This is a genomic window from Billgrantia campisalis, assembly GCF_022341425.1.
Taxonomy (GTDB): domain Bacteria; phylum Pseudomonadota; class Gammaproteobacteria; order Pseudomonadales; family Halomonadaceae; genus Halomonas; species Halomonas campisalis.
In genome coordinates this window covers 1-54,483 of record NZ_JABFUC010000002.1, presented here as the reverse complement: position 1 = coordinate 54,483, position 54,483 = coordinate 1, and the positions used below count along the sequence as shown (strand labels likewise).

The 54,483-nt window shown below is 68.1% G+C and carries 57 protein-coding genes and 1 pseudogene (1 of these 58 only partly in view); 24 read left to right on the top strand and 34 right to left on the bottom strand.

Features of this window, described 5'->3' with window-relative positions; translation table 11 throughout:
• Window positions 1-516, top strand: the 3' end of a protein-coding gene (locus tag HOP52_RS02240) for an amino acid ABC transporter permease (RefSeq protein WP_238975545.1). Its footprint begins 585 nt before the window's first position; the window shows 516 of its 1,101 coding nt (coding positions 586-1,101); its start codon lies off the left edge, out of view; its stop codon occupies window positions 514-516.
• Window positions 517-595: 79 nt separating this feature from the next.
• A complete protein-coding gene (locus tag HOP52_RS02235; RefSeq protein ID WP_238975964.1) occupies window positions 596-1,324 on the top strand; it encodes an amino acid ABC transporter ATP-binding protein in 729 nt (242 codons plus the stop codon).
• A 48-nt stretch (window positions 1,325-1,372) separates the two neighbouring features.
• Here HOP52_RS02235 and HOP52_RS02230 read toward each other — a convergent pair whose 3' ends face one another.
• A complete protein-coding gene (locus HOP52_RS02230) occupies window positions 1,373-2,845 on the bottom strand; it encodes a diguanylate cyclase domain-containing protein (protein WP_238975543.1) in 1,473 nt (490 codons plus the stop codon).
• Between the two features lie 142 nt (window positions 2,846-2,987).
• Complete coding sequence (locus tag HOP52_RS02225; RefSeq protein WP_238975530.1) at window positions 2,988-3,602, bottom strand: histidine phosphatase family protein; 615 nt, start codon at window positions 3,600-3,602, stop codon at window positions 2,988-2,990.
• A 219-nt stretch (window positions 3,603-3,821) separates the two neighbouring features.
• Here HOP52_RS02225 and phnD point away from each other — a divergent pair, with 219 nt between their 5' ends.
• From phnD to HOP52_RS02200, 5 genes are all read left to right on the top strand, one after another.
• Window positions 3,822-4,817 (top strand): phosphate/phosphite/phosphonate ABC transporter substrate-binding protein, encoded by a 996-nt coding sequence (gene phnD / locus HOP52_RS02220; RefSeq protein WP_238975528.1) that lies wholly within the window; start codon window positions 3,822-3,824, stop codon window positions 4,815-4,817.
• 68 nt (window positions 4,818-4,885) lie between these two features.
• A complete protein-coding gene (gene phnC, locus HOP52_RS02215) occupies window positions 4,886-5,704 on the top strand; it encodes a phosphonate ABC transporter ATP-binding protein (RefSeq protein ID WP_238975526.1) in 819 nt (272 codons plus the stop codon).
• Complete coding sequence (phnE, locus tag HOP52_RS02210; protein WP_238975524.1) at window positions 5,691-6,509, top strand: phosphonate ABC transporter, permease protein PhnE; 819 nt, start codon at window positions 5,691-5,693, stop codon at window positions 6,507-6,509. The genes phnC and phnE (HOP52_RS02210) overlap by 14 nt, the downstream gene beginning before the upstream one ends.
• Window positions 6,503-7,312, top strand: a complete 810-nt coding sequence (gene phnE, locus HOP52_RS02205; RefSeq protein WP_238975522.1) for a phosphonate ABC transporter, permease protein PhnE — start codon at window positions 6,503-6,505, stop codon at window positions 7,310-7,312. Before phnE (HOP52_RS02210) ends, phnE (HOP52_RS02205) begins: the two co-directional genes overlap by 7 nt.
• Window positions 7,313-7,411: 99 nt before the next feature.
• Window positions 7,412-7,840, top strand: coding sequence for a host attachment protein (locus HOP52_RS02200; protein WP_238975520.1), 429 nt, complete (start codon window positions 7,412-7,414; stop codon window positions 7,838-7,840).
• A gap of 85 nt (window positions 7,841-7,925) precedes the next feature.
• Here HOP52_RS02200 and HOP52_RS02195 read toward each other — a convergent pair whose 3' ends face one another.
• Window positions 7,926-8,852: a LysR family transcriptional regulator gene (locus HOP52_RS02195; protein ID WP_238975518.1), complete on the bottom strand. Its 927-nt coding sequence runs from the start codon at window positions 8,850-8,852 to the stop codon at window positions 7,926-7,928.
• 145 nt (window positions 8,853-8,997) lie between these two features.
• Here HOP52_RS02195 and HOP52_RS02190 point away from each other — a divergent pair, with 145 nt between their 5' ends.
• Window positions 8,998-9,774 carry a ferredoxin--NADP reductase gene (locus tag HOP52_RS02190; RefSeq protein ID WP_238975515.1) on the top strand — a complete coding sequence of 259 codons (777 nt, stop codon included), beginning with the start codon at window positions 8,998-9,000 and terminating at the stop codon, window positions 9,772-9,774.
• A 100-nt stretch (window positions 9,775-9,874) separates the two neighbouring features.
• Here the strand turns inward: HOP52_RS02190 and glnK are convergent, their stop codons facing one another.
• The 3 genes from glnK to HOP52_RS02175 all read right to left on the bottom strand — a co-directional run bounded on the left by glnK (window position 9,875) and on the right by HOP52_RS02175 (window position 12,066).
• Window positions 9,875-10,213, bottom strand: a complete 339-nt coding sequence (gene glnK / locus HOP52_RS02185; protein ID WP_238975513.1) for a P-II family nitrogen regulator — start codon at window positions 10,211-10,213, stop codon at window positions 9,875-9,877.
• A gap of 147 nt (window positions 10,214-10,360) precedes the next feature.
• On the bottom strand, window positions 10,361-11,692 hold the full coding sequence (locus HOP52_RS02180) for an ammonium transporter (RefSeq protein ID WP_238975512.1): 1,332 nt from the start codon (window positions 11,690-11,692) through the stop codon (window positions 10,361-10,363).
• A gap of 35 nt (window positions 11,693-11,727) precedes the next feature.
• Window positions 11,728-12,066, bottom strand: coding sequence for a P-II family nitrogen regulator (locus HOP52_RS02175; RefSeq protein WP_238975510.1), 339 nt, complete (start codon window positions 12,064-12,066; stop codon window positions 11,728-11,730).
• 290 nt (window positions 12,067-12,356) lie between these two features.
• Between HOP52_RS02175 and HOP52_RS02170 the strand changes: the two genes are divergently transcribed.
• Both HOP52_RS02170 and HOP52_RS02165 read left to right on the top strand, forming a co-directional pair.
• Window positions 12,357-12,677 (top strand): accessory factor UbiK family protein, encoded by a 321-nt coding sequence (locus tag HOP52_RS02170; protein WP_238975508.1) that lies wholly within the window; start codon window positions 12,357-12,359, stop codon window positions 12,675-12,677.
• 229 nt (window positions 12,678-12,906) lie between these two features.
• A complete protein-coding gene (locus HOP52_RS02165) occupies window positions 12,907-14,415 on the top strand; it encodes a YifB family Mg chelatase-like AAA ATPase (protein ID WP_238975506.1) in 1,509 nt (502 codons plus the stop codon).
• Window positions 14,416-14,454: 39 nt separating this feature from the next.
• On the opposite strand, the gene HOP52_RS02160 is transcribed toward HOP52_RS02165, so the two are convergent.
• Together HOP52_RS02160 and HOP52_RS02155 are read right to left on the bottom strand one after the other, a co-directional pair.
• A complete protein-coding gene (locus tag HOP52_RS02160; RefSeq protein ID WP_238975504.1) occupies window positions 14,455-14,940 on the bottom strand; it encodes a hypothetical protein in 486 nt (161 codons plus the stop codon).
• Window positions 14,937-15,914 carry an alpha/beta hydrolase gene (locus tag HOP52_RS02155; protein WP_238975502.1) on the bottom strand — a complete coding sequence of 326 codons (978 nt, stop codon included), beginning with the start codon at window positions 15,912-15,914 and terminating at the stop codon, window positions 14,937-14,939. Before HOP52_RS02155 ends, HOP52_RS02160 begins: the two co-directional genes overlap by 4 nt.
• Before the next feature lie 451 nt (window positions 15,915-16,365).
• On the opposite strand from HOP52_RS02155, the gene HOP52_RS02150 reads away from it, so the two are divergent.
• The 5 genes from HOP52_RS02150 to trmB all read left to right on the top strand — a co-directional run bounded on the left by HOP52_RS02150 (window position 16,366) and on the right by trmB (window position 21,064).
• Entirely contained in the window at window positions 16,366-18,540 is a 2,175-nt protein-coding gene (locus HOP52_RS02150) for a malate synthase G (protein WP_238975500.1), read from the top strand.
• Between the two features lie 130 nt (window positions 18,541-18,670).
• Complete coding sequence (locus tag HOP52_RS02145; protein WP_238975497.1) at window positions 18,671-19,084, top strand: PaaI family thioesterase; 414 nt, start codon at window positions 18,671-18,673, stop codon at window positions 19,082-19,084.
• A gap of 153 nt (window positions 19,085-19,237) precedes the next feature.
• Window positions 19,238-19,438: a sulfur carrier protein ThiS gene (gene thiS, locus HOP52_RS02140; RefSeq protein ID WP_238975495.1), complete on the top strand. Its 201-nt coding sequence runs from the start codon at window positions 19,238-19,240 to the stop codon at window positions 19,436-19,438.
• Window positions 19,439-19,489: 51 nt separating this feature from the next.
• On the top strand, window positions 19,490-20,287 hold the full coding sequence (locus HOP52_RS02135) for a thiazole synthase (RefSeq protein WP_238975493.1): 798 nt from the start codon (window positions 19,490-19,492) through the stop codon (window positions 20,285-20,287).
• A gap of 30 nt (window positions 20,288-20,317) precedes the next feature.
• The gene (trmB, locus tag HOP52_RS02130; RefSeq protein ID WP_238975491.1) at window positions 20,318-21,064 is read left to right on the top strand and encodes a tRNA (guanosine(46)-N7)-methyltransferase TrmB; all 747 of its coding nucleotides are present in this window, start codon (window positions 20,318-20,320) and stop codon (window positions 21,062-21,064) included.
• A gap of 303 nt (window positions 21,065-21,367) precedes the next feature.
• Here trmB and HOP52_RS02125 read toward each other — a convergent pair whose 3' ends face one another.
• Window positions 21,368-22,282 carry an AEC family transporter gene (locus HOP52_RS02125; RefSeq protein WP_238975489.1) on the bottom strand — a complete coding sequence of 305 codons (915 nt, stop codon included), beginning with the start codon at window positions 22,280-22,282 and terminating at the stop codon, window positions 21,368-21,370.
• Between the two features lie 123 nt (window positions 22,283-22,405).
• Between HOP52_RS02125 and HOP52_RS02120 the strand changes: the two genes are divergently transcribed.
• Entirely contained in the window at window positions 22,406-22,903 is a 498-nt protein-coding gene (locus HOP52_RS02120) for a hypothetical protein (RefSeq protein WP_238975487.1), read from the top strand.
• On the top strand, window positions 22,900-23,493 hold the full coding sequence (locus HOP52_RS02115) for an SCO family protein (RefSeq protein WP_238975485.1): 594 nt from the start codon (window positions 22,900-22,902) through the stop codon (window positions 23,491-23,493). The genes HOP52_RS02120 and HOP52_RS02115 overlap by 4 nt, the downstream gene beginning before the upstream one ends.
• A gap of 38 nt (window positions 23,494-23,531) precedes the next feature.
• On the opposite strand, the gene HOP52_RS02110 is transcribed toward HOP52_RS02115, so the two are convergent.
• From HOP52_RS02110 to HOP52_RS02080, 7 genes are all read right to left on the bottom strand, one after another.
• On the bottom strand, window positions 23,532-24,584 hold the full coding sequence (locus tag HOP52_RS02110; protein ID WP_238975483.1) for an alpha/beta hydrolase family protein: 1,053 nt from the start codon (window positions 24,582-24,584) through the stop codon (window positions 23,532-23,534).
• 5 nt (window positions 24,585-24,589) lie between these two features.
• A complete protein-coding gene (locus HOP52_RS02105; RefSeq protein ID WP_238975481.1) occupies window positions 24,590-25,267 on the bottom strand; it encodes a BamJ family beta-barrel-assembly machinery protein in 678 nt (225 codons plus the stop codon).
• Between the two features lie 129 nt (window positions 25,268-25,396).
• Entirely contained in the window at window positions 25,397-25,840 is a 444-nt protein-coding gene (locus tag HOP52_RS02100; RefSeq protein WP_238975478.1) for a universal stress protein, read from the bottom strand.
• A 37-nt stretch (window positions 25,841-25,877) separates the two neighbouring features.
• Entirely contained in the window at window positions 25,878-27,161 is a 1,284-nt protein-coding gene (locus HOP52_RS02095; RefSeq protein ID WP_238975476.1) for a TRAP transporter large permease, read from the bottom strand.
• Window positions 27,162-27,185: 24 nt separating this feature from the next.
• Window positions 27,186-27,764, bottom strand: a complete 579-nt coding sequence (locus HOP52_RS02090) for a TRAP transporter small permease (protein ID WP_238975475.1) — start codon at window positions 27,762-27,764, stop codon at window positions 27,186-27,188.
• 212 nt (window positions 27,765-27,976) lie between these two features.
• Window positions 27,977-28,993 carry a TRAP transporter substrate-binding protein gene (locus tag HOP52_RS02085; RefSeq protein ID WP_238975473.1) on the bottom strand — a complete coding sequence of 339 codons (1,017 nt, stop codon included), beginning with the start codon at window positions 28,991-28,993 and terminating at the stop codon, window positions 27,977-27,979.
• 90 nt (window positions 28,994-29,083) lie between these two features.
• Window positions 29,084-29,620: a TIGR02444 family protein gene (locus HOP52_RS02080; RefSeq protein WP_238975471.1), complete on the bottom strand. Its 537-nt coding sequence runs from the start codon at window positions 29,618-29,620 to the stop codon at window positions 29,084-29,086.
• A 51-nt stretch (window positions 29,621-29,671) separates the two neighbouring features.
• On the opposite strand from HOP52_RS02080, the gene HOP52_RS02075 reads away from it, so the two are divergent.
• On the top strand, window positions 29,672-31,621 hold the full coding sequence (locus HOP52_RS02075; protein ID WP_238975470.1) for an ATP-binding cassette domain-containing protein: 1,950 nt from the start codon (window positions 29,672-29,674) through the stop codon (window positions 31,619-31,621).
• Between the two features lie 203 nt (window positions 31,622-31,824).
• On the opposite strand, the gene dtd is transcribed toward HOP52_RS02075, so the two are convergent.
• The 3 genes from dtd to thiD all read right to left on the bottom strand — a co-directional run bounded on the left by dtd (window position 31,825) and on the right by thiD (window position 34,069).
• A complete protein-coding gene (gene dtd, locus HOP52_RS02070) occupies window positions 31,825-32,262 on the bottom strand; it encodes a D-aminoacyl-tRNA deacylase (RefSeq protein ID WP_238975468.1) in 438 nt (145 codons plus the stop codon).
• Between the two features lie 64 nt (window positions 32,263-32,326).
• Complete coding sequence (locus HOP52_RS02065; protein ID WP_238975466.1) at window positions 32,327-33,172, bottom strand: universal stress protein; 846 nt, start codon at window positions 33,170-33,172, stop codon at window positions 32,327-32,329.
• A gap of 84 nt (window positions 33,173-33,256) precedes the next feature.
• Window positions 33,257-34,069: a bifunctional hydroxymethylpyrimidine kinase/phosphomethylpyrimidine kinase gene (thiD, locus tag HOP52_RS02060; RefSeq protein ID WP_238975464.1), complete on the bottom strand. Its 813-nt coding sequence runs from the start codon at window positions 34,067-34,069 to the stop codon at window positions 33,257-33,259.
• Between the two features lie 63 nt (window positions 34,070-34,132).
• On the opposite strand from thiD, the gene HOP52_RS02055 reads away from it, so the two are divergent.
• The gene (locus tag HOP52_RS02055) at window positions 34,133-34,564 is read left to right on the top strand and encodes a YqaA family protein (RefSeq protein ID WP_238975462.1); all 432 of its coding nucleotides are present in this window, start codon (window positions 34,133-34,135) and stop codon (window positions 34,562-34,564) included.
• 24 nt (window positions 34,565-34,588) lie between these two features.
• On the opposite strand, the gene HOP52_RS02050 is transcribed toward HOP52_RS02055, so the two are convergent.
• The 5 genes from HOP52_RS02050 to HOP52_RS02030 all read right to left on the bottom strand — a co-directional run bounded on the left by HOP52_RS02050 (window position 34,589) and on the right by HOP52_RS02030 (window position 38,968).
• Window positions 34,589-35,992, bottom strand: a complete 1,404-nt coding sequence (locus HOP52_RS02050) for a TRAP transporter large permease (protein ID WP_238975963.1) — start codon at window positions 35,990-35,992, stop codon at window positions 34,589-34,591.
• A 10-nt stretch (window positions 35,993-36,002) separates the two neighbouring features.
• A complete protein-coding gene (locus HOP52_RS02045) occupies window positions 36,003-36,551 on the bottom strand; it encodes a TRAP transporter small permease subunit (protein ID WP_238975460.1) in 549 nt (182 codons plus the stop codon).
• A gap of 98 nt (window positions 36,552-36,649) precedes the next feature.
• The gene (locus tag HOP52_RS02040; RefSeq protein WP_238975962.1) at window positions 36,650-37,405 is read right to left on the bottom strand and encodes an endonuclease/exonuclease/phosphatase family protein; all 756 of its coding nucleotides are present in this window, start codon (window positions 37,403-37,405) and stop codon (window positions 36,650-36,652) included.
• An 84-nt stretch (window positions 37,406-37,489) separates the two neighbouring features.
• The gene (locus HOP52_RS02035; RefSeq protein ID WP_238975458.1) at window positions 37,490-38,140 is read right to left on the bottom strand and encodes a thiol:disulfide interchange protein DsbA/DsbL; all 651 of its coding nucleotides are present in this window, start codon (window positions 38,138-38,140) and stop codon (window positions 37,490-37,492) included.
• Between the two features lie 207 nt (window positions 38,141-38,347).
• On the bottom strand, window positions 38,348-38,968 hold the full coding sequence (locus HOP52_RS02030) for a c-type cytochrome (RefSeq protein ID WP_238975456.1): 621 nt from the start codon (window positions 38,966-38,968) through the stop codon (window positions 38,348-38,350).
• Between the two features lie 262 nt (window positions 38,969-39,230).
• Between HOP52_RS02030 and yihA the strand changes: the two genes are divergently transcribed.
• Window positions 39,231-39,854, top strand: a complete 624-nt coding sequence (gene yihA, locus HOP52_RS02025; protein ID WP_238975454.1) for a ribosome biogenesis GTP-binding protein YihA/YsxC — start codon at window positions 39,231-39,233, stop codon at window positions 39,852-39,854.
• Window positions 39,855-40,067: 213 nt separating this feature from the next.
• Here yihA and HOP52_RS02020 read toward each other — a convergent pair whose 3' ends face one another.
• The 7 genes and pseudogenes from HOP52_RS02020 to argH all read right to left on the bottom strand — a co-directional run bounded on the left by HOP52_RS02020 (window position 40,068) and on the right by argH (window position 46,169).
• Window positions 40,068-40,811 carry an HAD family hydrolase gene (locus HOP52_RS02020; RefSeq protein WP_238975451.1) on the bottom strand — a complete coding sequence of 248 codons (744 nt, stop codon included), beginning with the start codon at window positions 40,809-40,811 and terminating at the stop codon, window positions 40,068-40,070.
• A gap of 5 nt (window positions 40,812-40,816) precedes the next feature.
• Window positions 40,817-41,728 carry a tyrosine recombinase XerC gene (locus tag HOP52_RS02015; RefSeq protein ID WP_238975449.1) on the bottom strand — a complete coding sequence of 304 codons (912 nt, stop codon included), beginning with the start codon at window positions 41,726-41,728 and terminating at the stop codon, window positions 40,817-40,819.
• Window positions 41,721-42,440, bottom strand: a complete 720-nt coding sequence (locus HOP52_RS02010) for a DUF484 family protein (RefSeq protein WP_238975446.1) — start codon at window positions 42,438-42,440, stop codon at window positions 41,721-41,723. The genes HOP52_RS02015 and HOP52_RS02010 overlap by 8 nt, the downstream gene beginning before the upstream one ends.
• A gap of 30 nt (window positions 42,441-42,470) precedes the next feature.
• The gene (gene dapF, locus HOP52_RS02005) at window positions 42,471-43,304 is read right to left on the bottom strand and encodes a diaminopimelate epimerase (protein WP_238975444.1); all 834 of its coding nucleotides are present in this window, start codon (window positions 43,302-43,304) and stop codon (window positions 42,471-42,473) included.
• Window positions 43,304-44,596, bottom strand: a complete 1,293-nt coding sequence (lysA, locus tag HOP52_RS02000) for a diaminopimelate decarboxylase (protein ID WP_238975443.1) — start codon at window positions 44,594-44,596, stop codon at window positions 43,304-43,306. Before lysA ends, dapF begins: the two co-directional genes overlap by 1 nt.
• 56 nt (window positions 44,597-44,652) lie before the next feature.
• A pseudogene (lptM, locus tag HOP52_RS01995) lies at window positions 44,653-44,754 on the bottom strand (LPS translocon maturation chaperone LptM); the annotation flags it as partial.
• Window positions 44,751-46,169, bottom strand: coding sequence for an argininosuccinate lyase (argH, locus tag HOP52_RS01990; RefSeq protein ID WP_238975439.1), 1,419 nt, complete (start codon window positions 46,167-46,169; stop codon window positions 44,751-44,753). The pseudogene lptM and the gene argH, both read right to left, overlap by 4 nt.
• A gap of 258 nt (window positions 46,170-46,427) precedes the next feature.
• Here argH and hemC point away from each other — a divergent pair, with 258 nt between their 5' ends.
• The 4 genes from hemC to HOP52_RS01970 are packed head-to-tail and all read left to right on the top strand — an operon-like array spanning window position 46,428 to window position 51,024.
• Window positions 46,428-47,369 carry a hydroxymethylbilane synthase gene (gene hemC / locus HOP52_RS01985; protein WP_309674331.1) on the top strand — a complete coding sequence of 314 codons (942 nt, stop codon included), beginning with the start codon at window positions 46,428-46,430 and terminating at the stop codon, window positions 47,367-47,369.
• On the top strand, window positions 47,369-48,166 hold the full coding sequence (locus HOP52_RS01980) for a uroporphyrinogen-III synthase (protein ID WP_238975437.1): 798 nt from the start codon (window positions 47,369-47,371) through the stop codon (window positions 48,164-48,166). The genes hemC and HOP52_RS01980 overlap by 1 nt, the downstream gene beginning before the upstream one ends.
• 6 nt (window positions 48,167-48,172) lie before the next feature.
• The gene (locus tag HOP52_RS01975) at window positions 48,173-49,774 is read left to right on the top strand and encodes a uroporphyrinogen-III C-methyltransferase (protein WP_238975435.1); all 1,602 of its coding nucleotides are present in this window, start codon (window positions 48,173-48,175) and stop codon (window positions 49,772-49,774) included.
• Window positions 49,771-51,024, top strand: a complete 1,254-nt coding sequence (locus HOP52_RS01970) for a heme biosynthesis HemY N-terminal domain-containing protein (RefSeq protein ID WP_238975433.1) — start codon at window positions 49,771-49,773, stop codon at window positions 51,022-51,024. Before HOP52_RS01975 ends, HOP52_RS01970 begins: the two co-directional genes overlap by 4 nt.
• Window positions 51,025-51,146: 122 nt before the next feature.
• Here the strand turns inward: HOP52_RS01970 and ybiO are convergent, their stop codons facing one another.
• The 3 genes from ybiO to HOP52_RS01955 form a co-directional block, all read right to left on the bottom strand.
• The gene (gene ybiO / locus HOP52_RS01965) at window positions 51,147-53,462 is read right to left on the bottom strand and encodes a mechanosensitive channel protein (RefSeq protein ID WP_238975432.1); all 2,316 of its coding nucleotides are present in this window, start codon (window positions 53,460-53,462) and stop codon (window positions 51,147-51,149) included.
• A gap of 316 nt (window positions 53,463-53,778) precedes the next feature.
• A complete protein-coding gene (locus HOP52_RS01960; RefSeq protein ID WP_238975431.1) occupies window positions 53,779-54,258 on the bottom strand; it encodes a methylglyoxal synthase in 480 nt (159 codons plus the stop codon).
• A partial coding sequence (locus HOP52_RS01955; RefSeq protein WP_275298040.1) for a pyruvate kinase alpha/beta domain-containing protein occupies window positions 54,251-54,483 on the bottom strand: 233 nt, incomplete at its 5' end. The genes HOP52_RS01960 and HOP52_RS01955, both read right to left, overlap by 8 nt.

The following is a 54,483-nucleotide window of genomic DNA, read 5'->3' as shown; positions in this document are numbered from 1 at the left end:
GTGGTGTTCATCGAGTTCTGGCGCGGGGTGCCGCTGATCACCATCCTGTTCATGGCCTCGGTGATGCTGCCGCTGTTCATGCCCACGGGGGTCAGCGTCGACCGCCTGATCCGCGCCCTGATCGGCATCACCCTGTTCCAGAGCGCCTACATGGCCGAGGTGATACGTGGCGGCCTGCAGGCGATTCCCAAGGGCCAGGAGGAGGCCGCCGCGGCCCTGGGCATGAGCTACTGGAGGCGCATGGGGCTGATCGTGCTGCCCCAGGCGCTGAAGATGATGATCCCGGGCATCGTCAACACCTTCATCTCGCTGTTCAAGGACACCACCCTGGTGATGATCATCGGGCTCTTCGATCTGCTGGGCATCGTCCAGGCGGCGCTGTCCGACTCGCGCTGGCTGGGCTTCGCCGTGGAGGGCTACGTCTTTGCGGCGTTCCTGTTCTGGATCTTCTGCTTCAGCATGTCGCGCTATAGCCAGTATTTGGAGAGGAAACTGCATACCGGCCATAAGCGCTAGGTGTCGGCGCCAATCAAATCGAGGAACGGCAACAATGAATGAACAAGCAATGCAATCCCAGGTCGGCGCCGAGACCCCCATGGTCGAGATGCGCGGCGTCAACAAGTGGTACGGGGACTTCCACGTGCTGCGCGATATCGACCTCAAGGTGAGCCGCGGTGAGCGTATCGTCATCTGCGGCCCCTCGGGCTCTGGCAAGTCGACCCTGATTCGCTGCATCAACCACCTGGAGGAGCATCAGCAGGGCGAGATCGTGGTAGGCGGCGTGCCGCTGACCCAGGACGTCAAGCGTATCGAGCAGATCCGCCGCAGCGTCGGCATGGTGTTCCAGCACTTCAACCTCTTTCCCCACCTCACGGTGCTGGAGAACTGCTGCATTTCGCCCATGTGGGTGCAGAGGAAGCCGCGCCGGGAGGCGGAGGCCGAGGCCATGAAGTATCTGGAGCGGGTGCAGATCGCCGAGCAGGCGCGAAAGTACCCGGGACAGCTCTCCGGCGGGCAGCAGCAGCGGGTGGCCATCGCCCGCTCGCTGTGCATGCATCCCGAGGTGATGCTGTTCGACGAGCCCACCTCGGCGCTCGATCCGGAGATGATCAAGGAGGTGCTGGATGTCATGGTCGAACTCGCCCGCGAGGGCATGACCATGCTCTGCGTGACCCACGAGATGGGCTTCGCCAAGACCGTGGCCGACCGGGTGATCTTCATGGACCAGGGGCAGATCATCGAGGAGAACGCCCCGGAACCCTTCTTCAACGATCCGCAGTCGGAGCGCACTCGGCTGTTCCTGAGCCAGATACTGGGTCACTGAGCGATGCCGGGCTCGGCGCCTGCGGCGCTGGCCCGGCTCATCGGCTTGTCATGACGCCTGCGACCAGTCGGCGTGGACCCGGTTGCGGCCGGCGTGCTTGGCGGCGTAGAGCGCCTGGTCGGCGCGGGCAATGGCCATGGCCTGGCCGTGGCGCAGCTCCTGGTCGGTCGGGAGCTCGGCGATGCCGACGCTGATCGTGATGGGCACCTTCAGCGGTGAGGCTTGGCCCCCTTGGCCGCCGCCGAGCTGGAAGGGGGCGTCGGCGATGCGTGCGCGCAGCCGCTCGGCGAGCGCCAGGACCTGGGGGCGGCTCAGGCCGCAGGTGACCACCACGAACTCTTCGCCGCCCAGCCGGGCGAGGCCGTCGGTGGGGCGCAGTTCGTTGCCGAGGCGGCTGGCCAGCTGGCGCAGCAGCGCATCGCCAGCGGGATGGCCGTAGCGGTCGTTGACCGGCTTGAAGTGGTCGATGTCGACCAGCATGAGGTGGTGAGGAGAGCAGCCGCTGCTCAGCGTTTCGGCGAGATGGCGGCTCAGCCCGCGGCGATTCATCACCCCGGTCAGCTCGTCGTACTCGGCCGCCTCCTGGGCGATCTCCTCGCCGCGCTTGCGCTGGCTGATGTCGATCACCAGCCCCGCCAGGCTGCGCAGCCGTTGCTGGTCGTCATACACCGCTTCGGCGACGATCTCGTGCCAGCGGCGCTGGCCGTCGGCGCCGATCAGCCGCACGTCGAGCCGCCAGCTCGACAGCCGTGCACTCAGGCTTTCACGAAGCTGCTTCCAGAGCCGCCGACGATCCTCGGCGACGATATGGGCGAGCAGCCGGCGCAGCGGCAGGTGGGCGTAGCGGTCCGGGTAGCCGAGGCTGCGCAGCAGCGCCCGTGAACACCAGGTCGAGGCGCTGTGCGGGTCGATTTCCCAGATCCCGCAGTCGGTGACCTGCTGGAACAGCTCGAGCTGGCGCCGGCGGCTGGTGAGCCGCTGGCGGTAGAGGGCCGAGGCGATCAGCTCGGCGGCCACCTTCAGGGCATGCATGCCGCTGCCCTGCCAGTCCAGCGCCCGCTCGCAGTCGTCGAAGCCCAGGGTGCCCCACCAGCGGCCCTCGACCATGATCGGCACCGTCACCATGGAGTGGATGCCCTGGCTTGCGAGGTTGTCGCGCAGCGGCCCCGGCGGGATCGACTGGGTGATGAAATGCTGCGCCTCACCGCGCTGGCGTTCCTCCACCATGCGACGGTAGACCGGGTCGTCAAAGATCATCGAAAAGAAGCGGAAGCGCTTCTGCATCAGCTGGCGGTAGCGCGGTGCCGCCGCCCATTCGAAGACGTAGTCCTGTACCACGGCATCGGGCTGGAGTTCGATCAGCTGGAAGATCCACACGCGGCTGACCCCGGAGGCGCGCCCCAGCTCGCCGAGCAGGGCGTCGACGCCCTTCGACCAGAAGTAGGCGTCGATCAGCTCGCGGCTGCCGCTGGCAAGGGCGGCAAGCAGGCGACTGGCATCCGGGCTGACCGTGTCCGGCAAGGTGGGCGATCCTCTGGGCTGCGTCTTTCGGTTACCGAATGCTACCGCACTGGACGGGGCGGTGCCTGCTCCATTAGGCAAAGGCCGAGGGCTGGTTCTGGCCGGGGCGCCGCATGGCGCCCGGCCGAAGGGGGCAGGGCTGTCAGCGGGTGGGTGCGCCCTGCGACGGCGCCAGCAGGGTGATACTGGCCGGCGCCAGCGGCGGGCGGTCGCGATGCTGACTCAGCGGCCGCTGCGCCAGGGCGGTCAGCAGGATCTGCAGCGGGTCACCGTGGCTGACCAGCAGCACGGTGGCGTGGCGGGTCTCGCGCTCCAGGCCGTCGATCACCCCCAGCATGCGCCGGGCCACCGCGGCCACGCTCTCCACGCCGAACCGGCGGTGCGTCGGGTCCGCGGCATCCAGCGCCCAGATGTCGGGGTAGCGGCTGTCGGGCTGGCCCTCGAGCTCGCCGAAGTCGCGCTCGCGAAGGCCGGGCTCGCCGGACAGCGGCAGGGCGAAGTGCTCCGCCACCCGGGCGGCGGTCTCGGCGGTGCGCAGAAAATCGGAGTGCAGGATATGGGTCGGTGCCGGCCAGGACCACTCGGCGACCACCCGGTCGAGCTGTTCGCGGCCCTGAGGGGAGAGCCCGAAGGCGTCCAGGCCGCGGTCGGGGGTGCTGATGATCACCCCGCTGGCATTGGCCTGGCTGTGGCCATGGCGCATCAGCAGATAGCGGTTGTGGCGACCTGCTGGAGCGTTGAGGAATTCGGTTGACATGCTATCGTCACACTACCTAGATTGAATCATGCACTTTCGTTTGTGATCACGGCTGGCCGGTGCTGTGTTCGAATTCGATCAATCTGTGCCGTACAGCCAGCATAGCGCAAGCCCTCACTCCGAACCTGACCCGACCACCACACTTACCCGCTAGCCAAGAGAATACGCCGCCACGCCACCCACCGCGATATCAACAACAATGACAACACGAGGTACGCCATGAACGCACGCCCTGCTTCCCGCAAGTTCCCCTTCGCCACGCTGGCCCTCTCTTCGCTGCTGCCGCTGGCCCTGCTCGTCTCCGCCCAGGCCCAGGCCGACTGCCCGCGCGGCGACCTGGATAGCCTCTACTGCGACGAGGATGGGGACATGGTCGCCGACCTGCCCGCCGACGAGTCCCAGTGGGCCAACCCCGATACCCTGATCTTCGCTTATACCCCGGTGGAAGACCCGGCCATCTACTCCGATATCTGGCAGCCGTTCATCGACCACCTCGAAGAGGTCACCGAGCGCAACGTGCGCTTCTTCGCCGTGCAGTCCAACTCGGCTCAGGTCGAGGCCATGCGCAGCGGGCGCCTGCATATCGCCGGCTTCTCCACCGGCCCGACCCCCTTCGCGGTCAACCTGGCCGGCGCCGTGCCCTTTGCGCTGATGGGCTCCGATGACGGTCAGTTCGGCTACACCCTGCAGGTCTATACCCACGTCGACTCCGGCATTGATGAGCTCACTGACCTCGCCGGCAAGCGGGTGGCGCACACCTCGCCCACCTCCAACTCCGGCAACCTGGCACCGCGGGCGCTGTTCCCGGAGCTCGGCATCGTCCCCGACGAGGACTACGAAGTGGTCTATTCCGGCAGCCACGACCAGTCCATGCTCGGGGTGGTGGCCCGCGACTACGATGCCGCGCCGGTGGCCTCCGAGGTGGTCGAGCGCATGGCGGCCCGCGGTCTCTACGACCCGGACGACGTCAAGATCATCTACGAGACCGACGCCTTCCCCACCACCTCCTACAACTACGCCCACAACCTGCATCCCGACCTGGTCGAGAAGATCAAGGAAGCCTTCTTCAGCTTCGAGTTCGCCGGCACGGCGCTGGGCGAGGAGTTCGAGGGGGTCGAGAAGTTCGTGCCCATCAACTACAAGGATAACTGGCAGGTCATCCGCACCATCCAGGCCGCCAACGACGTGCGCTACACGCGCGAAGACCTGGAGTGATACCACCCGGCCCGCTCCGGCCCAGCGGTCGAAGCGGGCGTATCGGTGCCTGGCGATGAGGTGGATGAATGCTGGAAATCTCGAAGCTGGTCAAGCGCTACGGCCATGACGAGCCGGTGCTGAAGGAGCTCGACCTGAGGGTCGAGGGCAGCAGCGTGGTCGCCATCGTCGGCGCCTCGGGCGCCGGCAAGAGCACCATGCTGCGCTGTATCAATCGCCTGGTGGAGCCGACCTCCGGCTCGATCCGACTCAACGGCCGGGAGCTGGTCAATCTCAAGGGAGCGGCGCTGCGCCGTGCCCGGCGCCGGATCGGCATGGTCTTCCAGGGCTTCAATCTGATCGACCGGCTGACGGTGATGGAGAACGTGCTGGCCGGCCGGCTCGGCTATGTCAATCTCTACCAGGCGGTGACGCGGCGCTATCCCCAGCAGGACATCGAACGGGCTTTTACCCTGATGGAGCGGGTGGGTATCGCCCACTACGCCAACAAGCGCGCCGACGCGCTGTCCGGCGGCGAGCGTCAGCGGGTCGGGGTGGTGCGGGCGCTGATGCAGGAGCCCGAGATCCTGCTCGCCGACGAGCCCACCGCGTCGCTGGACCCGCGCACCTCCGAGCAGATCATGAAGCTGCTGCAGAGCCTGGCCAGCGAGCTGTCGCTGCCGGTGTTGATCAATATCCACAACGTGGCCCAGGCCAAGACCTACACCGAGCGGATCGTCGGCCTGCGCCACGGCAAGATGATCTTCGACGGCGCACCGGCCGACTTCAACAAGGAGGCGCTGGAGGCCATCTATGGCGGCATCGAGGCGCCCGAGGAAGAGCTCGTCGAAACACCCTCGGCATCGCTCGACCAGGGGAAGCCGGGGGTGACCCATGACCAGGCCTGATGTCACCGGCACGACGCCGGTGCCGCGGACCTGGCGCAAGCCGCCCTTTATCGCCAACCCCTGGCTGCGCTACGGCCTGTGGCTGGCGGTGGTCACCTATCTGGTGTGGGCCTTCGGCAGCCTGCCGTTCAACTGGGAGCGCATCAGCGAGGGCCTGCCGCGGGCGGCACGCATCTTCGGCGGCGGCTTCCCGCCGAGCTTCGAGCGCTGGGGGCTGCTGTTCACCGGCTTCAAGGAGAGCTTCCAGATCGCCATCCTGGCGACCCTGCTCGGCGTTGCGCTGTCGATTCCCTTCGCGGTGATGGCGGCGCGTAACGTCGCGCCGCTGCCGGTCTACCTGTTCGGCCGCGCGGTGATCATCATTTCGCGCAGCTTCCACCCGGTGATCGTTGCCATCCTGTTCGTCGCCGCGGTGGGCTTCGGCCCCCTGGCGGGGATCCTGACCCTGACCCTCTATTCCATCGGCTTCGTCGGCAAGCTGCTGGCCGAGGAGATCGAGGAGATCGACTGGGGCCAGGTGGAGGCGATGCGCGCCACCGGGGCGGGTTACCTGGCGACGCTTGTCTACGCGGTCTTCCCGCAGATCCTGCCGCGTCAGGTGGGGCTGTCGATGTATCAGCTCGACAGCAACCTGCGGGCCTCGGCGGTGGTGGGCATCGTCGGCGCCGGCGGTATCGGCGGTACCCTGATGAACGCCTTCGGGCGCTACGACTACGACTTCGCCTTCGCCATCCTGCTGATCATCATCGCGGTGATCCTGATCAGCGAAGGCATCAGCGGCTGGGTAAGGAAGAAGATATGGTAGATCACGCCGGTGCCCTGGCCGATCGAGTCTGGCGGCGCTACGACCGCCGGCAGCGCCTGATTCGCTATGCCGTCCTGCTGGTGACCCTGATGGTGGTCTACTGGGCGGTCCGCGACATCGACATCTTCTGGCCCTGGGTGTGGGACGCGCCGAATCAGATCTCGAACCTGGGGGCGCGCATGTGGCCGCCGGACCCGCGGGGGCTCGAGGCGATCCTCAACGCCATGCTCGAGACGGTGCACATCGCCACCCTGGCGACGATGATGACCATTTTCATCGCCCTGCCGGTCTCCTATATCGCCGCCCAGAACACTACGCCCAATCGCGCCTGCCTGTGGCTGGGACGCTTCATCCTGGTCGCCAGCCGCTCGGTGAACACCATCATCTGGGCGCTGCTGTTCGTGGCGATCTTCGGCCCGGGCGTGCTGGCGGGGATCCTGGCGATCATGTTTCGCTCCATCGGCTTCATCGGCAAGCTGATGGGCGAGGCGATCGAGGAGATCGACCGTCGGCCGGTGGAGGCGATGCAGGCCACCGGCGCCTCCAAGCTCAAGGTGATCGCCTATGCCGTGGTGCCCCAGGTGATGCCGGCCTTCTTCGCCATCGTCATCCTGCGCTGGGATATCAATATCCGCGAATCCACGGTGCTGGGGCTGGTGGGCGCCGGCGGCATCGGGGTGCTGCTGCAGGGCGCCATCGATACCTTCGCCTGGCCCACCGTGGCGACCATCCTGATCGCCATTGTCCTGCTGGTGCTGGTCGGTGAGGCGATCACCAGCGTGCTGCGGCGCAAGGTGATTTGAGCGGTTGACCCCGGCGGTCGCGCTTGCCAATGTTGAGAGAGGGAGGAGCCGCTGCCGCAGTGGGCGGGCACCCCCATCCACTTGCATCAAGGAGAGGCTATGACAACCTATATCGTGGTGGCCGATGCAGCCCGGGCGCGCATTTTTACCCGCGACGCCCTCAAGCTGGAAGAGAAGGAGAGCCTGGTGCACGCCGAAGGGCGGCTGCACGAGGGGGATCTGGTGACCGATCGCGGTGCCGACGTTCACGAGTCCATGTCGACCACCGCCCGCTCCTCGGGTGGCGAAAGCGTGGCACGCACCCATGAGGAGCTGGTCTTCGCCAAGGAGGTGGCCGAGCGCATCTATCGCGCGCGGGTCGACAACACCCTGGATAAGCTGATCCTGGTGGCTCCGCCGCGCTTTCTCGGCCAGCTGCGCGACAAGCTCGACGGCCCCTCCAGCAAGCTGGTTATCCACACCCTGGCCAAGGACCTCTCCAAGGCCAGCCTGGCGGATATCCAGGAGGCCGTCAGCGATATGCGTTAGTGAGACGACTCCCGGCCGCCTGCTGCGGCGCTTGATGACCCAGTTGGCACCTTGCGGGTGCCGACTTTTTGCCTGGCCTTTGGGCTCAGGGCACCGGGGGCAGGTCGATCTCGTCGCTGCGCTTGACCCCCTCGGTCATCTGCCGGCACAGCCGCAGGAATTCGCGCATCCCGGTGGCCAGGTACTTGTGGCGGTGCCAGATGAAGGCGAACTGGCGGCTGAGGTCCAGCTCCGGGGTGGGAATCGGCACCAGGCTGCCGCGCCGGAAGGCGTCGCGCAGCGCGAGCCTGGAGACGCAGCCGATGCCCAGCCCCGACTCCACCGCTCGCTTGATCCCCTCGGTGTGCTCCAGCTCCAGCAGGATGTTGAAGCGTCCGCGCCGGTGGCGGGCGGCCTGCTCCAGCGTCAGCCGTGTGCCCGAGCCTTGTTCGCGCATGATCCAGGCCTCGCGCAGCAGCCGGTCGAGCTCCACGGGGCCGGAACCCGCCAGCGGATGACGGGGTGAGCAGAAGACCGCCAGCTCATCCTCTACCCAGGGCTGGGTGACCACGGCATCGTCCTCGCAGCGCCCCTCTATTAGGCCCAGATCAAGTTCGTGCTGAACGATTCGTTCGATAATGGCGCTGGTGTTACGCACCTGCAGCCGCACCCGGCTGCCCGGGTGGCGCTGCATGAAGTCGCTGATCAGCAGGGTGGCCAGGTAGTTGCCGATGGTCAGGGTCGCCCCCACGTCCAGCGAGCCGACCCCCTGCTGGCCGTGCAGCAGCTCCTCGATCTCCTCGGCGCGGTCGAGCAGGGCCACGGCCTTGGGCAGCAGCTGAAAGCCCAGGGCGTTGAGTTTGAGCCGCTTGCCGATCCGGTCGAGCAGCTGGCAGTCGAACTGGCGCTCCAGCTCGGCCAGCGCCGTGCTGGTGGCGGACTGGGAGAGGGCGATGGCGCGAGCGGCGTGGGAGACGCTCTCGTGCTGGGCCACGGCGACGAAGACTTCCAGCTGGCGCAGGGTGAAGTGCATGGGGCGGGCTCCGGGGCAGGCTTTATCTATAGTATAGATAAACGTTATCCATACAATCCAATTAACAGATAACACCGGGGCTCTTAGAATTCTCTCTATAGTTTATCGGCGGCGTTATTCTCTAACAGAATATCAAGGAGTCGGCATGAGCAAGTTTGCCCTGGAAGAGGTTCTCAGCGTTCACCACTGGAACGACACCCTGTTCAGTTTCCGCACCACCCGGGAGCGCAGCCTGCGCTTCAAGAATGGCCAGTTCGTGATGATCGGCCTGGAGGTGAACGGCAAACCGCTGATGCGCGCCTACTCCATTGCCAGCCCCAACTATGAGGATCACCTGGAGTTCTTCAGCATCAAGGTGCCCGACGGCCCGCTGACCTCGCGGCTGCAGCATCTCAAGGTGGGCGACCAGATCATGGTCAGCCGCAAGCCCACCGGCACCCTGGTCACCGACGACCTGTTGCCCGGACGCAACCTCTACCTGCTCTCCACCGGCACCGGCCTGGCGCCGTTCATGAGCCTGATCCAGGACCCGGAGGTCTACGAGCGCTACGAGAAGGTGGTGCTGGTGCACGGCGTACGCAGCGTCAGCGAGCTTGCCTATGCCGACTTCATCACCAAGGAGCTGCCGGCCCACGAGTACCTGGGCGAGGAGATCAGCGAAAAGCTGGTCTATTACCCCACCGTGACCCGGGAAGACTTCCACACCATGGGCCGCCTGACCGACCATATCCGCAGCGGCAAGCTGGCCGAGGACACCGGTCTGCCGGCGCTGGATCCCAAGCAGGACCGCGCCATGATCTGCGGCAGCCCGGCGATGCTCGACGAGACCAGCGCGCTGCTCGACGACCTGGGCTTCAATATCTCGCCGCGCATGGGCGAGCCCGGCGACTATGTGATCGAGCGCGCCTTCGTGGAGAAGTAGGTCGCCAGCGACAAGCAGCAAGCTTCACGCAAAACCCCCGACGCCTTGGCGCCGGGGGTTTTGCTTGGGTGGGTATGATGCACAGACTAGCTTGCAGCTATCAAACCGCGTCTTTCCCCGTCTCGCCGGTACGGATACGGATCACCTGCTCCAGCGGGGTGACGAAGATCTTGCCATCGCCGATCTTGCCGGTGTTCGCTACCTGGGTGATGGCGTCGATGACCTTCTCGGCCATCTCCTCGTCCACGGCGATCTCGACCTTCACCTTGGGCAGGAAGTCGACCACGTACTCGGCGCCGCGATAGAGCTCGGTATGCCCCTTCTGGCGGCCGAAGCCCTTGACCTCGGTGACGGTGATGCCTTGGACGCCGATTTCGGAGAGCGACTCTCTCACATCGTCGAGCTTGAACGGCTTGATAATCGCGGTCACCAGTTTCATTGGTCTCTTCCTCTCTGTCCGGGGCGGGGCCTGCGGGTCGCAGTCCGTCTTGCGATGGGTCTCGTTGGGCTAAAGCATACACTGCGTTGGCGGGGAATAAAAAAGGCCCCCGAAGGGGCCTTCCGCGACCTATGCGGCGTCGCGACTCTATTCGGTGCGCGGCTTGGCCTGCACGCTGGCCTTCGCCTGACCGGCGTGGCCGCCGGGGCCACGGCCGGAGCCGCCGCCCTGCACACTGGCTGCACGGAACTCGGGGTAGGCCTCCATGCCGCACTCGGCCAGGTCGACGCCCTCGTACTCCTCTTCCTCGCTGACGCGGATGCCCATCGCCGCTTTGAGCACCAGCCACACCACCAGGCTGGCAGCGAACACCCAGGCGAAGATTGCCAGGCCGCCGATGATCTGGGCGCCGTAGCTGGCGTCGGCGTTGGAGAGCGGCACGGCCAGCAGGCCCCAGATACCGACCACGCCGTGCACCGAGATGGCACCCACCGGGTCGTCGATCTTCAGCTTGTCGAGACTGACGATGGAGGCCACCACGATGGCGCCGCCCACGCCGCCGATCAGGGTTGCGCCCAGCGCCGAGGGCGCCAGCGGCTCGGCGGTGATCGCCACCAGGCCGGCCAGGGCGCCGTTGAGGGCCATGGTCAGGTCGGCCTTGCGGAACCACAGCTTGGCCAGGATCAGCGCGGCGATGACCCCGCCGGCGGCCGCGGCGTTGGTGTTGACCAGCACCTGGGCGACGTTGTTGGCGGAGTCGACGTCGGAGACCTTGAGCTCGGAGCCGCCGTTGAAGCCGAACCAGCCCATCCACAGGATGAAGGTCCCCAGGGTGGCCAGCGGCATGTTAGCGCCGGGAATGGCGTGGATGCTGCCGTCCTTGCCGTACTTGCCCTTGCGCGGTCCGAGGATCAGCACGCCGGCCAGGGCTGCGGCGGCGCCCGCCATGTGCACGATGCCGGAGCCGGCGAAGTCGGAGAAGCCCAGCTCATCGAGCCAGCCCTCGCCCCAGGTCCAGTAGCCGGACACCGGGTAGATGAAGCCGGTCATCACCACGGCGAAGGCCAGGAAGGCCCACAGTTTCATGCGCTCGGCCACGGCACCGGAGACGATGGACATGGCGGTGGCCACGAACACCACCTGGAAGAAGTAGTCGGCACGCATGGAGTAGTAGGGAGCGTCGTCGCCGCCGGCGGTGACGGCGTCCACGCTGTTCTCCCCGCCGAGCAGGAAGCCGAGGTTGGGCAGGAAGCCCCCGGCACTGCTCGAGTACATGATGTAGTAGCCCACCAGCAGGTACATGGTGCAGGCGATGGCGAACAGGGCGATGTTCTTGGTGAGGATCTCGGCGGTGTTCTTGGAGCGCACCATGCCGGCCTCGAGCATCGAGAAGCCGGCGGCCATCCACATTACCAGGATGCCGCAGATCAGGAAGTAGAACGTATCGAGCGCGTAGCTCAGTTCGGCAAGTTCAGTCATTGGAGTGTCTCCATGGCTCTGAAAAAGGGCGGTGATCAGACGGCATCGGCGCCGCGTTCACCGGTGCGGATACGAATGACATCCTCCAGCGGGGTGACGAAGACCTTGCCGTCGCCGATCTTGCCGCTGTTGGCGGCGCCGCAGATGGCGTCGAGCACGCCCTCCAGGCGCGCATCGTCCACCGCGACCTCGACCTTCACCTTGGGCAGGAAGTCGACCACGTACTCGGCGCCGCGGTAGAGCTCGGTATGGCCCTTTTGACGGCCGAAGCCCTTGACCTCGGTAACGGTGATGCCCTGAACACCGTTGTCGGCGAGCGCCTCGCGGACGTCGTCGAGCTTGAACGGCTTGATGATGGCGGTGATGAGTTTCATCTCGAATCTCCTGGACGGTATGGCAGGGCGGCGGCGGCCACCCGATGGTTCGCTGATGCTGTCTAGCGAGATGCGTGCCATTGACATGGTTAGTTCAAGATTTTCATGGTGTTGCATTTGGGATTGCGGCTCGGTTTCCGGCAGAGGACGAGTGGGGAGGGCGTCGATGCACCAGGCTGGTGCCGGGTGCCGGTGCAGCCGCCTCATGCCGGGGCATCGAAGGGGAATGCGCGTCCGTCGGGCCTTGCGTATCCTGTAGGCAGCCACTTTTCGTATCGGGAGAGATCCACATGGTGAGTCACGACCACATCAGCCGCCTGGCCCAGCAGCTGGGCGAGCGTCTGCAGGGGGCGTCCCAGGCGCCGGAGGAGTTCCAGAAGGGAGTTCAGCAGGTGGTGCGCGGCGCCTTCGACCGGCTGGAGTTGGTGTCCCGGGAGGACTTCGACATCCTGATGGATGTACTGCAGCGCACCCGCATTCGCGTCGAGGCCCTGGAGCAGCAGGTCGCCGCCCTGGAGCAGGCGCTCGATGCAAGGGCCAGCGAATCCGCGGCCGATCCCGCGCCGCCGGCCCCCGAGGAGGATGCCGGCGCGAAAGAAACCGGCCGCTAAGAGGGTGTTTACAAAACAGGCGAGCGAAGGCAAGACGAGGCAAAAATTGGCGAAATAGCGGAGTTTACGGAGTGTAAATGAGCATGTTGATCGGACTCGCGCACGAGTCAATTTTTAACGACGTATTGTCGAGTGCAGTCCTTTTGTAGACACCCTCTAAGCGAGGTGCGGGCGTCCCAGGGACGAGGCTGCTACGCTGAGGACGTCACCACCGACTGCGAGGGACCGCATGACGCTGGCAATCATCACCACCCGTGCCGGCCTGGGGCTGGAGGCGCCCGAGGTGCTGGTCGAGGTACACCTGGCCAACGGCCTGCCGGGCATGACCCTGGTCGGCCTGCCCGAGGCCGCCGTCAAGGAGAGCCGTGAACGGGTGCGCAGCGCCCTGGTCAATGCCGGCTTCGACTTCCCCAATACGCGCCGCATTGTGCTCAATCTGGCGCCTGCCGACCTGCCCAAGGTCGGCGGGCGCTTCGACCTGCCCATCGCCCTGGGCATCCTGGTCGCCTCCGGCCAGCTGCCGGTGGAGGCCCTCGCGGGGGTCGAGTGTGTCGGCGAGCTGGCGCTGGACGGACGGCTGCGGCCGATCAGTGGCGTGCTGCCGCTGGCGCTGGCGTCGCGTCGCGCCGGGCGCAAGCTGATCGTGCCGCGGGAGAACGCTGACGAGGCGGCCCTGGCCGGGGATCTCCAGGTGCTGCCCGCCGATCATCTTCTGGAGGTGGTGGCACACCTGCTGGGGCAGACGCCGATCGCCGCGCATCGTCTCGCGACACCGCCGTCGTCCGCGACGCTCGACGGCGACCTGGCCGAGGTGCGCGGCCAGCACCAGGCACGCCGTGCCCTGGAGATCGCCGCGGCCGGGTCCCACAACCTGCTGTTCGCCGGCCCGCCCGGCACCGGCAAGACCATGCTGGCCAGCCGCCTGCCGGGCATCCTGCCACCGCTGACCGAGGAGGAGGCGCTGGAAGTGGCGGCGATCCGCTCGGTGTGCGGCCTGCCGCTGACCGAGCAGTGGGGCAGGCGGCCCTTTCGCGCCCCGCACCATACCGCCAGCGCCGTGGCCCTGGTGGGCGGCGGCTCCTGGCCGCGCCCCGGCGAGATCTCGCTGGCCCACCACGGGGTGCTGTTCCTCGACGAGCTGCCCGAGTTCAGTCGCCACGTGCTGGAGGTGATGCGCGAGCCCATGGAGTCCGGGCGCATCCATATCGCCCGGGCCAGCCACGAGCGACGCTTTCCGGCGCGCTTCCAGCTGGTGGCCGCCATGAACCCCTGCCCCTGCGGGCATCTGGGCGATCCGCGCCAGGCTTGCCAGTGCACCGCCGCCCAGATCCAGCGCTACCAGTCGCGGCTCTCCGGCCCCTTGCTCGACCGCATCGACCTGCAGGTGGAGGTGCCGGCGCTGCCGCCGGAGCAGCTGACCGCCCGCGAGACGGGGGAGAGCTCGGCCAGCGTGCGCGAGCGGGTGATGGCGGCGCGGGCGCGGCAGTATGCCCGAGGCGCGCTCAATGCCCACCTGGGCAGCCGCGCGCTGGAGGTGGCCTGCGCGCTGTCCACGGCCGACCGGGCCTGGCTCGCCGGGGTGCTGGAGCGGCTCAAGCTCTCGGCGCGGGCCTATCACCGGGTGCTGCGGGTGGCGCTGACGCTGGCCGACCTGGCCGGCAAGCCGCGCCCCGAAAGAGACGAGCTGATGGAGGCCATCGGCTATCGGCAGTTGGATCGGCAGCTGCGCCAGAGTTGAGGGCCGGGCGGTTGAGGACGGAGCTGTATGAGGACGGAGCTACAGCGCCGTGGCGTCGAAGGCGCCCTCGATCTCGGTCCGCCACAGTGGCGACTCGGCGTCGGCCCGATAGAGGGCCAGGGTCAGCCGGTAGGGCAGCAGGTCGCGGTCGGAGAGCCGTAGCCGGGGGGCCGAGGCGTCCAGCTGACTCACGAGCCGCCAGTGCTGGGTATCGACGTCGCCGGCCATGGTGGGGCGCCAGTCCAGTACCTGGGGGCCGGGGGTAACCCCGAGCAGGGCGCGGGTCAGGTTCTCGAGAAAGCGCTTGCTGTCGATTCCCAGGTCGCCGTCCATCTCGGGGGTCGCCAGCAGCAGCACCTGGTCCGCGGGCGGCTGCAGTTCCGCCACGTTCATCACCCGCCCGGCGGCCCGCTCGCTCAGGTTCAGCAGCGCCTGGCGCACGGGGTCGGGCTGCGGCGGTGCGGCGGCACAGCCTGTCAGTATCAGCGTCGCCGTGAGCAGCGTGACCGCGCTGTGCCCCCTCATGGTGCAGGCGTCCCGTTGGTGAGGGGGGGCTGGGGCTCCAACTCGGCAACGAACGCATCCAGGGCGTCGAATAGCGCCCGGCGAATAGGCTCGGCCTCGTTGACCAGGTGGTGGCGGGCGTCCGGATGGCGATGAATGCGTGCCCGGGGAAACTTGTGCTCCAGCACCTCCAGGTTCCACTCCCAGTCGACGGTCAGGTCCTGTTCGCCCTGCAGGATCAGGGTCGGCACCTCGCTGGGGGGCAGCGCCAGCAGCTCGGGCATCCAGCGGCGCATGGCGCTGACCCAGTTGACCGACAGGTGCTCGGGCTGCAGGGGGTCGTGCTCGCGCAGGAAGGCGGCGAACTCGGCGTCGGTGGAGTTCTCGTGAAAGCGGCGTGGCAGGGTGCGAACGAAGGGGCCCACCAGCAGGTGCAGCCAGCTCGACTGCGACCAGTTCCAGGGGCGCACCAGTGGGGCCAGCAGGGCCAGCCCCGACCAGTGGCCGTCATCGGGACGGCTCAGGGCATCGGTGGCCAGGATCGCCGCGCCGGTGCTCTGGCCGACGCCGAGCCAGGGCCGCGGCGCCAGCCCCTGGTCGCTGAGCTGGTCCTGAAGCGCGCGCAGGCAGTCGCCGTAGTCGCCGAAGTCATCGATGCAGGCGCGCTTGCCGCTGGAGAGGCCATGGCCGGGCAGGTCCCACAGCACTACCCGCCAGCGGCGCTCCAGCAGGCGCTCCAGCAGGTGTCGATACAGCCCCAGGTGGTCGAAGTAGCCGTGCACCACGAAGGCCGTGCCCACTGCCTCCGGGGGGCTCCAGACCTGGGTCCAGAGCTGGAAGCGTTGCGTGTCCAGGTAGCCGACATAGAGCCCGACGTGCTCGGTCAGCAGCGGCGCCAGCCCGTAGTGTTCGAGGTAAGCGTCCAGCGGTTGTCCGGCCTCGCTGACGAAGGGAGCGACCGGCCCCAGGGCCTGCAGCGCGGTGAAGTCGGTCATGGCGTCCTCCAGCGATTCAACACGTTCTTCCCTCGAATCCTTTCTTCTGTCGCCCGAGTCTAGGAGCCTGTCGGACTTCACACTAATCTACTGCGGAATCCGGATTTTCGACCAATTTCATTCGATCTGTTTCGTTAAAGAGCTCGCTATTCGCCTCAACAGATCGATAAACTTGTCTCGAGAACCGAATCCCTCGCTACGATTGGTCAAGCCCGGCAGGCTCCTAGCGACCGACTAGGCTGTCGGGATAGCATCTGCGCATGTACGCCGGCAAATCCTGACTATTTGGTCAGAAAGTCGGGCCTTAACCCTATGTCTAGTAGGGTAGACCCTCACCCGGGTTTACATGTGGAACAGTTTTCCACAAAATTGGCACCTTCGCAGTGGTATCATCCCACGAAATGCGGCTGGCCGACGGCAGGAACGGCCGCCACGCACGAGGAGACTTCCCATGTCCGAACGCGTCACTCGCCATCGTCTCCAGGTGGCCGCTGAACTGGACCGCTTCATCAACGACCAGGCCCTTCCCGGCACCGGCATCGATGCCGAGGCCTTCTGGGCCGGCGTGGATGCACTCTTTTACGATCTGACACCGAAGAATCGCGAACTGCTCGCCGAGCGTGACCGCCTGCAGGAGCAGCTTGACGCCTGGCACCGGGAACACCCCGGCCCGGTGCGCGACATGCCGGCCTATCGCGCCTTCCTGAAGGAGGTCGGCTACCTGGTGGACCCGCCCGCCCAGGTGAAGGTGACCACCGCCAACGTCGACCGCGAGGTCGCCATGCAGGCCGGGCCGCAGCTGGTGGTGCCGGTGAGCAACGCCCGCTATGCGCTCAATGCCGCCAACGCCCGCTGGGGCAGCCTCTACGATGCCCTCTACGGCACCGATGCGATCTCCGAAGCGGATGGCGCCGAGAAGGGGACGAGCTTCAACCCCAAGCGCGGCGAGAAGGTCATCGCCTACGCCCGCGGCGTGCTCGACCGGGCCGTGCCGCTGGCCACCGGCTCCCACCGGGATGCCGTCAAGTATGCGCTGCGCGACGGCCACCTGGTGGTGACCCTGGACGGCGGCCGCGAGACCGGTCTCAAGGCCCCCGGCAAGCTGGTGGGCTACCGCGGCGAGGCGGCAAGCCCGGAGGCCATCCTGCTGGTCAACCATGACCTGCACCTGGAGATCCAGATCGACCCCGACCACCCCATCGGCAAGACCGACCCGGCCGGCGTCAAGGACCTGGTGGTGGAGGCCGCGCTGACCGCCATCATGGACTGCGAGGATTCGGTGGCGGCGGTGGATGCCGAGGACAAGGTCGGCGTCTATCGCAACTGGCTGGGGCTGATGAAGGGCGACCTGAGCGAGCAGGTCGAGAAGGGCGGCAAGACCGTCACCCGCCGCCTGAACGGCGACCGCGACTACACCGCGCCGGACGGTGGCCAGCTGACGCTGCCGGGCCGTTCGCTGATGTTCGTGCGCAACGTCGGCCACCTGATGACCACCCCGGCGGTGCTCGATGCCGAGGGTAACGAGCTGCCCGAGGGCATTCTCGACGGCGTGGTGACCGGCCTGATCACCCTGCACGACCTCCAGAAGGGCGCAGGCGAGCCGCGCAACTCCCGCGAAGGCTCCATGTACGTGGTCAAGCCGAAGATGCACGGCCCCCGGGAAGTGGCCTTCGCCAACGAGCTGTTCGGCCGCGTGGAGGACCTCCTCGGCATGGCCCGCGACACCATGAAGATGGGCATCATGGACGAAGAGCGCCGTACCACGGTCAACCTCAAGGCGTGCATCAACGAGGCCGCCTCGCGGGTGGTGTTCATCAACACCGGCTTCCTCGACCGCACCGGCGACGAGATGCACACCGCCATGGAAGCGGGCCCGATGATCCGCAAGGGCGACATGAAGAACGCCGCCTGGATCGGCGCCTACGAGAAGAACAACGTCCAGGTCGGCCTGGCCTGCGGCCTGCGCGGTCACGCCCAGATCGGCAAGGGCATGTGGGCCATGCCGGACCTGATGGCGGCCATGCTGGAGCAGAAGATCGGCCACCCCAAGGCCGGCGCCAACACCGCCTGGGTGCCCTCGCCCACCGCCGCCACCCTGCACGCCCTGCACTACCACCAGGTGAACGTCACCGAGGTGCAGCGCGAACTGGAGGGTCTCGGCGAGCCGGACTATCTCGATGATCTGCTGAGCGTGCCGGTGGCCGAGAATCCCGACTGGTCCGACGAGGCGATCCAGCAGGAGCTCGACAACAACTGCCAGGGCATCCTCGGCTACGTGGTGCGCTGGGTCGAGCACGGGGTGGGCTGCTCCAAGGTGCCGGACATTCACGACGTGGGCCTGATGGAGGACCGCGCCACCCTGCGGATCTCCAGTCAGCTGCTTGCCAACTGGCTGCACCATGGCGTGGTGGATGCCGCCCGCGTGCGCGAGACGCTGGAGCGCATGGCCAAGGTGGTCGACGAGCAGAACGCCGCCGATCCCACCTACACGCCGATGAGTGCCGACTACTCCGGCTCCACCGCCTTCCAAGCCGCCAGCGACCTGATCTTCAAGGGGCGCGAGCAGCCGTCCGGCTACACCGAGCCGCTGCTGCACCACTGGCGCGCCGTGCACAAGGCGAAATAATCGGCGAGGTTCGAGGTTCGAGGTTCGAGGTTCGAGGTTCGAGGTTCGAGGTTCGAGGGGCGCCCCGGGTATCTCCCCGGGGCGCCTTGCGCTATGTTGGCGACAGTCCCATTCCAGCAGGAGTCCGCCCATGACCGTGATGACCGCCGCCGCCATCGAGGACTTCCTCGACGAGGTCTTTCCGCAACGCTCGGGGACCATCGAGGGGATCGACCATATGCGGGCCACCATGAGCCTGGCCATCGAGGACGAGCACCTGCGTCCCGGGGCCAGCGTCTCCGGTCCCACGCTGATGGGGCTGGCGGACGTGTGCCTCTACGTGGCAATCCTCGCCCAGATCGGCCCCGAGCCCATGGCCGTGACCAGCGACCTGCACTGCCGCTTCCTGCGCCGGCCCCGGGGCGACCGCGACGTGATCGCCAATGCCCGCCTGCTCAAGCTGGGCCGCCGCCTGGCGGTGGGCGAGGTGCAGCTCTTCTCGGCCGGTGACGAGGCCCCGGTGGCCTTGGTGACGGCGACCTATGTGCTGCCGGATTCGGACTGAACGGGCGGGCGTGCCGTGCCGTCAAATACCATCACGAGCGGTGTTGCCTCGATGCCCCCGCCTTGGGGGTATCGCGGCACACCGTACCCCGGCGATGTCTAAGCGGCTACAATATGGGCCCGCGACAGTCGTCAACGCAGAATTGAGGACGCCATGCAGATTCAGCTCAACGGCGAACCCCGCGATCTGGCCGCCGACCTGACGGTGGCGGAGTTGATCGCGACCCTGGGCCTGAGCGGCCGGCGCATCGCCGTGGAACTCAATGAAGATATCGTGCCGAAAAGCGCGCACGAGTCGGTCCGCCTGAGCGAGGGAGACCGGGTCGAGATCGTCCACGCCATCGGCGGTGGATGAGCCGGGCCGGCGGATGCCCCCTACTCCGATCATTAGATAAAGGCACACTCGATGACAGACATCTTTCAGGATCAGCCGCTGCAAATTGCCGGGTACCGCTTCGCCTCCCGGCTGCTGGTCGGTACCGGCAAGTACAAGGACTTCGACGAGACCGCCGAGGCGATTGCCGCCTCCGGCGCCGAGGTGGTCACCTTCGCCGTGCGCCGCACCAACCTGGGGCAGGAGGTCGGCGAGCCCAACCTGCTCGACGCCGTGCCGCCGGAGCGCTTCACGCTGCTGCCCAACACCGCCGGCTGCTACACGGCCAAGGACGCAGTGCGCACCTGCAAGCTGGCCCGCGAACTGCTCGACGGCCACCGGCTGGTCAAGCTCGAGGTGCTGGGGGATGACAGCACCCTCTACCCCAACGTGGTGGAGACCCTCAAGGCCGCCGAGGAGCTGATCGCCGACGGCTTCGATGTCATGGTCTACACCAGCGACGACCCCATCGTCGCCCGGGAGCTCGAGCGGCTGGGCTGCTGCGCGATCATGCCGCTGGGCTCGCTGATCGGCTCCGGCCACGGCATCCAGAACCCCCACAACATTCGCCTGATCATCGAGCAGGCCGGCGTGCCGGTGCTGGTGGATGCCGGGATCGGCACCGCCTCCGACGCGGCCATGGCCATGGAGCTGGGCTGCGATGGCGTGCTGATGAACTCCGCCATCGCCCACGCGCGACAGCCGGTGCTGATGGCCAGCGCCATGAAGAAGGCCGTCGAGGCCGGACGCGAGGCCTTCCTGGCCGGGCGCATGCCGCGCCGCCAGAGTGCCGACCCCTCGTCCCCCTTTGCCGGCCGTATCAACGGCTGATTCCCCCTCCGAGAGCGTTCGACCCTGCCCATGACTGACCCGTCACACGACACTCCCTCGTCGACCACCGGCCCGGAAGGGCCGGAGGCGCCCCTGCACCGCCGCGGTATCAAGAGCTATGTGCTGCGCGCCGGCCGCATGACCCAGGCCCAGACCCGCGGGCTCGAGGAGGTCTGGCCGCGGCTGGGGCTCAGCCTGGCGGACGGCCGGCAGGACCTCGATGCGCTGTTCGGTCGCCGTGCACCGCGGGTGGTGGAGATCGGCTTCGGCATGGGGGCCTCGCTCGTCGAGCAGGCCGAGACCCATCCGGAGACCGACTTCATCGGCATCGAAGTGCACGCCCCGGGTGTCGGCAAGCTGCTCGACGAGGCCGACAAGCGCGGGCTGACCAACCTGCGGGTCTATCGCGAGGATGCCTTGCGCGTGCTCGAAGAGTGCCTGCCCGAGGCCAGCCTCGATACCCTGCAGCTGTTCTTCCCCGACCCCTGGCCGAAGAAGAAGCACCACAAGCGGCGCATCGTGCAGCCCGCCTTCGTGGCGCTGATCCGCACCCGGCTCAAGCCCGGCGGCACCCTGCACATGGCCACCGACTGGGCCGCCTACGCCGAGTGGATGGCCGAGGTGATGGACGCCGCCCCGGGCTATGCCAATACCGCCGCGCCGGAGACCGCCCCCTATGTGCCGCGACCGGACTTCCGCCCGTTGACCAAGTTCGAGGCGAGAGGCGAGAAGCTGGGGCACGGCGTCTGGGACCTGATCTACCGCCGTATCGACTAAGCCTGCTCGAACCCTTTACACACAGCGCCTCGCCGACCCTGTCGGCGGGGCGCTTTGCCCTGCGCGCAGGCAAGACCCTGAGCCTGGGTAAAGAGCCGCAATGAGGAGGGGGCCAAGAGGAGGGGGCCAAAAAAAAGCGCCCCCAGAGGAGGCGCAGGCAAGACCGTGACTAGCAATGAGGGGGGAGAAACCATGGCGGGAAACTGACGGCTTCCCTCATGGGTGTGGCGCCTCATCAACGCCACGCCCTCACTGTAATCCATTCTCATTCGCCCTGTCAAAGCTAATGCGAATATTTTTTATTTATCCCGCCAGCTGCAGCCACAGCGGTAGCGTCGCCATGGCCAGCAGCGTCTGGCCGGTGATCAGCGCGGCCATCAGTTCGGCGTCGCCGCCCAGTTGGCGGGCCAGGATATACGCCGAGGTGGCGGTGGGCAGGGCGGCGAACAGCAGCGCCACGTCGCGGCTGACGGCGTCCAGCCCCAGGGCCAGGGCCAGGGCCAGCACCAGGGTCGGCATCAAGACCAGTTTGACCAGGTTGGCGGACCAGACGCCGCGGTCGAGACGCATCAGGGCGCGGGGGCGGAGCGCAACGCCCACCGCGACCAGCCCCAGCGGCAGCGCGGCGCGGCCGAGCAGCTCCACCGTCGCCTCGCTCCAGCCGGGCAGGCCGATGCCGCTGAGGTTCAGGGCGATGCCCAGCAGGCAGGCCAGGATCAGCGGATTGCGCAGCAGCGCCGCGAGGCTCTGGCCCAGGCTGGAGGGGCCCAGGGTGCCGGCGGCGATGAAGCTGGCCACGCACAGCACGTTGACGACCGGGACCAGTAGTGCCACCGCCACCGCGGCCACGGTGGCCCCGTGGGCCCCGTGCAGCGCGGCGGCCCCGGCCACCCCCACATAGGTGTTGAAGCGCAGGGCGCCCTGGAAGACCGAGGTGAAGGCGGCGGCCTCCAGCGCCAGCCAGCGGCGCAGCGCCCACAGCAGGGTGCCCAGGGCGAGCATGGCGCCCAGCAGCACCAGCGCCAGCCGGCCTACCGGGACCTGGGCCACGTCGGCGGTGGCCAGGGTGGACACCAGCATGGCGGGAAACAGCAGAAAATAGATCAGCCGCTCCAGCTGGGGCCAGAAGTCGCTGCCGGGGTGTCGCAGCCAGCCCAGCAGGTAGCCGAGCAGAATCAGCAGGAACAGTGGGCCCAGTGCCCCCATGACGCTCTCCATGTCGGTCTCCTTCGTCCTCGGCTGCGACATCTACCCACGCTCGATCGCGGGCAAATGCTGTTAAGCTTACCTTCTGTCACCTTTCATTAAAGTGCTGCTTTCGCCGTCATGAGCTCCTCCTCTTTGCATGAGTCCTCCGCGCCCCGTTTCCCGGGGCTGCGCCTGATGATGCTGGCCACGCTGATCACCTTGGTCGTGGCGCTTTGGTATTTGGTTAACTACAGTGTTCGCGGAGGCGATGATGTGCGCTGGTTTCCCGAGGAAACTGGCTGTGACCTGAGCCATGGGCCCTGTCGGGCGCTTCTGGGAGAGGAGGGTGGCCTGACCCTGGATCTGGGCGCCGACGGCGAGATTCGCGCGCTGGAGATCCTGCCGGTGACGGTGGCCCTAGAGGGCATTCAGGCAGATTCGGTGGTGGTGGACTTCATCGGTCGCGATATGGACATGGGGCTGCACCGCTACCCGCTGACGCGGCAAGCCGATGGCCGCTTCCAGGGTGAGGGTCAGATTCCCATCTGTACCGAGGCGGTGATGCCCTGGCGAGCGCGGGTCATTGTGACCAGCGGCGAGGAGCGCCTGGGCAGCGGGTTCAACTTCGAGGTAGAGAGAAGCCAATTATGAAGCGACAGGGGCTCTTGGCAGGTGTCGTGCTGATCGTGGTGATGCTGGGTGTGGGCGGCTATGGCTGGTTCCAGCAGCAGGGCGGGCAGAGTGGTGAGCCGCGCGGTGGGCCGGTGGAACTGGCCTCGACCCAGGGGGATTTCTCGCTGAGCCAGCTCGAAGACGATCAGCTGGCGGTGATGTTCTTCGGCTACACCTACTGTCCGGATGTCTGTCCCATGAGCATGGCGGTGGTTCGCCAGGTGATGCAGGGGCTGGAGGCGTCGCAGCGCGAGCGGGTGGTACCGCTGATGATCACGGTGGACCCCGAGCGCGACACCATCGAGCGGCTGCGCGAATACGCAGGTTACTTCGGCGATGAGTTCATCGGCGCGACGGGCAGCGAAGCCGAGCTGGCCGACGTCATCGAGCGCTACGGGGCGGTGTGGCGCCGGGTCGAGGCGCCCGACTCGGCGCTGGAGTACACCATCGACCATAGCTCGTCGCTCTACCTGGTCGACCGCCACGGCGAGATCCGTCAGCGGGTGCTCTACTCGCCGACCCCCCATGCGCTGCGCTCGGCCCTGGAGAGCGAGCTCGGCGCGGGCTGAAGTCGTTTGCCTGACCCGCCGATGCCAGGCCCGCCGGGTCAGCGGCGCTCGTCGTCCGGCGTCTCCATCAGGCGGTCGAGCATGGCCATCAGCGCCCTGACCTGGGTGCCCTCGCGGGTATCGTGAAGCGGGTCGAGCTGCCAGCTGCTCTCGGCAAAGCCCCACCAGTCCCAGCAGCCCTGCGGATTGGCCAGGCTGGTCTCGGCCTGAGGATAGAGCACCAGACGCCGATTGGCGGCGGCCCACTCGTTGAGTCCGCTGTGGCGAACGAAGGCCTCGCCGATCTGTTCGCTGTCCATGCCGCAGCCGTGCAGGGCCAGGGTCACGTCGCAGCCCCCGGCGTCGCAGGCCTCGGGAATCAGCAGGTAGCCCACCTCGCCGACCCCCCGCACCGCGAAGTCCGACTGGTCGAAGGGCACCAGGCGGGCGCTGTCGTCACTCCTGGTCGGGGGTGTCAGCTCCCCATGCAGCCAGCTCAGCGCCTTCCCGGCGACATCCAGGCCGCAGGCCAGCAGACGGGTGCCGCCGCCGCCGCGGCACTCCGCCAGGTGCCTGGGCGGAATGGCCTCGTGTAGCGGCACCGGCCAGCCATGGCCGATATCGGGCTGCTGCACGCTCTCCAACTGCTCGGCGGGATTGGCCAGCCAGGCTGCCAGCTGCTCGCTCAGCGCCATTCCCAGCGACGGGTCCACCACCGTATCGGCCTCGCCGTGCCAGACGTAAGCGCGCAGCTCGGCCAGGTCGCGGGCGTCGCCCACCAGCTCCCGGGCCTGATAGTCGCGCAGGCGCAGATTCAGGTCCTCCAGGTCGGGCGGGCCGCGGCGCGTCGACATGCACTGCCCCAGGGCGCGCCCCAGGCCGCCCTGGGCGCAGCTCCAGGGGCCGGCGCTGAGCACCGCCAGCCCCTGAAAGCGTTCGGGCCAGGCCACCGCCAGCTGGGTGGCCATGTAGCCCCCCGAGGAGATCCCCATCACGCTGACGGCATCGCCCGCCGCGCCGAGCCGCGGCAGATCGGCCGGGCGCTCGTCGCCAAAGGCATGCGGGGCCGTCAGCAGGGTCGCCGCGACCAGGGGCAGGGTGAGTCTGGGCAAGGCGATCAGTCCGTTACCTCGAGCAGCTCGACCCGGAAGATCAGCGTCTCATTGGGGCCGATGGGGCCCTGCCCCTGGGCGCCATAGGCGAGCTCGGCGGGAATGTAGATCATCCAGCTGTCACCGGCGCTCATCAGCTGCAGGGCTTCCTGCCAGCCCTCGATCACCTGGTCGACGCGGAAGACAACGGGCTCGCCGCGGTCGAAGGAGCTGTCGAAGACGGTGCCGTCGACCAGCATGCCCTCGTAGTGCACCTCGACCTGGGACATGGGGCCCGGGCTTGCCCCATCGCCGGCCTCCAACACCTCGTACTGCAGGCCGGAGTCGGTGACCTCGACCGCATCGCGCTCGGCGTTCTCGGCCAGGAAGGCTTCGCCTTCTGCCAAGTTGAGTTCGGCCAGTTGCTCGGTCTCGGCCTGGCGGCTGGCCATGGCGTCCTGCTGGAAGCGGCTCAGGGTCTCGGCCATTTCGTCGTTGCTCAGGGCCAGTTCGTTGCCGGCGATGACATCGCGGATGGCATCGGCGAAGGCGTCGACGTCCAGGTCGGCGAAATCCTGGATGATGCTCTGACCGTAGGCAGCGCCCAGGCTGTAGCTGAGCCGCTCTTCGTCGGTCTCGGGCGCGGCCATGGCCAGGGGGGCGGCCATCGCCAGGGCAAGTGTGGATGTCAGCAGAGGCTTCATGCAGAGTCCTTGTTGAAGGGATCGTGGGGAAAGCCCGTCTCGGGGGCTCTCCGTTTCGATAGTCGGACTCTAGCAGGGCCGGGCCGGTTCCGCACCCGCGCCGCGTGGAGACGGCCGGCCCGGCGGGGGTCAGACGACCAGGGTGGGGCAGTGGGCCGAGCCGGCCACGCGCTGGGCCACGCTGCCCAGCAGCAGGCTCTTCTCGCCGTTGGTGCCCTGGGCACCGATGACGATCAGGTCGCACTCGCGCTTGCGGGCGAAGCGCACGATGGTCCGCGAGGGGCGCCCCCCCTTGACGAAGGCGCGCAGCTTGGTCGGGTCGGCGCCCAGCTCCACCGCCTCGCCCTTGGCATGTACGGCCACCTCGGTGGCGTACTCCTTGAGGGCGTCATCGGGAATATCCAGCTTTTCGGGCCGCACCATGGAGAGCGAGGCCTCCAGCAGGCTGTGGTGCTTGAACACGCACAGGATATAGAGCTCGGCGCCGGTCAGCAGCTGCAGCCCCACGGCCTTCTCCAGCGCCTTCATCGCGCCCTTGGAGCCGTCCACCGGTATCAGTATCCGATTGAACATCGTTACCATCTCCTCAGAGTCGGGTTCGCCGCGTCGATCAACGGAAGGCCAGGTCGCGCAGGAACAGGGCGATCTGCGGGAATATGATGATCAGCACTGCCGCCAGCACCAGCATGAAGACGAAGGGGGGCGTGCCGCGAATCACCTCCCAGTAGGGCCGTTTGAAGATGGCGATGGCGGTGAAGATGTCGCAGCCGAAGGGTGGCGTCGCCGAGCCTATCGCCACCTGCAGGGTGATCAGCACCCCTACGTGCACGGGATCGAGGCCCGAGGCGGCGATGGCGGGGGCGAAGATCGGCGTCAGCACCAGGATCACCACGATAGGGTCGACGAACATGCAGGCGACGAAGAAGGCGATGGAGATGGCGATCAGCACGCCGATCGGCCCGGCCTCGTGGATCCCCACGGCAGAGAGGATTTCCTGAGGAATCTGGGCGAAGGAGATGATCCAGGAGAAACCGTTGCCCACCGCCACCAGGATGAACACCACCGCGGTGATCAGGCCCGTGGACTTGGCGATGGTGTAGATGTCCTGCAGCTTCAGCGAGCGGAACACCACGAACTCCAGCAGCACGGCGTAGAGCACGCAGGCGGCGGCGGCCTCGGTGGGGCTGAAGATGCCGCCATAGATCCCGCCGACGATCAGCACCGGGAAGCCCAGCGGCCAGAGCGCATCGCGTACCGCCAGGGCGCGCTCCTTCCAGGTCGACCTCGGTTCGGTCGGCACCTTCTTGACGATGGCGTAGACCACGCAGTACGCCGAGAACATGGCCAGGATCAGCAGGCCCGGCCCGATACCGGCGATGAACAGCTCGCCGATGGAGGTGCCGGAGATGACCCCGTAGATGATCATGCCGATGCTCGGCGGGATCAGAAAGGCGATGTCGCTGGAGTTGATGATCAGCGCCAGGGTGAAGGGGTCCTTGTAGCCGGCCTTGAGCATGCGTGGGCGCAGCGGTGAGCCCACCGCCACCACGGTGGCCTGGGTGGAGCCGGACACGGCGCCGAACAGGGTGCAGGAGGCGGCGGTGGAGACGGCCAGGCCGCCCTTGATGTGCCCGACGAAGCTCATGACCATGTTGATCAGCCGGTTGGCCGACTGGCCGCGGGTCATGATATCGGCGGCGAGAATGAACATGGGGACGGCGATCAAGGCGGTGGGGCGGATGCCGCCCATCAGCTGCTGGATCAGGGTTTCCATCTGCCCGGTGCCGCCGAAGGTCATGTAGAAACCGACGAAGGCCGCCGTGGCCAGGGGAATCATCATCGGGAAGCCGAGCAGCAGCAGCACGATCATGATGGTGACGATGACTGTGGTCATGGTGTGTTCCTCGCGAGCCCGGCGTCAGACTTCCGTTTCTGTGTCCTTGTAGCCGTCGACCACATGGGTCGACAGGTAGACGTCACGGGAGGTGAGATTCTTGAAGGCGGTGAGCAGGTACTGGATGCCGGTCACGGCGAAGCCGACGGGTACCCACAGGTAGATGATCCACACCGGGATGCTCAACGACGGCAGGACACGACCGCGGGACTGGACCGTGGAGATGTAGCCGATCGAGTAGTAGCAGAGCGTGAACATCACTATGGCGGTAAACAGGGCGATGAAGATCATCAGCCAGCGCCGGGCCCCGGTGGGCAGCGCATCGTAGAAGGCCGACATGCGGATATGGCGCCCGTGGCGGGCGGCATAGCCGATCCCGGCGAAGGTGATCATGACGATCAGGATGCGGTTGACCTCCTCGGCGAAGTGCAGGCTCTCGCCCAGCACGAAGCGGCTGACCACGTTGGCCACGGTATTGATCGCCATCAGGATCACGCCCATGGCCAGGATCACCGCCTCCGCCTTGCTGATCCAGGTATCGACGACCCCCAGCGGGCCGGGGAGTGTCGAGCGGTAGTTCTTCTCGGATTCTTCTTCTGTCATGAGACCGGACTCCTGAGGGCTTCCCTGCGCAGCGATGAATGCCTGTGCACTTGCCCCTAGGGTATGCAACCGCAGAGTGCTACATGCCCGTGGGCTTCAACGCTGAATGGCCGAGAGGCGACAGCCGGCTGCCGCGCAGCTGCGATATAAACCACAAGGGGGCAGCCGGCCGGCTGCCCCCTTGCACGCTAGCGGTGAGTGGCCTCTTGGGCTTACTCGCCGGTCACGGCTTCCAGGTCGGCCTTGAACTGCTCGAGCAGCTCGGCGCCGCGCTCGCCGGTCATCTCGACGAAGCGCTCCTCGACCTGCGGAGCACGCTCGCGGAAGGCCTGGATCTGCTCCTCGGTGAGGCGCGTGACGGTGACCTCGTCGGAGGCCTCCTGGATCTTGGCCAGCGACTCCTCGGCCAGGCCGGAGATGTGCTCGATGGTCACCGAGTAGGCGTGACCGGCGGCGTCACGCACCAAATGCTGCTCCTCCTCGGAGAGGCCGTTGAAGAAGTCCTGGTTGGCCATCATGGCGGTGGTGAACCAGCCGTGGCCGGTGAACACCAGGTTCGGTGACACCTCATAGAGGCCGCCGGACTCGATCCAGAAGAGCGGGTTCTCCTGCCCCTGGATGATGCCGGTCTGCAGGCCGCCGTAGACCTCGCCCCAGGGCAGCGGGGTGGGGGTGGCGCCGAAGGCGCGATAGGTCTCGGAGAGCAGCGGGTTGGTCATGATGCGGATGTTCTTGCCGCGCAGATCTTCCGGCGCGGTGAAGGGTTCGTCCAGGGTGACGACCATCTCACCTTCCGGGTACATCTTGAGCAGCTCGAGTCCCTGCTCGGCGTAGAGCTCCGGGAACATCTCGTTGATGGCCACGCTCTCGTCGAAGAACCTGAGGACGGTCTCCTCGTCGGTCGGCAGCAGATAGGGAATGAAGAAGATCTGCGCCTCGGGGATCAGCGCGCCGGTGAAGCCGGGGGACTGGTTGACGAACTGGAGGATACCGGCCTGGGTCTGCTCCATGATGTCGTCGGACTCGCCGAGCTCGCCGAAGCGATAGATCTGCAGGGTATTATCGGAGTTTTCCTCGATATACTCCTTGAAGGCGACGGCGAACACGTCCTGGACATCGCCCTCGAATTCCTCGTGCGCATAGCGCCAGTTGGCGGACTGGGCGGCGGCAGACATGCCGAACAGCAGGGCGCCGATACTGGCAGTGGTCAGCAGCTTGGTTGCCTTCATTCTTATGTTCTCCTAGCAGGTTGGGCCCGTAAATACACCTTGCGTCCACAGGCGACAATCAGCCGCAATGGCTGCATAGCTAATTTCAGGCTAGCGTGGCCCCTGGGGAGGGTCAAGCTGGCATTCGAGGGTTTGCAGCGCCAGAAGTTGTGGTTTTTTCTGCAGTTGCCAGCGTGATGCCAGGGTTGATTCGAGGCCGGGAGGGGGGCTTGAAAGGGGGCATATGCCCTGGCCGCTTTCGCTCACCGCCTGCAGCCGCGCCAGGGTCTCGCGCTCCGCGGCCAGCTCGCTTCGCTGTAGCTGGCGGCGAACCTCGGCCACGCCGGGGTGGTGTTGGGCGTCGGTCTTCAGCTCGCGGCGCAGACCGCGCACCACGACGGTAACGTCGCGCTGCCAGGCGCGGATCGACTCCAGCGCCTCGGGCTCCCCCTCGACGACCAGGCCGTGCCGATACAGCCAGCAGTGCCACAGCAGTTCGCAGACATCGACGCCGGCCTCGTCCTGAAGTCGCAGGCAGGCGGCTTCCACGCCCGGGCGGGCATAGAGGGCCAGGGCGAAATCCCACAGCGGGGTAGCGGCGAGCCGGGCCCGCAGAGCCGCGGTCATTGGGGTAGAATCGTCGCTCATGATCGGCTGTCGCCAGCGGGCGGCAGCCTCCTTTCTGCCATTGGAGTCTGCATGATTGCACTGCGCCGGGTCGCCCTGCAACGCGGCACCCAGACCCTGCTCGAAGAAGCCGAACTGACCCTGCACGCCGGCCACAAGGCCGGTATCGTCGGCCCCAACGGCGCCGGCAAGTCGAGTCTGTTCGGTCTGCTGCTGGGCACGCTCGCGCCCGACCGCGGCGAGATCGAGATGAGCGGCGGTCAGCGAATCGCCCACATGGCCCAGGAGGTGGAGGCGCTGGATCGCGCCATCGTCGACTACGTGCTCGACGGCGACCAGGAGCTGCGCCAGACCGAGGCGGCGCTGGAACGCGCCCGCGCCCAGGACGATGCGCACCGGGAAGGGGAGCTGCATGGTGCCATCGAGGCGCTGGACGGCTACAGCGCGCCGGCCCGTGCCGCCCAGCTGCTGGTGGGTCTGGGCTTTACCCAGGCGGATCTCGAGCGGCCGCTGTCGGACTTCTCCGGCGGCTGGCGGATGCGCGTCAACCTGGCGCGCACCCTGTTCATGCCCTCCGACCTCTTGCTGCTCGACGAGCCCACCAACCACCTGGACCTCGACGCCCTGCTGTGGCTCGAGCAGTGGCTGGTTCGCTATCCCGGCACCCTGCTGCTGATCTCCCACGACCGCGACTTCCTCGATGCGGTGTGCGACCACATCGTGCACTTCGACCGCCAGCGCCTGGTGCTCTACCGCGGCAACTACACCACCTTCGAGCGCACGCGCGCCGAGAAGCTGGCGCTGCAGCAGGCCGAGGCCGCCAAGCAGCAGGCCCGCAAGGAGGAGATCGAGCGCTTCGTGGCACGCTTTCGGGCCAAGGCCACCAAGGCGCGCCAGGCCCAGAGCCGCCTGAAGATGCTCGAGCGCATGGGCGAGATCGCCATGGCCCATGCCGACTCGCCCTTTCACTTCACCCTGCCCGCCGCCGACAAGACCTCGCATCCGCTGCTGGTGCTGGACGAGGCGCGGCTCGGCTACCGCGACGAGACGGGGGACGAAAAAGTCCAGCTCGACCAGGTCAAGGTGACCCTGCTGCCGGGCCAGCGGATCGGTCTGCTGGGCCCCAACGGGGCCGGCAAGTCGACGCTGATCAAGTCGCTGACCGGCGAGCTGCCGCTGCTTGCCGGCCGGCGGGTGGCCGGTGAGCACCTGGCGATCGGCTACTTTGCCCAGCACCAGCTGGAGGGGCTCGACCTGGCGGCGACGCCCTTTCAGCACGTGCAGCGGCTCTCGCCCACGGCGGCCGACCTGACCATCCGCAACTTTCTGGGCGGCTTCGGCTTCCAGGGCGATGATGCCTTCGCCGAGGTGGGGCGCTTCTCCGGCGGCGAGAAGGCGCGCCTGGCGCTGGCGCTGGTGGCCTGGCAGAAACCCAACCTGCTGCTGCTCGACGAGCCCACCAACCACCTGGACCTGGAGATGCGCGAGGCGCTCACCGAGGCCCTGGCGGCCTTCGAGGGCACGGTGATCATCGTCTCCCACGACCGCCACCTGCTGCGCGCCACGGTGGACGAGTTCTGGCGGGTGGCCGACCACCGGGTCGAGCCCTTCGACGGCGACCTGGAGGACTATCGGGCCTGGCTCAAGGCGCGGCTGGAGGGCGAGCGGCGCGAGGCCCGGGCCGACAAGGCGGAGCGCCAGGCCGAGGGCGGCGTCGCCAAGGAGGACCGCAAGGCATCCCGCCGCGCCGCCGCCGAGCTGCGCGAAAAGCTGCGCCCGCTCAAGAAGACCCGCGACCGGGCCGAGAAGGCCATGGAGAAGGTGCAGGGGGAGCTGGCCGAGGTGGAGGAGGCGCTCGCCGACGCCGAGCTCTACATCGACGCTGCCCGCAAGGAGGAGCTGACCGCCACCTTGGCCCGCCAGGGGGAGCTCAAGTCGCGCCTCGACGACCTGGAAGCCGAGTGGCTGGCCGCCGAGGAGGCGCTGGAGGAAATGGAGGCTGAATTGCTGGGCAACCCTTAGCCTCGTAATGCAGCGCCGTGCTGCAGTATGAGGGCGGCTGACCGAGCGGCGCCGGGGACAGGCTGGAGCGGAGGTCTTTTTCCAGGGAAGGAAAAAGTAGCGCCCAGGGAAGGGTTCACAGCGCCTCCGCAGAAGCCTGTCGCCGGAAAAGCCGCGATATTCCCCTTCCCATGGCCCCCTCTGCCGTCCGATAGTCGCTTCCGTCAGCTTTCGAGAAGAAACGTCACCGGCCCGTCGTTGACCAGCGCGACCTGCATATTGGCGGCGAACTCGCCGCTCTCTACCCTGGGCCAGGCCGCGCGGGCGCGTTCGAGCAGGTAGTGGAAGAGCCGCTCGCCCTCGGCCGGCGGGGCGGCGCTGGAGAAGCTCGGTCGCAGCCCCTTGCGGGTGTCGGCGGCCAGGGTGAACTGGGAGACCAGCAGCAGCCCGCCCTCAACCTGCTGCAGGTTGAGGTTCATCTTGTCGTCGGCGTCGGCGAACACCCGATAGTGCAGCAGCTTGTGCAGCAGCTTGTCGGCGGCGGCCTCGTCGTCGCCCTTTTCCACCCCCACCAGCGCCAGCAGGCCGCGGTCGATGGCGCCCACGGTGCTCCCCTCCACGACCACGCTGGCCTGGGTGACCCGCTGAATCAGTGCTTTCATCCTGTGCGCTCCCTGACATTTCAAACGCCGCCAAGGGTAGCACGGGCGAGCCGCAGCGCAGGCGCTACCAGGCGCGGCAGAGCATGATGTCGCAGTGGGGCTCGGAGAGCAGCGCTTCGGTGATCTGGCTCTGGCGTCCCAACTGGCCGCGGCTGCCCAGCGCCAGCAGGTCCGGCGGCTGGCGGCGCAGGCGGGTCAGCAGCACCTCCAGGGGGTCGCCCTGCTCGAGCACCAGCTCCAGCTCGGGGACGTCGTCGAGCTCGCTCATCAGCTGGTCGGTCTCGCGCTCGAGCTGGCCGCGCAGGCGCTCCACCTCGCGGTCCCGCCAGCGGGCGTACTCGCGGTCGGAGCCCAGCTCCCGCTCGCCGGGAATGTCCCAGGCGTGGAGCAGGGTCAGGCGCGCATCGGGGAAGCGCTTGAGGGTCTGGCGCAGGATATGGCGGGTCGCCAGCGAGAAGTCCACCGGTACCAGGATGTCCTGCCAGTCGTGATTGGCGGGCTGGCTCACCGACAGCACCGGGCAGGGGGCGCTGCGCAGCACCCGCGCCAGGGTGGTGCCGGCGACCAGGTCGGGCTGGCCGCGCTTACGGTGGGCGCCGAGGATGATCATGTCCACTTCGCGGTCGTGGGCCTCGCGAATGATCTCGGCGTAGGGGGCGCCGGCCACCGTTTGCAGCAGGGTGCGCGGCTCGGCCAGGGCGTAGTCCTCGCGGATATCCGTCAGGGTCGCCTGCATGTCGGCGACCACGGCCTCTTCCAGGTCGTGCAGCACCCGGTGGGGGAGATAGGGGTCGAGCACATGGATGACATCGAGACGCGCGCCGCTGTCGACGGCCAGGCGAACGGCCCGGGCATAGGCGGCGCGGTTCTCGGCGGAGAGGTCGCAGGCGAACAGCAGGGTCTGGGTCATGGTGTCTCCCTCATGTGAAGGACGAACCCGTCGGGGGCTGTCTTCAGCATGGGTGGGGAGTCGCGGGGCTGCAAGCCCGACGGGCTACCACCAGGCGTGAAAGTGATGCACCGGGCCGTGACCTTGTCCCACGTCAAGCCGTACGCTGGCGTCGAGCGCCGCCTCGAGCCAGCGCTTGGCCGTGGCCACCGCCGTGGGCAGGTCGTCGCCCTGCGCCAGGCGGGCGGCGATCGCCGAGGAGAGGGTGCAGCCGGTGCCGTGCAGGTTGGCGGTGGCGATGCGCTCTCCCTCCAGCCAGCGGGTTTCGCTGCCCTGGATCAGCAGGTCGGGGCAGCTCTCGCTCTCCAGGTGCCCGCCCTTGAGCAGCACGGCGCCGGCGCCCAGGGCGTCCAGCGCCGGTGCCAGGGCCTGCATGTCGGCGCGGGTCTCGGGAATCGGGCAGCCGAGCAGCACGGCGGCTTCCGGCAGGTTGGGGGTGATCAGATCGGCCAGCGGCACCAGCACCTCGCGTACCGCGGCAATGCCGGCGTCATCCACCAGGATGTCGCCGCTCTTGGCCACCATCACCGGGTCGAGTACGATCCAGCGCGGCCGCTGTCGTGAGAGCCCCGCGCGGATCGTCTCGGCGACCTCGCGGCTTGCCACCATGCCGATCTTGACTGCGTCGATGGTCACGTCGTCGAGCAGGGTGGCGAGCTGGGTGCCGATGAAGTCCGCCGGCACCGGGTGCACGCCGGCGACGCCGCGGGTGTTCTGGGCGGTGAGGGCGGTGATCACGCTGGTACCGTAGGCGCCCAGCGCCGAGAAGGTCTTGAGGTCGGCCTGGATGCCGGCGCCGCCGCTGGGGTCGGAGCCGGCAATGGTCAATGCATTGGGAACAGAGCGAATCGAGGTCATGATGGTGAAAGCGTCCTGTCGCAGGAGTCTGTCGGGGGGTGCGCAGCGCCGGGAGCGCAGCGCATGCTGAGTCTGTTTGTCGTGGCGCTGGTCAGCGCCACCCTGCTGCCCGGTGGCTCCGAGGTTTGGCTGGCGCGGCTGTGGTGCCTGGGTGAGCCGGTGGTCATGCTGTGGCTGGTGGCCACCGCCGGCAACACCCTGGGCAGTTTGATCAACGTCTGGATGGGGCGCTATGCGCGCCGCTTCCAGGACCGCCGCTGGTTCCCCGCCTCGCCGGCGGGGCTGGCCCGGGCGGAGCGCTGGTACCACCGCTTCGGCGAGTGGAGCCTGCTGCTCTCCTGGGCGCCGGTGGTGGGCGACCCGCTCACCGTGCTGGCCGGCATCTTCCGGCTCTCCTGGTGGCGGGCCACCCTGCTGATCACCCTGGCCAAGGGCGGGCGCTATGCGGTGGTGCTGCTGCTGGCCCAGGCCTGGTTGGCCCCATTGTGCCAGTAATTGGCTATGCGCCAGTCATCGGGGCTACAGCAGCGATGGCAGCCAGGTGGCGAGTCCCGGGAAGGCCGCCAGCGCCAGCAGCATGGCGAGCTGCAGGGCGATGAACGGGACCACCCCGCGGTAGATCGCCGAGGTGGGCACCGAGGGCGGCGTCACCCCGCGCAGATAGAACAGCGCGAACCCGAACGGTGGCGTCAAGAAGGAGGTCTGCAGATTGACCGCGATCATGATGCCCAGCCAGATGGGGTCGATGCCCATCATCAGCAGCACCGGCCCGACGATGGGTACCACCACGAAGGTGATCTCGATGAAGTCGAGGATGAAGCCGAGCAGGAAGATCACCAGCATCACCACCAGGGTGGCACCCACCACGCCACCGGGCAGCGCCTCGAACATCACCTTGACCAGCTCCTCGCCGCCGTAGGCGCGGAACACCAGCGAGAAGAGGGTGGCGCCGATCAGGATCAAGAACACCATGCTGGTGACCTGGGCGGTGGTGCGTACCACCTCGTTGAGCATCGGCAGGCTCAGGCGGCGATTGACCAGCGCCAGCAGGAAGGCGCCCATGGCGCCTACTGCCGAGGCCTCGGTGGGGGTGGCGAAGCCGCCGAGGATCGAGCCCAGCACGGCGACGATCAGCAGCACCGGCGGCACCAGCCCCTTGATCAGCAGCGGCAGGATGCTGCCGGTATGGCCGAGTTCCGCTTTCAGCGCCTCGCGGTCGGCGGGCGGGGCGCTCTCCGGCTTGAGCCAGGCGATCACCAGCAGGTAGACGATATAGGCCACCACCAGCAGCAGGCCGGGAATCAGCGCGCCGACGAACAGATCGCCCACCGAGACGGTCTTCGGGCTCCATACGCCCATGGCCAGCTGGGCCTGCTGGTAGGCGTTGGAGAGCACGTCGCCGAGCAGCACCAGGGCGATGGAGGGCGGAATGATCTGGCCCAGGGTGCCGGTGGCGCAGATGCTGCCGGTGGCAAGCGCGGGTGAATAGCCGCGCTTGAGCATGGTGGGCAGCGACAGCAGGCCCATGGTCACCACGGTGGCGCCGACGATGCCGGTGGAGGCGGCCAGCAGCATGCCCACCAGCACCACCGAGATGCCAAGCCCCCCGCGCAGCGCGCCGAAGGCCAGCGCCATGGCATCGAGCAGGGTCTCGGCGACCCGCGACTTCTCCAGCAGCACCCCCATCAGCACGAACAGCGGCACGGCCAGCAGCGTCTGGTTGGTCATGATGCCGTAGAGCCGGTTGGGCATGGCGCTCATGTAGCGCGCCTCGAAGGGCACCGGCACGCCCATCGACAGCAGCAGGTGGCCCAGGCCGGCGAAGGCCAGCGCGGTGCCGGCCAGGGCCAGCGCCACCGGGTAGCCGAGCATCAGCACCGCGCAGATGGTAAGGAACAGGAACAGCGGCATGAATTCGAGCAGGGCTTCCACGTCAGAGCACCTCCCGGTGCTCGGGGTCGTTGCCCGGGGCCTGGCCGCGCAGGATCATCGCCTGGCGAATCAGCTGGGCGACGCCCTGGATCAGCAGCAGCGCCATCATCACCAGGATCAGCGACTTGAGCAGATAGACCCCGGGGATGCCGCCGTCCGGCGAGCGCTCGAGAATCGCCCAGCTGCTGCGCACATAGGCAAAGCTGCCGATGGCGATGAACAGTGCCACCGGGATCAGCAGGAAGAGGGTGCCCAGCAGGTCGATCCAGGCGCGGCCGCGCTCGGAGAGCCGGCGGTAGAAGATATCCACACGCACATGGCCATCGTGGCGCAGGGTCCAGGCGGCGCCGAGCATGAACACCATGGCGTGCATGTACATCACCGATTCCTGCATCACCACGCTGTGGATACTGAAGGCGTAGCGCATCACCACGATGGCGAACTGCACCACCATCATGACGAGCACCAGCCAGGCAATGGCGCGGCCCACCATCTCGGTAATGCCGTCGAGCCATGCGAGCAGGACCGGTTCACGGTTTGCGGAGGGCATGGGAGTTTCCGTCCTGAAGCCAATCAAGGGAGGGCATCATCGCCGATTCGCCGCGAGGCGTCATCCCCATGTCTCAACGCGGCCAGGCGGCCTGTGGGTCAGTGGCCTGGCTCCTTGAGCCGGGCGGTGAGGGTCTGCAGGCAGGCCGGCGGCAGTGCCACGTCCACGGCGATGGGCAGGTGGTCCGAGAAGAGGTGGTCGAGAACGCGCACATCGCGGGCCTCCAGGGAGTTGGAGAGCAGGATGTGGTCGAGGGCGCGGCGCGGCTGCCAGGAGGGGTAGCTGAGCAGCGGGCGCACCGGGTGCAGCGGCAGCGAAGCGCAGAAGCGCGAGTGGGTATGTAGCTGCTCGGGGGTGCAGTTGAGATCGCCCATCACCACCACATGGCGCAGCGGCTGGATGATCTCGCTGAGATAGTCGAGCTGGCGCACCCGGCCGCGGTGGCTCAGTGCCAGGTGGGCGACGAACAGGTGCAGGGCGTCCGGCCCCTCGCCGTAGCGGGCGTGGATGGCGCCGCGGCCGGGCAGGGTGCCGGGCAGGCGGTGCTCCTCGATCTGCGTGGGCCGCAGGCGCGAGAGCAGGCCGTTGCTGTGCTGGGCGAAGCGGCCCAGGTTGCGGTTGAGCTGCTGGAAGTGGTGGGGAAAGCCGCCGCGGCTGGCGAGATACTCCACCTGATTGACGTGGCTGGAGCGGAAGCTGCCGCCGTCGACCTCCTGCAGCCCCACCACGTCGAAGCGGCCCAGCACCTCGCTGACCATGTCCAGGCGCCGCAGGCGCCTGGGATGCGGCAGCAGATGCTGCCAGCTGCGGGTCAGGTAATGGTGGTAGGCCGACGTCTGAATGCCCACCTGCATATTGAAGGTGAGCAGCTTCAGGTGACCGCCGTCGAGTGTCGGCGTCTTGGCGTCGGCCAGGTGTGACAGCTCAGTCTGCACGGCTTACTCGGCGCGCTGCTGGCGAACCCTGTCGACCAGTGCGTCGGCGATCTGCGGCATGTTCTCCAGGCTGCCGGCGCTCGAGGGCGTGACCCGGTAGCGGCCGTCGACGATCAGCGCCGGCACGCCCATCAGCTGCATGGCGCGCATCCGGGCATGGGCCTGGTTGACCTTGGCCTTGACGCCGAAGGCGTCGAGCGCCTGGCGCGCCTCGTCCTCGCTCACCCCGTAGTCGCTGAAGAAGGCGGCGATGTCGTCGCTGGCGGTCAGGCTGCGGCCCTCTTCGTGGATGGCGTGGAAGATGTCGGCGTGGACGGCCTCGAGAATGCCGAGCTCCTCGGCGGCATAGTAGACCGCGGCATGGGTGTTCCAGTCGCCGCCCATGGTGGCCGGCAGATGGATCACCTCGACGTCCTCATCCAGCGTCTCGTACCAGGCCTTGGCGGCACTCTGCAAGTTGTTGCAGTGGGGGCAGCCGTACCAGAAGGCCTCGGTGACCTCGATCCGGTCGGCGTCGACGCGCGTTTCGACGGCCGGGTCGATCACCTCGTAGTGCTGGCCTTCCACCAGGTTGGTGGCCAGGGCCGCCGTCGACAGACCTAGGCCGGCCAGGGCAATCAGTGCGGACTTCACGACATGGGAGGGCTTGAACATGCGGGATTCACTCCTTGGAATTTCCGGGTCGCTCGCACCGGGCGATACCCTGTGCCGGCCGAGTCGCACTCTTGGAGCGCTGGCGGGACCGAGGGTTCCGCCCCGACGCCCGAAACAGCGAAGGCGGCCGCTGGGCCGCCTTGCTCATGCAGGCTGACGGTTCTCACGCAGGCTGACTGTCGCCGGCCGCGATCGGCGGAGGCGGATTCAGTGCAGGCCGAGAATGTAGTTGGCCACGGCTTCCATGTCGGCATCGCTCATCTTGGCGGCGATATCGCGCATGATGTTGTTGGGGTCGTTGGCCCGCTCACCCGAGGCGTAGTCCTGCAGCGTGGCAACGGTGTACGCGGCGAACTGACCGGAGAGCGCCGGGTAGACGGCCGAGCCGATGCCCTCCCCGCTGGGGGTATGGCAGGCGGCGCAGGCGGGGATGCCCTTGGACATGTCGCCGGCGCGGTAGAGTTCCTGGCCGCGGGCGATCAGCTCGGGGTCGGGGTCGGCCTGACCGACATGGGCGTCCTGCTCGGCATAGAAAGCGGCCACGTCCCAGGCGTCCTGGTCGGAGAAGTCGTCGACCTGGCCGACCATTTCCGGCACCAGCCGGTGGCCGTCGCGGATGTCTATGATCTGCTTGGCGGTATAGGACATCTGCTGGCCGGCGAGATGCGGGAAGGACGCCGCCGGGCTGATGCCGGTTTGGCCGTGACAGGCGGCGCAGGGCTGGGCCAGCTCCCGGCCGGCGGCCGCGTCGGCGTCAGCTTCCATATCTGCGTGGGCGGCGCCGACGGCGCCCATGGTAAGTGCCAGGCTTGCCAGTAACTTTCTCATCGCTAATCCACTATGCCGTTGTGTTATGTACCGGTACGCATCCTGGGTGCCGCCCAAGTCCCGCAGGTTCCAGGCCGGGTGCCCCGTCGCCTGCTGCGCCGAGCGGATCGGTCGCTGCCGACGAGAGCACGGTGGTACACTAGCGTGCCCCAGGTCGCAGACAAAAGACACTGCATTATAACGAATCAAGCCCGCGTCGGGAATGCAGGTCAAGTATCCTGCCGGCGGGGCGCTATTCTCCATTCGGCAGGACCTCGACCCCATGTCACGATTCAACTATCAAACCGCGCGCTTCATGACCAGCGCGCCGAGCCTGGTCCAGTGCCCGCCCGACCAGGGCGTCGAAGTGGCCTTCGCCGGCCGCTCCAACGCCGGCAAGTCCAGCGCCATCAACGCCATCACCTGTCAGAAGGCGCTGGCGCGCACCTCGCGCACCCCGGGGCGCACCCAGCTGATCAACTTCTTCGCGCTGGGCGCCGATGAGGCCCGGCGCCTGGTCGACCTGCCCGGCTACGGCTATGCCAAGGTGCCCGAGGCGGTCAAGCGCGAATGGCAGCAGCACCTGGCCGACTACCTGCAGGCCCGCCGCTCGCTGCAAGGGGTGGTGCTGGTGATGGATGTGCGTCACCCCCTGACCGAGTTCGACCAGACGCTGCTGGGCTGGGCCGATGAGCAGGACATGCCGGTGCATATCCTGCTGACCAAGGCCGACAAGCTGAAGTCCGGCGCGGCCAGGGCAGCGCTGCAGCAGGTGCGCAGCCGGCTGCGGGAGTGGGAGGACCTGGTGAGCCTGCAGCTGTTCTCTTCGCTCAAGCGCCAGGGCGTCGACGAGGCCTGCGCGCGCCTCGATGCCTGGCTGGCGGAACACGAGGCGCCTCCCGTCTAGTACTACAGCGGTAATGCGCCATGGCCCTTCTGTTGGAGCGCTCGGTTCGGCGCTCCGAGTTCCCATCGCGACTGGCGCCGCAGGCTCCTGGGAATGATGACCTGCCTTGGCAACACTTCCGGGAGGCTTTCGCCTCCAGTCGCGAGCTGAAGCTGCTCCTACAGCAGAGACTTACTGCTGTAGTACTAGGCTCGGACAGAGTCCAAGCTCAGCTCAGCGCGTAAGCCGGCGCAGCAGCTCAGGCAGCTCGCGCACGTGGTTCAGGCGGTGAATGCCGGCCGGCAGGGCCTGGTCGCCCTCGTGGGGAGCGATCCAGGCGACCTGCATGCCCAGGCGCCGGGCCGGTGCGACGTCCTCGCGCCAGGAGTCGCCCACGTGCAGGGCGCGGGAGGGGGGCAGGCCGAGTCGCGCCAGCGCCGCCAGGAAGGGGCGCGGGTCGGGCTTGGGGGCGAGCAGCTCGCCGGCGGTGATGGCCACCGGGAAGTGTCGGCCCAGCGCCAGGCGCTGCACATCCACGTTGCCGTTGGTGATGCTGGCCAGGCGGTAGCGCCGACCCAGCTCGCTGAGCAGCGGTTCGACTTCCGGGTGCGGGGTGACGCGGTGGCGCAGCTCCATGAAGCGGGCCATCGCCGCCTCGGCCCACTGCGCCGCAGTGGCGGGGGGGAGTCCGTAGGCCTGGAGCATCTCACGCAGCGCCCGTTTGCGTAGCCAGGTGAAGTCGCCGCGGCGCAGCGGGTGAGTCTCGGCCAGCCGTCGGCGACTGGCCTCGAAAGCCGCCAGCGGGTAGCGCTCGGCGAAGCGCTGGGCCGGCGCCTGGCCGCGCTCCGCCAGCCAGGCGCTCAGGGCGTCGTCGAGCCAGCCGTAGTGGCCAAGCTCGGTGTCGACCATCACCTGGTGGTTGTCCCAGAGAGTGTCGTCGAGGTCGAAGGTCAGGGCCTCAAGGGGCTGGTCGTGCATGGCGATCACTCGGCGGGGTCGGCGTCTCGCCGGCGGGCACGGGGGTGGGCCGCATCGTAGGTGGCGGCCAGGTGCTGCCAGTCGAGTCGCGTATAGACCTGGGTGGTGGAGAGGTTGGCATGGCCCAGCAGCTCCTGCACGGCGCGCAGGTCATGGCTCGACTCCAGCAGGTGGCTGGCGAAGGAGTGGCGCAGCCGGTGCGGGTGCAGGTGTTCCGCCAGCCCGCGGCGGTGGGCCAGCTCGGCGAGGCGTTTCTGGATGGCCCGATGGCCGAGCCGCGTGCCCCGGGCGCCCACGAACAGCGCCGGCTCGCCCGGCCGCGCCAGGGCCTCTCTGACCCCCAGCCAGGACTCCAGGGCGGCCCGGGCACGGCGGCCTACCGGTACCTGGCGAGGCTTGCTCCCCTTCCCCAGCACCCGGACCCGCTGCGGCTGCAGGTCGCCGAGGTCGAGCCCGGCCAACTCGGCGAGCCGCAGGCCGCTGGAGTAGAACAGCTCCAGCATGGCCTGGTCGCGCACCGCCAGCGGGGAGCCGTCGTGGGGCGTATCGAGAAACTGGCTCAGTTGGTCGGCGTCCAGCGGCTTGGGCAGATGGGCGGGCTGGCGCGGCGTCGGCACCAGCGCGACCGGATTGTGGGCGAGTCGCCCGGCCTTCACCAGCTGTTCGGCGAAGTGGGAAAGCGCCGCCCGGCGCCGCGCCAGGCTGCGCGGGGCGAGGCCCCGGGCGCGCTCGCTGCCCAGGAAGCGGCGCACCAGGGCGGCGCTCAGCTCGCCGCCGTCGCCGACCCCCTGGCGCTCCAGGAAGTCGCACAGCGCGCCCAGGTCGCGGCGGTAGGCGGCCAGGGTGGCGGGGCTGGCGGTGCGTGCCAGCGCCTCCAGGCAGGCCTCGACCTGGCCGCGCAGCGGCGTCTCAGCCATGGAGGGCCGGGCCGGGGCGGAGCACCAGGCGAGCCAGCACATCGCTCAGGTACTCGGTGAACAGGGTGTCCATGCTGGCCCGGAAGTGGTCCGGGTCGGGGCTGGCCAGCACCAGGTAGCCCAGCGGCTCGCCCAGGGTCAGCCGGGCCAGGGCGCAGGAGCCGGCCTGGTGCGGAGCCGTGACATGGGGCAGCAGGCGGCTCCAGTCGGTGGGCGTCAGGCGGGTGCAGCGGCTGGCGCGGCCGTCGAGCAGGGCGGCCAGGCGCTGGCTGGCATGCTCGTCGAGGATCTGGCGGGGCGGCTGCGGGGGGCGAGGCTCCCGGTCGGTGAGGCTGGCCGGACACCACAGGGCGACGGCCGGGGTCTGGAAGTTCTCGGCCATCTGGGTGGCCAGGGCCTGGCCCAGGGCGTCGGCGTCTTCCGCCTCGAGCAGCGCCAGCACCAGCTCCCGGGTGCGCCGGAACTGGACCTCGTTGTGACGGGCCGACTCGAGCAGCTGTTCGAGCCGCCACTCGGCCTGCTCGGCGCGCCGCCGCAGGTCGAGGACCAGCCGCTCGAGCAGCGAGGTGGCGCCCTGGGCCTCGGGATGGGGCACCTTGAGCTGCTGCAGCAGCCCTTCACGGCCGACGAAGAAGTCCGGGTGGCGGGCCAGCCACTCGGCCACTCGGTCGGGATCCAGGGTCTTGCGCGGTTCGGGAACGGCTCGGGACATGAAGACTCCTTGATCAGCTCAGGGCAGCGGTCAGCTCAGGGCGACGCGCCCGTCGAAGACACGCTCGGCGGGGCCGGTCATGCGCAGGGGGGCATCCGGGGCGGGCCATTCGATCTGCAGGGTGCCGCCAGGCAGGTGCACGGTGACGGGGTTCTCCAGCAGCCCCTGACGGATGCCGCAGGCCACGGCGGCGCAGGCGCCGGTACCGCAGGCCAGGGTCTCGCCGCTGCCCCGTTCGTAGACCCTCAGGCGGATCTCGTGGGGGGAGACGACCTGCATGAAGCCCGCGTTGACCCGTCGGGGGAAGCGCGGATGGCCCTCGATGGCCGGCCCCAGGCGCGCCACCGGGGCGTGCTCGACGTCGTCGACCCGCAGCACCGCATGGGGGTTGCCCATCGAGGCCACGCCGATCTCCAGGTGCTCGCCGTCCACCTCGAGCCGGTGGCGGGGGCGGTCCTCGTCGGCCTCGAAGGGCAGCGCGGCGGGATCGAAGCGTGGCACGCCCATGTCCACGGTCACCTGGCCATCGTCCTCGACCAGCAGGGTCAGCGGGCCGCCGGCGGTTTCCACGTGGATCTCGTGCTTGTGGGTCAGGCGCTGGTCGCGCACGAAACGCGCGAAGCAGCGGGCGCCGTTGCCGCAGTTCTCCACCTCGCTGCCGTCGGCGTTGAAGATGCGGTAGCGGAAGTCCATGTCGGGGTCGCGGGGCGGTTCGACGACCAGCAGCTGGTCGAAGCCGATGCCGAAGCGGCGATCCGCCAGCCGGCGGATCTGCTCGTCGCGCAGCCGGGCGCGCTGGGTGACCAGGTCGACCACCATGAAGTCGTTGCCCAGGCCATGCATCTTGGTGAAGTGCAGCAGCATCAGCGGGTCTCTCCGTTGGCCGCCGGCGGCTTGTCGGGCAGCAGCGACTCGCCGGCCCACAGGGCCTCGAGCGGCTCCCGCTGGCGCACCACATGTAGCCGCTCGCCGTCCACCATCACCTCGGCGGGGCGCGGCCGGCTGTTGTAGTTCGAGGCCATCACGAAGCCATAGGCTCCGGCGGAGCGTACCGCCAGCAGGTCGCCCTCGGCAATCGCCAGTTCGCGGTCCTTGCCCAGGAAGTCGCCGGTCTCGCAGACCGGGCCTACCACGTCGTAGGTGGCGGCGTCCCGGGGGCGGCGGGCGTCCACCGGAATAATCGCTTGCCACGCCTGGTAGAGCGCGGGGCGGATCAGGTCGTTCATGCCGGCGTCGACGATGGCGAAGTTCTTGGTCTCGCCGGGCTTGAGGAACTCCACCCGGGTCAGCAGCACGCCGGCGTTGGCGGCGATCGAGCGGCCCGGCTCGAAGAGCAGCGTCAGCTGCTCGCCGCCGGGCCACTGGGCCAGGCGCTCGAGCAGCGAGGCGGCGTAGTCGAAGGGCGCCGGCGGGCGCTCGTCCCGGTAGGGCACGCCGAGCCCGCCGCCCAGGTCCAGGTGCTCCACCTCGATGCCCTGCGCCTTGAGCTTGTCGAGCAGTACCAGCAGGCGGTCCAGGGCGTCGAGAAAGGGGGCCAGCTCGGTGAGCTGGGAGCCGATATGGCAGTCCAGCCCCACCACCTCGAGGTGGGGCAGCCCGGCGGCGAGTTCGTAGACCGCCAGCGCCTCCTCCACCGGGATGCCGAACTTGTTGTCCTTGAGCCCGGTGGAGATATAGGGGTGGGTGCCGGCGTCCACGTCCGGGTTGACCCGCAGCGAGACCGGGGCGACCTTGCCGAGCTGGCCGGCCACGGCGTTGAGGCGCTCGAGCTCGGGCCGCGACTCCACGTTGAAGCACTTGATGCCCACTTCCAGGGCGCGGACCATCTCGGCCTGCTGCTTGGCCACGCCGGAGAACACCACCTTGGCGGGGTTGCCACCGGCGGCCAGTACCCGCTCCAGCTCGCCCACGGAGACGATGTCGAAGCCGGCGCCGAGCCGGGCCAGCAGGCCTAGCACCGCCAGGTTGGAGTTGGCCTTCACCGCGTAGCAGATCAGGTGGGGATGGCTGCCCAGCGCCTCGGTGTAGGCGCGGAAGTGGCGGGCCAGTGTCGCCTTGGAGTAGACGTAGCAGGGCGTGCCGACCTCGTCGGCCACCCGCAGCAGGGGCACCTCCTCGCCGTAGAGCACGCCGTCGCGGTATTCGAAGTGATCCATGGTCAGCCCTTCTCGCGGGATTCTGGGTCGGGGGAAGCGGTCGCCTGGTGCCCGTAGCGCTCGGCCGCCTGGGTGTCCTCGGGCAGGAAGAGCGGCCCCTTCTGGCCGCAGCCGGCGAGTAGCGCCAGCAGCACGGCCAGTGACGCAGCCTGTCTCATGCCGGCTGGCCCAGGGCCGCCAGGGCCTCGCGGGCGCGCTGGGCGGCGGCGCGTACCTGGTCGGGGGCGGTGCCGCCGATATGATTGCGGGCGGCCACCGAGCCCTCCAGGGTCAGCACCGCGAAGACGTCGTCCTCGATGGTGTCGGAGAACTGGCGCAGCTCGTCGAGGCTCATCTCGGAGAGGTCCTTGCCCTCGCGCAGGCCGAAAGCCACCGACTGGCCGACGATCTCGTGGGCGTCGCGGAAGGCCACGCCCTTGCGCACCAGGTAGTCGGCGAGATCGGTGGCGGTGGAGAAGCCGCGGCGGGCCGCCTCGCGCATGCTCTCCGGCTTGGCCTCGATGGCCGGCACCATGTCGGCGAACGCCTTGAGGCAGTCGCGCACCGTGTCGAGGGTGTCGAACAGCGGCTCCTTGTCCTCCTGGTTGTCCTTGTTGTAGGCCAGGGGCTGGGACTTCATCAGCGTCAGCAGGCCCATCAGGTGGCCGTAGACGCGCCCGGTCTTGCCGCGCACCAGCTCGGGCACGTCGGGGTTCTTCTTCTGCGGCATGATCGAGGAGCCGGTGCAGAAGCGGTCGGGCAGGTCGATGAAGTCGAACTGGGCGCTGGTCCACAGCACCAGTTCCTCGCTCATCCGCGACAGGTGCATCAGCAGGATGCTGGCGAAGGCGGTGAATTCGATGGCGAAGTCGCGATCGCTGACGGCGTCCAGCGAGTTCTCGGCCGGGCGCTCGAAGCCCAGCAGCTCGGCGGTGACGTGGCGATCGATGGGGTAGGTGGTGCCGGCCAGGGCCGCGGCCCCCAGCGGCAGCACGTTGACACGCTTGCGGCAGTCCAGCAGGCGCTCATGATCCCGGGCCAGCATCTCCTGCCAGGCCAGCAGGTGATGGCCGAAGGTCACCGGCTGGGCGGTCTGCAGGTGGGTGAAGCCGGGCATGATGGTGTCGGCCTCGCGGTCGGCCAGTTCGATCAGCCCTTCGCGCAGCCGGGTGAGCTCGGCTGCCACCACGTCGATCTCGTCGCGCAGGAACAGGCGGATATCGGTGGCCACCTGATCGTTGCGCGAGCGCCCGGTGTGCAGCTTCTTGCCGGTGATGCCGATCTTGTCGGTGAGCCGCGCCTCGATGTTCATGTGCACGTCTTCCAGCGCCACCGACCACTGGAAGGTGCCGGTCTCGATCTCGGTGCGGATCTCGCCGAGCCCGGCGACGATGGCGTCGCGCTCCTCGTCGGTCAGCACGCCGACCCGGGCCAGCATGGTGGCGTGGGCGATGGAGCCCTGGATGTCCTGGAGGGCTAGGCGCTGGTCGAAACTCACCGAGGCGGTGAAGCGCTCGACGAAGGCGTCGGTGGGCTCGCTGAAACGGCCGCCCCAGGACTGGTTGGTGCTGGGGCTAGAAGGGCTAGGGCTCATCGGCGTGGGCATCCTGCATGGTTTATGCTACGTCGTTCATGGGTGGCGCGGCGCCACCACCGGGTCTTGGTCTGGCAGTGTACCAGAGTCGACGGGACTGGCGAGGGCGCCGCTGGCGCGCCGCGGGGGAAAAGCGGGCGAGTTTTTCCTGCCCCCTCCGGTGCTTTATGATGGCCCTCATCGACCGCGACCGTGACCGTTTGCGGCGCCAACAGCCAAGCGGGCCCCGGTGGGCCCAACATGCATGGGGAGAACCACGTGCGATCCATCAGTACGCTGCGTATTGCCACCCGCAAGAGTCAACTGGCCATGTGGCAGGCCGAACATGTCCGTGACCTGCTCATGGCCCAGCACCCGGGGCTGGAGGTGGAGCTGGTGGCGATGTCCACCCGTGGCGACAAGATCCTCGACACCCCTCTGGCCAAGGTCGGCGGCAAGGGGCTGTTCGTCAAGGAGCTGGAAGAGGCGATCCTCGACGGCCGCGCCGACATCGCCGTGCACTCCATGAAGGACGTGCCCATGCACTTTCCCGAGGGGCTCGGGCTGTCGGTGATCCTGGCCGGCGCCGAGCCCACCGACGCCTTCGTCTCCAACCACTACGCCTCGCTGGACGAGCTGCCGGAGGGCGCGCGCATCGGCACCTCCAGCCTGCGCCGCGGGCTGCAGATGCGCGAGGCGCGCCCCGACCTGGAGGTGCTCAGCCTGCGCGGCAACGTCCAGACGCGCCTGGGCAAGCTGGATGCCGGCGAGTTCGACGCCATCCTGCTGGCCACCTCGGGCCTCAAGCGGCTGGGCCTCGAGGATCGGATCGCCATGGAACTGCCCCCCGAGGTGTGCCTGCCGGCCTGCGGCCAGGGGGCGCTGGGCATCGAGTGTCGCATCCACGACCCCGATCTGGTGGCCCTGCTGGCGCCGCTGGATGATACGACCACGGCGACCCGGGTGCGTGCCGAGCGGGCCATGAACACCCGTCTCGAGGGCGGCTGCCAGGTACCGATCGGCGGCTATGCCAGCTTCGAGAACGACGGCCAGACCCTGTGGCTGCGGGCGCTGGTGGGCAACCCGGAGGGCACCGAGGTGCTGCGCGCCGAGGGCCGCGGCTCCATCCATGAGCCGGAGGCGCTGGGCATTCGCGTGGCCGAGGAGCTGCTGGAGCAGGGCGCCGGCGAGATCCTCGCGCAGGTCTACGGCGCCGGCTGATGCCCGCGTCATCGCCGGTCCTGATCTGCCGCCCCGGTGAGCGTGCCCGGGCCCTGGCCGATGCCATCGAGGCCGCCGGTTTCCCGGTGGCCCGGCTCGAGGTCATGACCCTGGAGCCGCTGCCCGAGTCCCCGGTGCTACGGGCCGCCTGGCTCGACTTCGATCACTTCCACAAGGTGGTGGTGGTCAGCCCCTTCGCCGCCGAGTGCCTGCACGACGCCCTGGATCGCTACTGGCCGCAGCTGCCGGTGGGCATCGACTGGTACGCCGTGGGAGCGGCCACCGCCGAGACGCTGCACGCCCGGCTGGGCGTGCGCGTGCATGTGCCACCGGCTCGGGCCGGCGAGGACACCAGCGAGGCGCTGCTTATGCTTGGCTCGCTGCGCTCCCTCGAAGGTCAGCGCGTGCTGCTGGTGGCCGGCGAAGGCGGGCGCCCCCTGCTGGCCGATACCCTCGCTGAACGCGGCGCCCGGGTCACGCGCCTGGCAACCTACCGGCGCCGCCTGGAGGCGCCCTCTCCCGTCATGCAGTCCCGTCTCGCCGATGGCGATTTCCGTGCCCTGGTGGTCAGCAGCGGAGAATTGCTGGAACATCTGGCAAGATGGAGTACCGAGACCACCTTGAACCAACCGCTAATCGTGTCCAGTCGCCGTTTGGCTACACTGGCCTACGACTTGGGGTTTCGCACACGCGTGGTGGCACCGGGTGCCACGCCGGCCGCACTGGCCGAGGCGGTGGCGGAGGCCTGCGCCTCCGTGGATGCCGATGTCGATCACGACGATCTCGAAAAGGGCTAGCGACAGATGAGCAAACAAACAAACGAGCAGGATGAACAGAAGGTGCCATCCGGCGAGTCACAGGGCGGCAAGGGGCGAGAGGCCTCTGCAGCGGACAAAAGTGGTGCCGGCTCGGGCAAAAATCGCTCTCGCCAGCGCGGCAAATCGTCGCAGCAGGGCGGCGGTGACAAGCCGCAGAGCGCCCCGCCGACCCCTTCGGGATCGACCAGTGAGACAGCGGCTGCGGCCAAGCCAGACGACGCTAAGCCGACAGAGGGCAAGCCGGCCGGGTCCGAAAACAAGCCGGTAGCCGGCAAGCCGGGGGAGAGCCAGCCGGCGGCGTCCGAAAAACCGCCGGCCAGCGGCGGCACCGAGAGCGCCAAGCCGGCCGCTAGTGACAAGGCCGCGGCCGATACGCCCAAGCAGGCATCGTCCGATACGCCCAAGGGCGAGACGCCGGCCGACACGTCCAAGCAGCAGGCCCCCGACAAGCCCAAGGCGGCCGCGAGTGGTGGCGGCCAGGGCACACCGCCCCCGGCAGCGGCCGCCCACGGCAGCGGCAAAGGTGGCGGCAAGGGCGGCGGCAAGATGGGCGGGCTGGCCCTGGTGCTGGTGCTCGTCCTGGCCATCGCCGCGGGGATGTTCGCGCTGCAGGCCTGGCAGCGACTGGATGCCCAGCAGCAGCGTCTGGCCGAGCTCGAGACCCGCACCGCCGATGCCGCCACCGCCGCGTCGCTCAGCGAGCTGGAGAGCCGACTCGAGGAGCGCCTGGCGGCGGGCGAGGACGAGCGCGACGCCGAGATGGCCGCCGCGCTGGAGGCGATGCAGAGCGAGTTCGCCAGCTACCGTGGCGAGGTCGACACCGCCCTCGACCAGGTGCTCGACGAGCTCTCCCGGGAGCAGCAGGCCGACGAGCGTGAATGGCTCCACGCCGAGGCCGCCTACCTGTTGCGCCTGGCCAATCAGCGCCTGCAGCTGGAGCGCGACGTGGAGGGTGCCGCGGCGCTGCTGCGCACCGCCGATGCGCGCCTGAGCGAAGCCGAGAACCCGGCGCTGCTCTCCATTCGTCGCGCCATCGCCTCGGAGCTGGCGATTCTCGAGAGCGTGCCCCAGGTCGACCGCACCGGCCTCTACCTGGCCCTGAACGCCCAGCAGGAGCGGCTGGCGGCCCTGCCGCTGTCCCGCGAACTCGAGGAGATTCCGGCGCGTTCGGGTATCGAGGAAGTGCCCGCCGGCGGCTGGCAGCAGCAGCTGTCGCGCTTCGGCCAGGAACTGCGGGATCTGGTGGTCATCCGCCACCACGACGAGGCGCTGGAGGGGCTGATCTCTCCCGAGCAGGAGTCCTACCTGCGCCAGAGCGCCCGCCTGGTGCTCGAGCAGGCGCAGCTGGCGCTGCTCAAGGAAGAGCAGGACCTCTATGAGGCCAGCCTCGATAAGGCGCTGACCCTGATCCACGGCTACTACGACACCGAGCGCGACGAGGTGCAGTCGGTGATCGCTCGCCTGGAGTCGCTCAAGGCCGAGACCATTCGCCCCGAGTTGCCGGACATCAGCGGTTCCCAGCAGGCGCTGGCGACCTTCATCGAACGTCGTTTCGGTTCGCGTGGCGAACAGGGAGATGACGCATGAGAAAGCTGCTACTGATCGTTGTCCTGGGGCTGGCGCTGGGCGCCTTCTTCGGCCAGCTGATGGTCTCGGTGCCCGGCTACTGGCTGGTCCGAGTGGGCGAGACCTCCTACCAGACCTCCTTCTGGTTCGGCCTGGTGCTGCTGCTGGCGGCCTTCCTGGTGCTGCACTTCGCCCTGCGCGTGCTGATGCGCCTGAACCGGCCGGTCAGCCGCCTCAAGGTATGGAACAGCCGCACCCGCCACCGCAACGCCATGAAGCGCACCGTGCGCGGCCTGGTGGCGCTGGCCGAAGGGCGCTGGAAGCACGCCGAAAAGTCGCTGGTCAAGTCGGCCGACGACTCCGGCACGCCGCTGGTCAACTACCTCTCGGCGGCACTCGCGGCGCACTACCAGGGCCGCTATGACCAGGCCGACACCCTGCTCAAGAAGGCGCATCTCAGCACCGATGGCGCGGATATCGCCGTCGGCCTGATGCAGGCCCAGCTGATGCTGGATCGCCAGCAGTACGAGGAGGCACTGGCCGCCCTCACCCGCCTGGATCGCCAGCTGCCCAACCACCCCCAGGTGCTCAAGCAGCTCAAGCAGGCCTACCTCAGCGTCAGCGATTGGGACGGCCTGCGCCGGCTGATGCCGCGGCTCGCCGCCCGCCAGCTGATCTCGCCAGAGGAGCGCCATCAGCTGGAGCGTCGCGCCTACCAGGCGCTGCTCTCCAAGGAGGCCCGCGATCCGAGCAACGTGGAGCGGGTGCGCAGCCTGTGGGCCGACATGCCCGATGCGCTGCGCAGCGACGTCGAGCTGGTGGTGCTCTACGCCGAGGCGCTGGTGCGCGGCAACGAGGAGGGCATCGCCGAGCGGCTGCTGCGCCACTCCCTCAAGGAGCACTGGGACAGCCGCCTGGTGCTGCGCTACGGGTTGCTCAACGTGGACCCGGCGCGGCAGCTGGTGCATGCCGAGAAGTGGCTGCAGGAGCGGCCCAACGACCCGGACCTGCTGTTGACCCTGGGCCGCCTGGCGCTGCGCAACGCCTACTGGGGCAAGGCCCAGGAGTACTTCGAGGCGAGCCAGCGTCAGCGTCCCAGCGGCGTGGTGTGTGCCGAGCTGGCGCGGCTGTTCGCCAACCTCGGCGAGCACAACAAGAGCCAGCTCTACTATCGCCAGAGCGTCGAGCTGCTCGACAAGTCGCTGCCCTCGCTGCCTCAGCCCGACGACCAGGCGGCCACCGCGCTGGCCGGGAAGAAGAAGGCGAGCTGACCCGCGGCTTGGCCGGTGAAAGCTGGGTCAGCGAAATGCTTGGCCAGCAAAAAACGAAAGGGGCGCTACGGCGCCCCTTTTGCGTGGCCGGGAGAGACCGGCCGCGGCCGGTGTCCGGCGGGTCAGTCCTCGTCGTAGTCGCCCTTGAACTCGGGGTTGGGTTTCGAGCGAGGGTCGTCCTCGGCGGTGCGGCTCTGCCCGCCGGAGCGCGGCTGGCCGCCGGGGCGCCCGTCGATATCGAAGTCCTGCTGCATGACCCGCAGATTGGCGGGCGGCGCCTCGGCCTCCTTGCCCACGCCGAAGTAGAGGGTGGTGTGGGGGAAGGGGATCTCGATGCCCTTGGCGTCGAAGTGCAGCTTGACCAGGCGGTTGTAGGCACGGCCCACGGCCCACTGCATGCCCGGCACGGTCTTGATGCGCACCCGGATGTTCACCGAGCTGTCGGCCAGGGCGATGACCCCTGCCACCTCCAGCGGGGCGAGGATGTTCATCTTGTGGTCGTCGCTGGCCGCCAGTTCATCGAAGGCCTCGCGCAGGGCGACGATCGCCTCGTCGATGCTCTCGCGGTAGGCGATGCCGTACTCGCCCACGTGGTAGCCGAACTCGCGCATGTAGTTGGAGACGGTGTCGACGCTGGAGAAGGGCACGATGTGGTAGGTGCCGTTGAGGTCGCGGATGCCCACCGAGCGGATGCTCAGCCGTTCGGCGACCCCGGTGACCCCACCCACGGTGACCACGTCGCCGGTGTTCATGGCGTTCTCCACCTGAATGAAGATCCCGGTGATGATGTCCTGGACCAGCTTCTGGGCGCCGAAACCGATGGCCAGACCCAGCACACCGGCACCGGCGATCAGCGGCCCGATATTGATGCCGATCTCGGCCAGCACGATCATGGTGGTGATGGTCACCACGGCGATGGCCAGGGCGTTGCGGAACAGGGTCAGCAGCGTCTTGGCCCGCGCCGAGGGCTCGCCGGTGCCGGTCTCGGGGTTGAGCTTGTGCTCGATCAGGCTGGCGAGCCCAATCCACACCCCGATGGCGATCACCAGGATGATGGCCACGCCGGCCAGCTTGGCGATCAGCCCACGGCCCGGCTCGGAGGCGTACCAGCCGGCCAGGTCGAAGGCCCCCCAGGCGTCCAGCACCAGCATGGCCACGGCGATCAGGATCAGGGTGCGCAGGGCGCGCAGCATGTTGGGCACATAGGCGTTGAGGCGCGGCTCGAGCAGCGGCAGCTTGTGGCGCAGGTCGTCGCTCAAGCGGATCCGCCGGCCGATGGTCTGGGTCAACAGGGTCGACGCCAGGATGCCGGCCACCACCGCCACCAGGGTCTTGAGCGTGGCGGTGAGCACGAAGGGCAGGGCGTCCGCCGGCCGGGTCAGGGTCAGCACCAGGACCATCAGGAAGTAGACCAGCGCGAACAGGTGCCAGGTGCGGGCGAACAGCTGCAGCGTCACCCGGGTGGCGGTGAAGCTGGTGCGGGCCGCCAGCTGATTGATGTTGTCGCGGATGCGGGAGCGGTTCTTGAGCACCACGGTGACCGCATAGAAGAAGGCGCCGAACATGATCAGGGTGCCGACCCCCTGGCCCAGCGCCGGCGACACGTAGAAGTTGGTCAGCGGCACCACCACCATCAGGCCGTAGCCCACCAGGCCGATCAGGCGGGCCAGCCAGCGGTTCCAGTAGGAGGCCTCGGCGGCCGAAATCGGCAGCAGGCGCAGCCCCTCGTAGCGCGAGGAGAACAGCATGCGCACCGCCGCCTTGAGCAGCTCGATGACCAGGAAGGCATTGAGGAACAGCGAGGCGCGGGTGGAGAGCTCGCCGGTCTCGCCCACGGCGAAGGTGGCGATCAGGTTGCCGCCCACATAGGCCAGCGCCACGATCAGCACGTCGATCACCGCCGCCAGCGCCACGCACAGCACCAGGCGCAGCACCGGGGTGAGGCCGTCGCCGTGCAGCGACCAGCCGCTGATGCGGGTGAACAGCGGCCTGGCCAGGCGGCGGAAGCCGACGAAGAGCAGGAAGGTGGCAAGGATCACCAGGCCCAGGTTGATGGCCGCGGTGGTGAAGGCGGCCATGTCGAAGGCCAGGGCATCCTCGTCGGGGCTGAAGATGCCCATGACGATGCCGGCCAGGTGCTGCAGCTCACCGCCGATATCGCTGACCACGCGGCTGGTCAGTTCGGCCAGCTGTCTGGGCAGCGATACCTCTTCGGCCCTGGGGGGCGCCTCGACCGCCGGGGGCGGAGGCTCGCCGGCCTGGTGTCGCAGCTGGTCGATCAGCTGCTGGCGGGCCGTCTCGTCCTCGAGCAGGTCGGCCAGGGTCGAGTACGCCGGGCCATTACCGGGGTCGGCGGGCTGTGCCATGGCCGGTGCGGTGACCAGCAGGGCCAGCAGCAGCCAGCCGATGAGCCAGGGGAGTCGTCGTGTGGTGATCACGCAGTGACCTCCTTCTCGTGCGTGTGGGCGGGAAGCGCCGGTGCGTCAACGGCTGATGATACGGACTTTGCCGCAGGGCAACGAACCGTCGGGGCGAGCCGCCGTCGAGATTGTCTATGCAATCATTGTACAGATAGTCGAGTCTGTGTCATATTGTGGGTGTGCCATCCCCTTGGCATGAATCCCCAAGCAGTACCCTCGACACTTGCCACCCGCTTCCCGGGTGGTTTTTTTTGGTTGGCAGGAGCGGGCGGCGGGCAGGTGGCCAGGCGGCGGGCCGGGCGCCAGGGCCCGGCTTGGAGGGGCTGGGAAAGTATCAGTCGCTCGAGCGGGCGCTGACCCAGGCGCCGGCGTCGGGGATGGTCATCGTGTAGGCCTCTGCCAGCCAGGGAGAGCTGAGCAGGAAGTCGGCACTGGCGGCGTTGCAGGCCACCGGCACGTTCCACAGCGCGGCAAGACGCAGCAGCGCCTTGACGTCGGGGTCGTGGGGCTGGGGCGCGAAGGGGTCCCAGAAGAAGATCAGCAGGTCGAGCTGCTGCTCGGCGATCCGCGCGCCGATCTGCTGGTCGCCGCCCAGCGGCCCGCTGAGCAGGCCTTCGACCTGCAGCGTCAGGGTTTTCGCCACCCGGCCGGCGGTCGTGCCGGTGCCGATCAGCTCGTGGCTGGCGAGGGTCTCGCGCCAGCGTCCGGCCCACTCCAGCAGCTCCTCCTTCTTGCCGTCGTGGGCGATCAGCGCGATGCGTTTGCGGGCCGGCAGGGTGCGCTGCACCGTCCGCGGCGGGCGTGGTTCAGTCATGGTCTGTCACCTCGAGGATCTTCAGGGTGTTGGTGCCGCCGTGGGCGTTCATGTGATCCCCACGGGTGAGAATCACGTGATCCCCCGGCTCGGCCACCCCCTGTTCCACCAGCAGGGCCAGGGCGCGGGCGTTGAGCTCGGTGGGGGCCATCTCGCTGGTGTCGAAGGGCAGCGACACCACCCCGCGGTAGAGTGCCATGCGCCGCTGGGCGATGGGGCTATGTG

Coding starts and splice junctions, on each gene's coding strand:
- HOP52_RS02235 (WP_238975964.1), top strand. CDS start 596: ATGGTCGAGATGCGCGGCGTCAACAAGTGGTACGGGGACTTCCACGTG.
- HOP52_RS02225 (WP_238975530.1), bottom strand. CDS start 3,602: ATGTCAACCGAATTCCTCAACGCTCCAGCAGGTCGCCACAACCGCTAT.
- phnD (WP_238975528.1), top strand. CDS start 3,822: ATGAACGCACGCCCTGCTTCCCGCAAGTTCCCCTTCGCCACGCTGGCC.
- phnC (WP_238975526.1), top strand. CDS start 4,886: ATGCTGGAAATCTCGAAGCTGGTCAAGCGCTACGGCCATGACGAGCCG.
- phnE (WP_238975524.1), top strand. CDS start 5,691: ATGACCAGGCCTGATGTCACCGGCACGACGCCGGTGCCGCGGACCTGG.
- phnE (WP_238975522.1), top strand. CDS start 6,503: ATGGTAGATCACGCCGGTGCCCTGGCCGATCGAGTCTGGCGGCGCTAC.
- HOP52_RS02200 (WP_238975520.1), top strand. CDS start 7,412: ATGACAACCTATATCGTGGTGGCCGATGCAGCCCGGGCGCGCATTTTT.
- HOP52_RS02195 (WP_238975518.1), bottom strand. CDS start 8,852: ATGCACTTCACCCTGCGCCAGCTGGAAGTCTTCGTCGCCGTGGCCCAG.
- HOP52_RS02190 (WP_238975515.1), top strand. CDS start 8,998: ATGAGCAAGTTTGCCCTGGAAGAGGTTCTCAGCGTTCACCACTGGAAC.
- glnK (WP_238975513.1), bottom strand. CDS start 10,213: ATGAAACTGGTGACCGCGATTATCAAGCCGTTCAAGCTCGACGATGTG.
- HOP52_RS02180 (WP_238975512.1), bottom strand. CDS start 11,692: ATGACTGAACTTGCCGAACTGAGCTACGCGCTCGATACGTTCTACTTC.
- HOP52_RS02175 (WP_238975510.1), bottom strand. CDS start 12,066: ATGAAACTCATCACCGCCATCATCAAGCCGTTCAAGCTCGACGACGTC.
- HOP52_RS02170 (WP_238975508.1), top strand. CDS start 12,357: ATGGTGAGTCACGACCACATCAGCCGCCTGGCCCAGCAGCTGGGCGAG.
- HOP52_RS02165 (WP_238975506.1), top strand. CDS start 12,907: ATGACGCTGGCAATCATCACCACCCGTGCCGGCCTGGGGCTGGAGGCG.
- HOP52_RS02160 (WP_238975504.1), bottom strand. CDS start 14,940: ATGAGGGGGCACAGCGCGGTCACGCTGCTCACGGCGACGCTGATACTG.
- HOP52_RS02155 (WP_238975502.1), bottom strand. CDS start 15,914: ATGACCGACTTCACCGCGCTGCAGGCCCTGGGGCCGGTCGCTCCCTTC.
- HOP52_RS02150 (WP_238975500.1), top strand. CDS start 16,366: ATGTCCGAACGCGTCACTCGCCATCGTCTCCAGGTGGCCGCTGAACTG.
- HOP52_RS02145 (WP_238975497.1), top strand. CDS start 18,671: ATGACCGTGATGACCGCCGCCGCCATCGAGGACTTCCTCGACGAGGTC.
- thiS (WP_238975495.1), top strand. CDS start 19,238: ATGCAGATTCAGCTCAACGGCGAACCCCGCGATCTGGCCGCCGACCTG.
- HOP52_RS02135 (WP_238975493.1), top strand. CDS start 19,490: ATGACAGACATCTTTCAGGATCAGCCGCTGCAAATTGCCGGGTACCGC.
- trmB (WP_238975491.1), top strand. CDS start 20,318: ATGACTGACCCGTCACACGACACTCCCTCGTCGACCACCGGCCCGGAA.
- HOP52_RS02125 (WP_238975489.1), bottom strand. CDS start 22,282: ATGGAGAGCGTCATGGGGGCACTGGGCCCACTGTTCCTGCTGATTCTG.
- HOP52_RS02115 (WP_238975485.1), top strand. CDS start 22,900: ATGAAGCGACAGGGGCTCTTGGCAGGTGTCGTGCTGATCGTGGTGATG.
- HOP52_RS02105 (WP_238975481.1), bottom strand. CDS start 25,267: ATGAAGCCTCTGCTGACATCCACACTTGCCCTGGCGATGGCCGCCCCC.
- HOP52_RS02100 (WP_238975478.1), bottom strand. CDS start 25,840: ATGTTCAATCGGATACTGATACCGGTGGACGGCTCCAAGGGCGCGATG.
- HOP52_RS02095 (WP_238975476.1), bottom strand. CDS start 27,161: ATGACCACAGTCATCGTCACCATCATGATCGTGCTGCTGCTGCTCGGC.
- HOP52_RS02090 (WP_238975475.1), bottom strand. CDS start 27,764: ATGACAGAAGAAGAATCCGAGAAGAACTACCGCTCGACACTCCCCGGC.
- HOP52_RS02085 (WP_238975473.1), bottom strand. CDS start 28,993: ATGAAGGCAACCAAGCTGCTGACCACTGCCAGTATCGGCGCCCTGCTG.
- HOP52_RS02080 (WP_238975471.1), bottom strand. CDS start 29,620: ATGAGCGACGATTCTACCCCAATGACCGCGGCTCTGCGGGCCCGGCTC.
- HOP52_RS02075 (WP_238975470.1), top strand. CDS start 29,672: ATGATTGCACTGCGCCGGGTCGCCCTGCAACGCGGCACCCAGACCCTG.
- dtd (WP_238975468.1), bottom strand. CDS start 32,262: ATGAAAGCACTGATTCAGCGGGTCACCCAGGCCAGCGTGGTCGTGGAG.
- HOP52_RS02065 (WP_238975466.1), bottom strand. CDS start 33,172: ATGACCCAGACCCTGCTGTTCGCCTGCGACCTCTCCGCCGAGAACCGC.
- thiD (WP_238975464.1), bottom strand. CDS start 34,069: ATGACCTCGATTCGCTCTGTTCCCAATGCATTGACCATTGCCGGCTCC.
- HOP52_RS02055 (WP_238975462.1), top strand. CDS start 34,133: ATGCTGAGTCTGTTTGTCGTGGCGCTGGTCAGCGCCACCCTGCTGCCC.
- HOP52_RS02045 (WP_238975460.1), bottom strand. CDS start 36,551: ATGCCCTCCGCAAACCGTGAACCGGTCCTGCTCGCATGGCTCGACGGC.
- HOP52_RS02040 (WP_238975962.1), bottom strand. CDS start 37,405: ATGCAGGTGGGCATTCAGACGTCGGCCTACCACCATTACCTGACCCGC.
- HOP52_RS02035 (WP_238975458.1), bottom strand. CDS start 38,140: ATGTTCAAGCCCTCCCATGTCGTGAAGTCCGCACTGATTGCCCTGGCC.
- HOP52_RS02030 (WP_238975456.1), bottom strand. CDS start 38,968: ATGAGAAAGTTACTGGCAAGCCTGGCACTTACCATGGGCGCCGTCGGC.
- yihA (WP_238975454.1), top strand. CDS start 39,231: ATGTCACGATTCAACTATCAAACCGCGCGCTTCATGACCAGCGCGCCG.
- HOP52_RS02020 (WP_238975451.1), bottom strand. CDS start 40,811: ATGCACGACCAGCCCCTTGAGGCCCTGACCTTCGACCTCGACGACACT.
- HOP52_RS02015 (WP_238975449.1), bottom strand. CDS start 41,728: ATGGCTGAGACGCCGCTGCGCGGCCAGGTCGAGGCCTGCCTGGAGGCG.
- HOP52_RS02010 (WP_238975446.1), bottom strand. CDS start 42,440: ATGTCCCGAGCCGTTCCCGAACCGCGCAAGACCCTGGATCCCGACCGA.
- dapF (WP_238975444.1), bottom strand. CDS start 43,304: ATGCTGCTGCACTTCACCAAGATGCATGGCCTGGGCAACGACTTCATG.
- lysA (WP_238975443.1), bottom strand. CDS start 44,596: ATGGATCACTTCGAATACCGCGACGGCGTGCTCTACGGCGAGGAGGTG.
- argH (WP_238975439.1), bottom strand. CDS start 46,169: ATGAGCCCTAGCCCTTCTAGCCCCAGCACCAACCAGTCCTGGGGCGGC.
- HOP52_RS01980 (WP_238975437.1), top strand. CDS start 47,369: ATGCCCGCGTCATCGCCGGTCCTGATCTGCCGCCCCGGTGAGCGTGCC.
- HOP52_RS01975 (WP_238975435.1), top strand. CDS start 48,173: ATGAGCAAACAAACAAACGAGCAGGATGAACAGAAGGTGCCATCCGGC.
- HOP52_RS01970 (WP_238975433.1), top strand. CDS start 49,771: ATGAGAAAGCTGCTACTGATCGTTGTCCTGGGGCTGGCGCTGGGCGCC.
- HOP52_RS01960 (WP_238975431.1), bottom strand. CDS start 54,258: ATGACTGAACCACGCCCGCCGCGGACGGTGCAGCGCACCCTGCCGGCC.